This window comes from Stenotrophomonas sp. LST15-1-1.1, assembly GCF_040815575.1.
Taxonomy (GTDB): Bacteria; Pseudomonadota; Gammaproteobacteria; order Xanthomonadales; family Xanthomonadaceae; genus Stenotrophomonas; species Stenotrophomonas lactitubi_B.
Map to the genome: position 1 here is coordinate 446,632 of NZ_JBFPNJ010000012.1, position 57,671 is coordinate 504,302.

General features: G+C 66.2%; 43 protein-coding genes, 1 pseudogene and 1 riboswitch (2 of these 45 only partly in view). Of the genes and pseudogenes, 21 read left to right on the top strand and 23 right to left on the bottom strand.

Annotated elements, in window-relative coordinates; all coding sequences use genetic code 11:
• The 4 genes from MRBLST15_RS09800 to MRBLST15_RS09815 form a co-directional block, all read left to right on the top strand.
• Window positions 1–914 carry the final stretch of a 3-hydroxyacyl-CoA dehydrogenase NAD-binding domain-containing protein gene (locus MRBLST15_RS09800; protein WP_367785795.1) on the top strand. The gene continues 1,150 nt to the left of window position 1, outside the view, so the window shows 914 of its 2,064 coding nt (coding positions 1,151–2,064); its start codon lies off the left edge, out of view; its stop codon occupies window positions 912–914.
• A 632-nt stretch (window positions 915–1,546) separates the two neighbouring features.
• The gene (locus MRBLST15_RS09805) at window positions 1,547–2,410 is read left to right on the top strand and encodes a pirin family protein (RefSeq protein ID WP_367785796.1); all 864 of its coding nucleotides are present in this window, start codon (window positions 1,547–1,549) and stop codon (window positions 2,408–2,410) included.
• A 121-nt stretch (window positions 2,411–2,531) separates the two neighbouring features.
• A complete protein-coding gene (gene aqpZ, locus MRBLST15_RS09810) occupies window positions 2,532–3,251 on the top strand; it encodes an aquaporin Z (protein ID WP_180166232.1) in 720 nt (239 codons plus the stop codon).
• Window positions 3,252–3,447: 196 nt separating this feature from the next.
• Window positions 3,448–3,906, top strand: a complete 459-nt coding sequence (locus MRBLST15_RS09815; protein WP_265954901.1) for a hypothetical protein — start codon at window positions 3,448–3,450, stop codon at window positions 3,904–3,906.
• Window positions 3,907–3,990: 84 nt separating this feature from the next.
• Here the strand turns inward: MRBLST15_RS09815 and MRBLST15_RS09820 are convergent, their stop codons facing one another.
• Complete coding sequence (locus tag MRBLST15_RS09820) at window positions 3,991–4,842, bottom strand: pirin family protein (RefSeq protein ID WP_367785797.1); 852 nt, start codon at window positions 4,840–4,842, stop codon at window positions 3,991–3,993.
• A gap of 269 nt (window positions 4,843–5,111) precedes the next feature.
• Between MRBLST15_RS09820 and MRBLST15_RS09825 the strand changes: the two genes are divergently transcribed.
• Together MRBLST15_RS09825 and MRBLST15_RS09830 are read left to right on the top strand one after the other, a co-directional pair.
• Window positions 5,112–7,193, top strand: coding sequence for a carbon starvation CstA family protein (locus MRBLST15_RS09825; RefSeq protein ID WP_025877093.1), 2,082 nt, complete (start codon window positions 5,112–5,114; stop codon window positions 7,191–7,193).
• Entirely contained in the window at window positions 7,193–7,417 is a 225-nt protein-coding gene (locus MRBLST15_RS09830) for a YbdD/YjiX family protein (RefSeq protein WP_089236433.1), read from the top strand. Before MRBLST15_RS09825 ends, MRBLST15_RS09830 begins: the two co-directional genes overlap by 1 nt.
• A 356-nt stretch (window positions 7,418–7,773) precedes the next feature.
• Here the strand turns inward: MRBLST15_RS09830 and MRBLST15_RS09835 are convergent, their stop codons facing one another.
• On the bottom strand, window positions 7,774–8,916 hold the full coding sequence (locus MRBLST15_RS09835) for a DUF3103 family protein (RefSeq protein ID WP_265954895.1): 1,143 nt from the start codon (window positions 8,914–8,916) through the stop codon (window positions 7,774–7,776).
• 172 nt (window positions 8,917–9,088) lie between these two features.
• Entirely contained in the window at window positions 9,089–10,345 is a 1,257-nt protein-coding gene (locus tag MRBLST15_RS09840; RefSeq protein WP_180166229.1) for a DUF819 domain-containing protein, read from the bottom strand.
• Between the two features lie 156 nt (window positions 10,346–10,501).
• Between MRBLST15_RS09840 and MRBLST15_RS09845 the strand changes: the two genes are divergently transcribed.
• On the top strand, window positions 10,502–10,891 hold the full coding sequence (locus MRBLST15_RS09845) for a VOC family protein (protein WP_367785798.1): 390 nt from the start codon (window positions 10,502–10,504) through the stop codon (window positions 10,889–10,891).
• An 87-nt stretch (window positions 10,892–10,978) separates the two neighbouring features.
• Here MRBLST15_RS09845 and MRBLST15_RS09850 read toward each other — a convergent pair whose 3' ends face one another.
• Window positions 10,979–12,259 carry a sensor histidine kinase gene (locus tag MRBLST15_RS09850; protein ID WP_367785799.1) on the bottom strand — a complete coding sequence of 427 codons (1,281 nt, stop codon included), beginning with the start codon at window positions 12,257–12,259 and terminating at the stop codon, window positions 10,979–10,981.
• Window positions 12,249–12,959, bottom strand: a complete 711-nt coding sequence (locus tag MRBLST15_RS09855; RefSeq protein WP_100460025.1) for a response regulator transcription factor — start codon at window positions 12,957–12,959, stop codon at window positions 12,249–12,251. The genes MRBLST15_RS09850 and MRBLST15_RS09855 overlap by 11 nt, the downstream gene beginning before the upstream one ends.
• 132 nt (window positions 12,960–13,091) lie before the next feature.
• On the opposite strand from MRBLST15_RS09855, the gene MRBLST15_RS09860 reads away from it, so the two are divergent.
• From MRBLST15_RS09860 to MRBLST15_RS09875, 4 genes are all read left to right on the top strand, one after another.
• Complete coding sequence (locus tag MRBLST15_RS09860; protein ID WP_367785800.1) at window positions 13,092–14,795, top strand: ArnT family glycosyltransferase; 1,704 nt, start codon at window positions 13,092–13,094, stop codon at window positions 14,793–14,795.
• Between the two features lie 111 nt (window positions 14,796–14,906).
• A complete protein-coding gene (locus MRBLST15_RS09865) occupies window positions 14,907–15,659 on the top strand; it encodes a phosphatase PAP2 family protein (protein WP_367785801.1) in 753 nt (250 codons plus the stop codon).
• On the top strand, window positions 15,656–17,305 hold the full coding sequence (locus MRBLST15_RS09870; protein ID WP_367785802.1) for a phosphoethanolamine transferase: 1,650 nt from the start codon (window positions 15,656–15,658) through the stop codon (window positions 17,303–17,305). The genes MRBLST15_RS09865 and MRBLST15_RS09870 overlap by 4 nt, the downstream gene beginning before the upstream one ends.
• A 599-nt stretch (window positions 17,306–17,904) precedes the next feature.
• Window positions 17,905–19,875 carry a M2 family metallopeptidase gene (locus tag MRBLST15_RS09875; RefSeq protein ID WP_312704418.1) on the top strand — a complete coding sequence of 657 codons (1,971 nt, stop codon included), beginning with the start codon at window positions 17,905–17,907 and terminating at the stop codon, window positions 19,873–19,875.
• Window positions 19,876–20,003: 128 nt separating this feature from the next.
• Here the strand turns inward: MRBLST15_RS09875 and MRBLST15_RS09880 are convergent, their stop codons facing one another.
• From MRBLST15_RS09880 to MRBLST15_RS09890, 3 genes are all read right to left on the bottom strand, one after another.
• A complete protein-coding gene (locus MRBLST15_RS09880) occupies window positions 20,004–20,396 on the bottom strand; it encodes a hypothetical protein (protein ID WP_089236443.1) in 393 nt (130 codons plus the stop codon).
• A 77-nt stretch (window positions 20,397–20,473) separates the two neighbouring features.
• Entirely contained in the window at window positions 20,474–21,370 is an 897-nt protein-coding gene (locus tag MRBLST15_RS09885) for a siderophore-interacting protein (RefSeq protein WP_367785803.1), read from the bottom strand.
• 141 nt (window positions 21,371–21,511) lie between these two features.
• Window positions 21,512–22,738, bottom strand: a complete 1,227-nt coding sequence (locus MRBLST15_RS09890) for a multidrug effflux MFS transporter (protein WP_099818917.1) — start codon at window positions 22,736–22,738, stop codon at window positions 21,512–21,514.
• A 299-nt stretch (window positions 22,739–23,037) separates the two neighbouring features.
• Window positions 23,038–23,140: riboswitch (glycine riboswitch) on the top strand.
• A gap of 61 nt (window positions 23,141–23,201) precedes the next feature.
• Between MRBLST15_RS09890 and gcvP the strand changes: the two genes are divergently transcribed.
• Entirely contained in the window at window positions 23,202–26,069 is a 2,868-nt protein-coding gene (gene gcvP / locus MRBLST15_RS09895; protein WP_312704419.1) for an aminomethyl-transferring glycine dehydrogenase, read from the top strand.
• Between the two features lie 93 nt (window positions 26,070–26,162).
• Here gcvP and MRBLST15_RS09900 read toward each other — a convergent pair whose 3' ends face one another.
• The 3 genes from MRBLST15_RS09900 to MRBLST15_RS09910 all read right to left on the bottom strand — a co-directional run bounded on the left by MRBLST15_RS09900 (window position 26,163) and on the right by MRBLST15_RS09910 (window position 28,971).
• Entirely contained in the window at window positions 26,163–26,573 is a 411-nt protein-coding gene (locus MRBLST15_RS09900) for a VOC family protein (RefSeq protein WP_251475859.1), read from the bottom strand.
• A gap of 223 nt (window positions 26,574–26,796) precedes the next feature.
• On the bottom strand, window positions 26,797–28,167 hold the full coding sequence (locus MRBLST15_RS09905; RefSeq protein WP_099819108.1) for an amino acid permease: 1,371 nt from the start codon (window positions 28,165–28,167) through the stop codon (window positions 26,797–26,799).
• A gap of 81 nt (window positions 28,168–28,248) precedes the next feature.
• Window positions 28,249–28,971: an AraC family transcriptional regulator gene (locus tag MRBLST15_RS09910; protein WP_099818914.1), complete on the bottom strand. Its 723-nt coding sequence runs from the start codon at window positions 28,969–28,971 to the stop codon at window positions 28,249–28,251.
• Window positions 28,972–29,089: 118 nt separating this feature from the next.
• Here MRBLST15_RS09910 and MRBLST15_RS09915 point away from each other — a divergent pair, with 118 nt between their 5' ends.
• The 3 genes and pseudogenes from MRBLST15_RS09915 to MRBLST15_RS09925 all read left to right on the top strand — a co-directional run bounded on the left by MRBLST15_RS09915 (window position 29,090) and on the right by MRBLST15_RS09925 (window position 32,360).
• Window positions 29,090–31,186, top strand: coding sequence for a catalase (locus MRBLST15_RS09915; RefSeq protein WP_367785804.1), 2,097 nt, complete (start codon window positions 29,090–29,092; stop codon window positions 31,184–31,186).
• Between the two features lie 21 nt (window positions 31,187–31,207).
• Window positions 31,208–31,459 (top strand): annotated as a pseudogene (locus tag MRBLST15_RS09920) (hypothetical protein); the annotation flags it as partial.
• Window positions 31,460–31,739: 280 nt separating this feature from the next.
• Window positions 31,740–32,360: a hypothetical protein gene (locus MRBLST15_RS09925; protein ID WP_236509887.1), complete on the top strand. Its 621-nt coding sequence runs from the start codon at window positions 31,740–31,742 to the stop codon at window positions 32,358–32,360.
• Window positions 32,361–32,409: 49 nt separating this feature from the next.
• Here the strand turns inward: MRBLST15_RS09925 and MRBLST15_RS09930 are convergent, their stop codons facing one another.
• A complete protein-coding gene (locus MRBLST15_RS09930) occupies window positions 32,410–34,536 on the bottom strand; it encodes a methyl-accepting chemotaxis protein (protein ID WP_367785805.1) in 2,127 nt (708 codons plus the stop codon).
• A 234-nt stretch (window positions 34,537–34,770) separates the two neighbouring features.
• Between MRBLST15_RS09930 and MRBLST15_RS09935 the strand changes: the two genes are divergently transcribed.
• Both MRBLST15_RS09935 and MRBLST15_RS09940 read left to right on the top strand, forming a co-directional pair.
• The gene (locus tag MRBLST15_RS09935; protein WP_367785806.1) at window positions 34,771–35,736 is read left to right on the top strand and encodes a L,D-transpeptidase family protein; all 966 of its coding nucleotides are present in this window, start codon (window positions 34,771–34,773) and stop codon (window positions 35,734–35,736) included.
• Window positions 35,737–35,740: 4 nt separating this feature from the next.
• On the top strand, window positions 35,741–36,385 hold the full coding sequence (locus MRBLST15_RS09940; RefSeq protein ID WP_367785807.1) for a M23 family metallopeptidase: 645 nt from the start codon (window positions 35,741–35,743) through the stop codon (window positions 36,383–36,385).
• Between the two features lie 30 nt (window positions 36,386–36,415).
• On the opposite strand, the gene MRBLST15_RS09945 is transcribed toward MRBLST15_RS09940, so the two are convergent.
• The 5 genes from MRBLST15_RS09945 to hflK all read right to left on the bottom strand — a co-directional run bounded on the left by MRBLST15_RS09945 (window position 36,416) and on the right by hflK (window position 41,017).
• On the bottom strand, window positions 36,416–37,054 hold the full coding sequence (locus MRBLST15_RS09945; RefSeq protein WP_367785845.1) for a hypothetical protein: 639 nt from the start codon (window positions 37,052–37,054) through the stop codon (window positions 36,416–36,418).
• A 106-nt stretch (window positions 37,055–37,160) separates the two neighbouring features.
• Window positions 37,161–38,453, bottom strand: coding sequence for an adenylosuccinate synthase (locus tag MRBLST15_RS09950; protein ID WP_025877044.1), 1,293 nt, complete (start codon window positions 38,451–38,453; stop codon window positions 37,161–37,163).
• Window positions 38,454–38,767: 314 nt separating this feature from the next.
• A complete protein-coding gene (locus tag MRBLST15_RS09955; protein ID WP_089236459.1) occupies window positions 38,768–38,953 on the bottom strand; it encodes a DUF2065 domain-containing protein in 186 nt (61 codons plus the stop codon).
• A gap of 67 nt (window positions 38,954–39,020) precedes the next feature.
• A complete protein-coding gene (gene hflC / locus MRBLST15_RS09960; protein ID WP_265953140.1) occupies window positions 39,021–39,884 on the bottom strand; it encodes a protease modulator HflC in 864 nt (287 codons plus the stop codon).
• Entirely contained in the window at window positions 39,881–41,017 is a 1,137-nt protein-coding gene (gene hflK, locus MRBLST15_RS09965) for an FtsH protease activity modulator HflK (RefSeq protein WP_312704426.1), read from the bottom strand. Before hflK ends, hflC begins: the two co-directional genes overlap by 4 nt.
• 152 nt (window positions 41,018–41,169) lie before the next feature.
• Here hflK and MRBLST15_RS09970 point away from each other — a divergent pair, with 152 nt between their 5' ends.
• Both MRBLST15_RS09970 and pilH read left to right on the top strand, forming a co-directional pair.
• Window positions 41,170–42,165 carry a YhdH/YhfP family quinone oxidoreductase gene (locus MRBLST15_RS09970; protein ID WP_367785808.1) on the top strand — a complete coding sequence of 332 codons (996 nt, stop codon included), beginning with the start codon at window positions 41,170–41,172 and terminating at the stop codon, window positions 42,163–42,165.
• Between the two features lie 88 nt (window positions 42,166–42,253).
• Window positions 42,254–42,625 (top strand): twitching motility response regulator PilH, encoded by a 372-nt coding sequence (gene pilH, locus MRBLST15_RS09975; protein ID WP_367785809.1) that lies wholly within the window; start codon window positions 42,254–42,256, stop codon window positions 42,623–42,625.
• Window positions 42,626–42,760: 135 nt separating this feature from the next.
• Here pilH and MRBLST15_RS09980 read toward each other — a convergent pair whose 3' ends face one another.
• A complete protein-coding gene (locus tag MRBLST15_RS09980; protein WP_265953137.1) occupies window positions 42,761–43,657 on the bottom strand; it encodes a DnaJ C-terminal domain-containing protein in 897 nt (298 codons plus the stop codon).
• Window positions 43,658–43,915: 258 nt separating this feature from the next.
• On the opposite strand from MRBLST15_RS09980, the gene MRBLST15_RS09985 reads away from it, so the two are divergent.
• Window positions 43,916–44,398, top strand: coding sequence for a peroxiredoxin (locus MRBLST15_RS09985; RefSeq protein ID WP_367785810.1), 483 nt, complete (start codon window positions 43,916–43,918; stop codon window positions 44,396–44,398).
• Between the two features lie 30 nt (window positions 44,399–44,428).
• Complete coding sequence (locus MRBLST15_RS09990; RefSeq protein ID WP_367785811.1) at window positions 44,429–45,010, top strand: ferritin-like domain-containing protein; 582 nt, start codon at window positions 44,429–44,431, stop codon at window positions 45,008–45,010.
• A 136-nt stretch (window positions 45,011–45,146) separates the two neighbouring features.
• On the opposite strand, the gene pbpC is transcribed toward MRBLST15_RS09990, so the two are convergent.
• The 5 genes from pbpC to acnD all read right to left on the bottom strand — a co-directional run.
• Window positions 45,147–47,531 carry a penicillin-binding protein 1C gene (gene pbpC, locus MRBLST15_RS09995; protein ID WP_367785812.1) on the bottom strand — a complete coding sequence of 795 codons (2,385 nt, stop codon included), beginning with the start codon at window positions 47,529–47,531 and terminating at the stop codon, window positions 45,147–45,149.
• 49 nt (window positions 47,532–47,580) lie between these two features.
• Window positions 47,581–52,503: an alpha-2-macroglobulin family protein gene (locus tag MRBLST15_RS10000; RefSeq protein ID WP_414716151.1), complete on the bottom strand. Its 4,923-nt coding sequence runs from the start codon at window positions 52,501–52,503 to the stop codon at window positions 47,581–47,583.
• A 139-nt stretch (window positions 52,504–52,642) separates the two neighbouring features.
• Window positions 52,643–54,103 carry a bifunctional 2-methylcitrate dehydratase/aconitate hydratase gene (locus tag MRBLST15_RS10005; RefSeq protein ID WP_367785813.1) on the bottom strand — a complete coding sequence of 487 codons (1,461 nt, stop codon included), beginning with the start codon at window positions 54,101–54,103 and terminating at the stop codon, window positions 52,643–52,645.
• Window positions 54,104–54,227: 124 nt separating this feature from the next.
• Window positions 54,228–55,406: a 2-methylaconitate cis-trans isomerase PrpF gene (prpF, locus tag MRBLST15_RS10010; protein WP_312704432.1), complete on the bottom strand. Its 1,179-nt coding sequence runs from the start codon at window positions 55,404–55,406 to the stop codon at window positions 54,228–54,230.
• A 51-nt stretch (window positions 55,407–55,457) separates the two neighbouring features.
• On the bottom strand, window positions 55,458–57,671 hold the 3' portion of the coding sequence (gene acnD / locus MRBLST15_RS10015; RefSeq protein ID WP_265953130.1) for a Fe/S-dependent 2-methylisocitrate dehydratase AcnD. The gene runs 405 nt beyond the window's last position; the window shows 2,214 of its 2,619 coding nt (coding positions 406–2,619); its start codon lies beyond the right edge, outside the window; the stop codon is at window positions 55,458–55,460.

Consider the following 57,671-nt stretch of genomic DNA (forward strand, 5'->3'; position numbering starts at 1 on the left):
TGGCGCAGGCCGATCTGGTGATCGAGGCGATCATCGAGAACCCGGAAGCCAAGCGTGCGCTGTACCAGACGCTGGAGCCGAAGATGAAGCTCGACGCGTTGCTGACCACCAACACTTCGTCGATTCCGCTGGTGGAACTGCGCGATCACATCCAGCGTCCGGCGCAGTTCGCCGGCCTGCATTACTTCAACCCGGTGGCACAGATGCCGCTGGTGGAGATCATCCACCATGACGGCATGGCGCCTGAGACCGAGCGCCGCCTGGCGGCCTTCTGCAAGGCGCTGGGCAAGTTCCCGGTGCCGGTGGCCGGCACCCCCGGCTTCCTGGTCAACCGCGTGCTGTTCCCGTACATGCTGGAAGCCGCTACCGCGTATGCCGAAGGCATTCCGGGGCCGGTGATCGACAAGGCGGCGGTGAAGTTCGGCATGCCGATGGGCCCGATCGAACTGATCGACACCGTGGGCCTGGACGTGGCCGCCGGCGTGGGCAAGGAACTGGCACCGTTCCTGGGCCTGCAGATTCCGGCGGCGCTGCAGACGGTGGAACCGGACAAGCGCGGCAAGAAGGATGGCCAGGGCATCTACACCTGGGAGAACGGCCGGGCCAAGAAGCCGGACGTGGCGCGCGACTACCAGGCGCCTGCCGATCTGGAAGATCGCCTGATCCTGCCGCTGTTGAACGAGGCAGTCGCGTGCCTGCACGAGGGCGTGGTGGCCGACGCGGACCTGCTGGATGCAGGCGTGATCTTCGGTACGGGTTTCGCACCGTTCCGCGGCGGTCCGATCCAGCACATCCGTGCAGTCGGTGCCGATGCGATCGTCGAGCGGCTGAAGGCGCTGCAGCAGCGCCACGGCGACCGTTTCGCACCGCGCCCGGGCTGGGACAACCCGGTCCTGCGCGAACCGGTGGTTTGATCGGCCGGGCCTGCGGCCCGGCACCCGCAGAGGCAACAACAACAGCCAGAGGCAACAACAACAGCTACAGCAAAAGCCAGAGCCAAAGCGGCTCTGGCTTTTCTGTTTGTTGGGCGGGGCGGTGTCGGGTTGCGGGGACGCCGTAAACCCATCCCTGGGGGCTTGGCCGCGGCATCCATGCCGCGGACACCCCGCAACCCGACACCGCCCCACCCCTGACAGGTTCACGCGGCTGTTGGTAGGTGTCGACCTTGGTCGACACGCTTGATCCACGCCATGCGTGGATGCGAGCGAAGCGACCAGCGTTTGATTTTGATTTTCTTTTTTCTTCTCCGTGGCTGGACGACACACGGAAACTGTCAGAGGCCGGGCGGGGTGGGTTCGCGGGGGTGTCCGCGGCATGGATGCCGCGGCCAAGCCTCCAGGGACGGATTCACGGCGTCCCCCGCGAACCCACCCCGACCGGCCAAGCGCGGCTTTTGATTCTGCTTCCGCCTTACGCGACCAACCAACCAACAGCCACGAGGGGCTGCGCCGTTGGCTGGAACAACCTGTTACCCGAACGGGGAATGCCACCGTCACGACAGCGTGCGATCCTGACCGCCTTGATCCCTGCCAGCGAGAACGCCTGCATGACCACCATCATCGCCCCGCGCGTACACGACATCGGCGGCCTGGAAGTGCGCCGTGCAGTGCCCACCCTGCAGGCCCGCAGCATCGGTTCGTTCGTGTTCGTCGACCAGATGGGCCCGGCACTCATGCACCCTGGTACCGCCATCGACGTGCGCCCGCATCCGCATATCGGCCTGGCCACCGTCACCTATCTGTGGTCGGGCGCCATCGGCCACCGCGACACGCTGGGTTCGGACCAGGTGATCCGCCCGGGTGACGTCAACTGGATGACCGCCGGCCGCGGCATCGCCCATTCCGAGCGCACGCCGCAACCGGACCGCGACCATGACAACCCGATCCACGGCATGCAGACCTGGGTGGCGTTGCCGAAGTCGCATGAGGAAATCGAACCGGCGTTCTACCACCATGCGGCGGCCACCCTGCCCGAGCAGCGCCGCAACGGCGCCTGGCTGCGGGTGATCGCCGGACGCGCCTATGGCGAGGAGTCGCCGGTCAAGGTGTTCGCCGACACCCTCAACGTGGCGATCGACCTCGACCCGGATGCAGAGATCGACATCGATGATGGTCACCGCGAGCGTGCGCTGTACATCCTCGAGGGCGAAGCGCAGCTGGATGGCGTGGACATTCCGGCCCAGCACCTGGTGATTCCCGAAACCGGGGCGCGCGGCCGCCTGCGCGCGAAGACGCCGGTGAAGGCGATGCTGTTCGGCGGCGAGCCGCTGGATGGTCCGCGTCATCTGTGGTGGAACTTCGTTTCCAGTTCGAAGGAACGTATCGAGCAGGCCAAGCACGACTGGGAAGCCGGGCGTTTCGGCACCATTCCCGGCGACGACAAGGAATTCATTCCCCTGCCCGAGCATTGAGCATCGCGTGTTGCACACATCCGAGGGTGTATCCCTGCACCCGGCGTTGACGCTACAGTCACCCGCTGATCACTGAAGTGTGACATAAATCACACTTTCTGCCGTCAAAGGAGTGCAACACATGAGCATGGGTAAACGCTTGTCCGCCGAGTTCCTCGGCACGTTCTGGCTGGTTCTGGGTGGCTGTGGCAGTGCCGTGCTCGCCGCCAAGTTCGGTGGCGACGGCAATCCGCTGGGTATCGGTTTCCTCGGCGTGGCGCTGGCCTTCGGCCTGACCGTGGTGACCGGCGCCTACGCGTTCGGCCACATCTCCGGTGCGCACTTCAATCCGGCGGTCAGCGTGGGCCTGTGGGCCGGCGGCCGCTTCCCGACCAGGGATCTGCTGCCCTACATCATTGCCCAGGTGGCCGGCGGCCTGCTGGCGGGCTTCATCCTGCTGCAGATCGCCTCCGGTGCCAGCGGCTTCGCCATTGATGGCAGCCAGGCGGGTGCATTCGCCAGCAACGGCTATGGTGCGCTGTCGCCCGGTGGCTACAGTGTGGCGGCCGCGTTCCTGTGCGAAGTGGTGCTCACAGCGGTGTTCCTGATCGTGATCATGGGCGCGACCCATGGCAAGGCGCCCGCGGGCTTCGCGCCGCTGGCCATCGGCCTTGCCCTGACCCTGATCCACCTGATCAGCATTCCGGTGACCAATACGTCGGTGAACCCGGCCCGCTCCACGGCGGTGGCCTTCTTCGCCGGCAGCGGCGCAACCGGTCAGCTGTGGCTGTTCTGGGTCGCCCCGCTGCTGGGCGGTGCGATCGGCGGCATCATCTACAAGTGGATCGGCAACGACCGCTGAGCCGTGACTGCGCCATTGCGGCCGACCTTCGGCCGCAATGGTTACGGATGTAACCGCGATTTGTGCGATCGCTCACGTTCCGTTAAGGTCTGGTCATCCGCCCGTGCTTGTGCCGGGCTGGACGGCATCCGGGGATGGGATGCCTCGGCCGCCGGTGACACCGGCGGTGCCAACGACACGCCACCTTGGGGGATGCATGAAGTTCGCGCCTGTTGTTTTGTCGAGCCTGCTGTTCGTTGCGGCGTCTGCCTGCGCGCAGGCCCCGGTCGAATGTCCTTCGTTGCCCGCCAGCAGCGGCCTGCAATGGCAGCAGCAGGTACAGTCCGGTTTCCTGGTCTGCCGCGCGGCCACCAATGACGGTCGTGAAGTGCTGAGCCTGATGCTCAGCCAGCGCGACCCGGGCATTCCGCTGACCCGCTCGCTGCGCCAGGAAAAGGGCAGCTTTGCCGGTGAATCGATGTACTGGTATCAGCCGGATCTTGGCGGCCAGCAGCCGCCGGGCTATGCCGAGCGCCGCATCAGCGTGGTCAAGCTGGACAAGGGCCGCTACGCGCAGATCGCGCTGTATCCTGACAGCTCGCAGGAACTGGGCACGCTGCAGCAGCTTGCGCAGGGCATGAACCTGACGCCCTCCGCCGTGGCCGACGGCCGCTGAAGGGCTGCGGGGATGACTGCATTGCAGCGTCCCCGCACGATCCGGCACGCCGGGCATCCGCCGGGCATGGCCCGGCGCTACCGCTCAGAACCTGCCTTCCTGGAAATCAACGAAAGCCTGCATCAGTTCTTCGCGGGTGTTCATCACGAACGGGCCGTGGCGCATCACCGGCTCGCGCAGCGGTCGACCCGCCACCAGGATCAACCGCGCACCTTCAGCACCTGCCGACAGATGCAGCTGCTCGCCGCCGCCCAGTACCGCCAGTTCCTGCCGTGCCACGTCGCGCGCAGCATCCTGCTCCCCCACCGTCAGCCCGCCTTCGAACACATAGACGAACGCGTTGTGGCCTTCCGGCAGCACATAGGTCCAGGCGCGGTCGGCGGCCAGTTCGATATCCAGGTACAGCGGATCGGTGGCGGGCTGCGCGATCGGGCCCGCCGTGCCCTCGACCGTGCCGGCGATCACCTTGACCTGCACGCCTTCGGCCGGCCGCACCACCGGAATCTTTTCGGGAGCGAATTCCTGATACTTCGGCGCGGTCATCTTGTCGCGCGCCGGCAGGTTCACCCACAACTGGAAGCCGCGCATCTGCCCGCTTTCCTGCTCGGGCATCTCCGAATGCACCAGGCCACGGCCGGCGGTCATCCACTGCACGCTGCCCGGGGTCAGCAGGCCTTCGTTGCCATGGTTGTCGCGATGCCGCATGCGGCCATCGAGCATGTAGGTAACGGTCTCGAAACCACGATGCGGATGTTCGGGGAAACCGGCGATGTAGTCCTCGGCCCGATCGGTGCCGAATTCATCGAGCAGCAGGAACGGATCGAGGTCGGGCAGCGATGGGCCGCCGATGACCCGGGTCAGGCGAACACCGGCACCGTCGGAGGTGGGCATGCCACGGATGGTGCGCAGGACGCGGACCGGCTCGGGAAGGCTCATGGTGACTCCTGTTGGATGGATGCCGGTAAAAATGGACGCTGCAGGGCGCAACGCCAATGGATGCCGTCGCAACCGATTGTTCCATCCCTGGTGTTCGCCGCGCGTCATGTCCGCACGCCGGCACCGCCTGCGTTGTGGGCAGCGAGGAAACATCGCCACCTGCCACATCCATGTACGACCAAAGTACTACCGCAGAATGGTCCCGTGCACATTGACCCTGCCAGGGGCACGCGGGACTCTTTGCCTGTCTTTCCGGGAGAGAGCACCTCATGAAAGGTTTTTCCAAAATAGGCTGGGCGGCCCTCGCTCTGCTCGGCGCGTTCTGCCTGGGTACGGTGGCGCTGCGGCGCGGTGAGCACATCAACGCGTTGTGGATCGTGGTGGCGGCGGTATCGCTGTACCTGGTCGCCTATCGCTTCTACAGCCTGTTCATCGCTGACAAGGTGATGCAGCTCGATCCGACCCGGGCCACCCCGGCGGTGATCAACAACGATGGCCTGGATTACGTGCCGACCAACAAGCACGTGCTGTTCGGCCACCACTTTGCCGCCATTGCCGGTGCCGGCCCGCTGGTCGGCCCGGTGCTGGCCGCACAGATGGGCTACCTGCCCGGCCTGCTGTGGCTGGTGGTCGGTGTGGTGCTGGCCGGCGCGGTGCAGGACTTCATGGTCCTGTTCTTGTCCAGCCGCCGCAACGGCCGCTCACTGGGCGACCTGGTGCGCGAGGAGATGGGCCAGGTGCCTGGCACCATCGCGTTGTTCGGTGCCTTCCTGATCATGATCATCATCCTCGCCGTGCTGGCGATGGTGGTGGTCAAGGCGCTGGCGGAAAGCCCGTGGGGCATGTTCACGGTGATTGCCACGATGCCCATTGCGATCCTGATGGGCGTGTACATGCGCTACATCCGGCCGGGCAAGATCGGCGAGATTTCGGTGGTGGGCCTGGTGCTGCTGCTGGCCGCGATCTGGTTCGGCGGCAAGGTGGCGGCAGACCCGACCTGGGGCCCGGCCTTCACCTTCACCGGCACCCAGATCACCTGGATGCTGATCGGTTACGGCTTCGTCGCCTCGGTGCTGCCGGTGTGGCTGCTGCTGGCACCGCGCGACTACCTGTCGACCTTCCTGAAGATCGGCACGATCATCGCGCTGGCCATCGGCATCCTGGTGGTGATGCCGGAACTGAAGATGCCGGCACTGACCCAGTTCGCGGCAAGCGGCGACGGCCCGGTGTGGAAGGGCGGCATGTTCCCGTTCCTGTTCATCACCATCGCCTGCGGTGCGGTGTCGGGCTTCCATGCGCTGATTTCTTCGGGTACCACGCCGAAGCTGCTGGCCAATGAGGCGCACATGCGCTACATCGGCTACGGCGGCATGTTGATGGAATCGTTCGTGGCCGTGATGGCGCTGGTGGCCGCCTCGATCATCGATCCGGGCATCTACTTCGCGATGAACAGCCCGGCAGCGGTGATCGGTGCCGATGCAGCGTCGGCCGCGCACTACATCACCAACACCTGGGGCTTCACCATCACTCCCGAACAGCTGACGGCCACGGCCGCAGCGATCGGTGAACCGACCATCCTGCACCGTGCCGGTGGCGCACCGACGCTGGCGGTGGGCATCGCGCAGATCCTGCATGAGGCGATCCCCAGCAGCAGCGACGCGATGATGGCGTTCTGGTACCACTTCGCCATTCTGTTCGAAGCGTTGTTCATCCTCACCGCTGTGGACGCGGGCACCCGTGCCGGTCGCTTCATGCTGCAGGACCTGCTCGGCAACTTCGTTCCTGCGCTGAAGAAGACCGAGTCGTGGACCGCCAACATCATCGGTACGGCGGGCTGCGTGGCACTGTGGGGTTACCTGCTGTACACCGGCGTGGTCGATCCGTTCGGCGGCATCCAGACGTTGTGGCCGCTGTTCGGCATCTCCAACCAGATGCTGGCGGGCATCGCGCTGATGCTGGGCACGGTGGTGCTGTTCAAGATGAAGCGCGACCGTTACGCGTGGGTCACTGCGGTGCCTGCGGTGTGGCTGCTGATCTGCACGACCTATGCCGGCTTCATCAAGATCTTCGACAGCAATCCGGCGCAGGGCTTCCTGGCGCAGGCACACAAGTTCCAGGACGCCCTGGCCAGCGGCACCATCACCGCACCGGCGAAGTCGGTCGCACAGATGCAGCAGATCGTGGTCAATGCTTACGTCAACACCGGCTTGACCGCGCTGTTCCTGCTGGTGGTGGCGTCGGTGCTGGTGTATTCGATCAAGACGATCGTGGCGGCGCGCCGCAATCCGCAGCGCAGCGACCGCGAGACCCCGTACGTGGCTCTCAAGCCGCATGAAATGGTGGACCTGTAATGAGTACGCAACTGGTTCCGGTGGGGCAGTACCAGGCGCATCGCCGCCTATGGCGACGCCTGGTGCAGACGGCACGGCTGTGCTGCGGCATTCCCGACTACGACAACTATGTGCGGCATGTGCGGGAGAAGCATCCGGACCGCGAGCCGATGGACTACAAGACGTTCTTCCGCGAGCGGCAGGAAGCGCGGTACGGCGGGCGCAACGGTGGTCGCTGCTGTTGAAGTATGAAGTGGGTGCCGGGCTTGCAGCCCGGCGCCCGCAGAAGCAACTGCAACTGCAACTGCAACTGCAACTGCAACGGCCGAAGCGTCGGCTCTGGGTTTCTGTTTGGTTGGCGGGGCGGTGTGGGCTTGCAGGACACGCCGTAAACCCGTCCATGGGGGCTCGATGGCGCCATCCATGGCGCCAACGGTCCTGCAAGCCCACACCGCCCCGCCTTTGACAGATTTCCGGTGACGGCGCGAAACATCTGGGGTCGGATCCGTTTTCCTTTGGAAAACGGATCCGACCCCTTTTTGTTCATGGATGCGGATGGCATTGATCCGCCGATGACGGTTTCCGGCGCCGCCCGGCGGGACTACTCCGTGAGCGTGATCGGGGTCAGGGTGATCTTGGCGTTGTTGGCCGCGCCCATGCGGTCCTGGTAGGCCTGGCCGCGCTGCAACAGGTAGTAGCTGTCGAGATAGTCGATGTCATTGGCAAACCATGACGTCGGCATGGCCTTCAGGATCGCGCCTGCGATGTCGGCAATGACAGCATACTCAGGGGCGAAGGCGCCCAGCGCCGCTTTGACGCCGTTGCTCAGCGCCACCAGCAGCTCCTGGTAATTGGTATCGCCGTCGTCCTCGAACAGCTGCACGTTGGCAGCGTTGAAGCGATAGTTGCCCCAGATGATCAGTGGTTGCTGCGGGGTGTAGTCGGTACCGTCGTAGTCCAGGTACGGCATGTCGACGGTGACCATCTCCGGTGCGGTGGCGCCCACCTGCAGGCCGGAAACAACAGCGAACACCTCGGCCGCCCCCAGCGCCCAGGGCTCCTGGTCGTCGGCCAGGCGGATGCGGTCCAGGCGGGTGATATCCAGCGAAGCCTGCGTGCCGTCAGCCGACAGCCGGATGCGTTCGGGCGATTGCAGGCCGCGGGCCTGCAGCCCCGCATTGACCAGGGCCATGCCCTCCTGCACGGCACGCCGCGTGTCGACGTCGACGATCAGCACCGGAAAATCCGGGGCCTGTTTCGCATCCAGTACATGCGCGCGGCCGTGCGCATCGTAGGCGGTGATCGTGGTCCAGTCGCGATCATTGCCACGCGGCAGACTGGCCACCCACAGCGGATGCGGATTGATGGCCGCCAGCGAGTGCCCCTCGGGCACGTACGCACGCAGCTGCAGCAGCCCCTGCCCCTGTGCCGGGAGCCCCTTGCGCTGGCGCAGCTGGCGATCGCCGGCTGCCAGCGCTGCACTGGCCAGCGTATGCGCCTGCGGATCGAAACGGCCCATCAACGATTGCACCGACACGCCCTGCTCCGGCACCGCATGCAGCGAGCTGCGCACTGCATCGGCGAACCCTGGCTGGCCGATCAGTGCCGCCACCTCGCGCGCACCGGCATCCGTCAGCACCTGTACATCGGCGCCGCCGGCCCTCACCGGTCCCTGCGCGAATGCCCCCGTACTGGCCAGCAACAGCACCAGTGCGGAAACCCGAAACCTCCATTGCTTCGTCATCGACGGCCCCATCGAACGTCGCCGGCAACGCCGGCAGGAGCTTCCCACGCTACGTCGCACGCGCCATACGTTCCGGTATGTGCCGCACAGTTCCGGCAGTATCCTGCGCAAAGCAGCCGAGCGTGGGCTCGGCTCTACCCGTTTCTGATTTCCGTGGCGGCCGCGAGAGGGCTCAGCCGTTGGCCATCCACTTCAGGATCAGCCCGGTCACGTATGCCAGTCCGGTACCGGTGGCATAACCGACCGTGCCGAGCAGCACGCCCACCGGCGCCAGCGTCGGATGGAACGCTGCCGCCACCACCGGTGCCGACGCTGCCGCACCGATGTTGCCCTGCGAACCAATCGCAAAGAAGAACAGTGGCGCGCGCACCAGCTTGGCAACGATCCACAGCACCAGCACGTGGGTGGCCATCCAGATCGCACCGAGCAGGAACAACCACGGACGATCCAGCAGCGAGAGCAGGTTCATCTGCATGCCGATGCAGGCGATCAGGAAGTACAGGAACACGGTGCCCAGGCGCGAAGCACCGGCTGCTTCCAGCCGTCGTGCACGGGTGAAGCTGAGGGTCAGGCCCATCGCGGTGGACAACAGGATCACCCAGACAAACTGGCTGTCGAGGCTGAACTGACTGGCCCAGCTGACATTGGCCTTGAACCAGCCGGACAACGGTGCGGCGATGGCATGGGCCAGGCCGACGCCGCCCAGTGCCACACCGACGATCACCATCAGGTCGGTCATGCTGGGGATACGCGCGTTCTGCGCCTCGTAGGCGCTGATGCGCGCCTTCATTTCATCGATGGCGCGGGTGTCGGCACCGTTGCGGGCATCGATCTGCTGCGCGCGGTTGGCCATGAACAGCAGGATCGCCATCCACAGGCTGGCGCAGGCCACGTCGACCACGGCGAACTGGCCGAAGGTGGTGGCATCGGTGCCGAACACTTCGCGCATGGCGACCATGTTGGCGCCACCGCCGATCCAGCTGCCGGCCAAGGCGGCCATTCCGGCCCATGTGTCACCGGCCACGGTTTCCGGGTGGATCAGCTTCATCACCTGGAAAGAGACAATGGCGCCGAGCATGATGCCGGCGGTGCCGGCGCAGAACACCAGCAGCAGCTTCGGCCCGAGCTTGGCGATGCCTTTCAGGTCGATCGACAAGGTCAGCAGGACCAGTGCTGCCGGCAGCAGCACATCGCGTGCGACCGGGTTGTACAGCGAGGTGTTGTGGCCATCGATGACACCGGCAGTGTTGTAGATGGCGGGGATGAAATAGCACAGCAGCAGGGCGGGTACCCAGGCGAAGATCTTCTTCAGCAAGGGCGTTGGGCCGCTGGCAGCCCAGAAGATCAGGGCGAGAGTGGCGGCGATCAGACCAAGGCCAACGATGTCGTTGCTGATCAGGGCGGTAGCGGTAGCGGGTTCGGTCGGCATGGGATCCTCTGTCGATCGAAAGAGCGGAAAAGAAAAGCGCCGCATAAGCGGCGCGGGTCGAAATTAACATAGTCTTCACGCAGGGTCATGCTGCGCTGCTTGCGGCAGCGCGCGGGCCTGTCGAGAATCGCAGCATTCCCGTCTGGAGCCTGCCCCATGCAACTCGGCGCTTTTTCAGTCAGCCTGGCGGTGAAGGACCTGGCCACCTCGCGCGCGTTCTATGAGGCGCTCGGGTTCTCGGTAACCGGTGGTGATGCGGCGCAGAACTGGCTGGTACTGCGCAACAACGGCATCGTGGTCGGCCTGTTCCAGGGCATGTTCGAGGGCAACCTGCTGACCTTCAATCCCGGCTGGGACCAGCACAAGCAGGAACTGGCGTCCTTCCAGGACGTCCGCCAGATACAGGCCGAACTGGATGCCAAGGGCATTGAACTGGCGCTCCGCACCGATCCTGATGGCCAGGGCACGGGCTACCTGCAGTTGGCTGATCCGGATGGCAATGTGATCCTGATCGACCAGCATGTTGCGCGGCCGACGGGTCGGTGACGCGGCCAGAGTGCCAGCCAAGGTTGGCACCCACCAGAACGCACGCGGCCATTGCCCGGTAGGCGTCGACCTCGGTCGACGGACAGGTCAGCCTGGGCGCGCTGCGCCAAAGTCGAGCGAAGCCAGGGTGCCGCGCGGCTGGCAGGGCTGCAGCTGCAGGGTCCAGCCCAGGTGCTCGCACAGCCGCGCGATCAGTTCCAGGCCGATGCCACCGCGATCGCCGCGCTCACCACGTGCCATCCGCGCGTGGATCGCAGCGATCTCTTCCGGACTCATGCCATGGCCGGGGTCCTGCAGGGTCAACACCGCTGCCGAGGTCAGGCGCAGCTCGATATGACCGCGGCCGCTGTTCTCGATGGCATTGCGCAGCAGGTTGCCGATCGCCGCCTGCACCACCGCCAGCGGCGCGACGATGTCGACCGGCGCAGCCTGGATGCCGATGCTCAGGTCCTTGTCGCCCAGCAGATGGCGATGGTCGTCGACGATCTCCGGCAGCAGCTGGTCCAGGGCGATGCGCTCGGCACGGGTGGCCAGGCGTGCGGGATCACGCGCCAACACCAACAGCAACTCGATCAGCTGTTCGACACCCTGCGCCGTCCGCAGCACACGCTGCATCTGCTGGCGTGCGCGCTCAGGCAGGCCCGGCTGCTCCAGGGCCAGCTCGGCGGCACCGGTCATCACCGCGATCGGCGTGCGCAGTTCATGGCTCGTGGTGCTGATGAACACCCGCTCACGCTCGACGAACTGCTCGTTGCGATCAAGGTAATCGTTCAGGGCATCGGCAATGGTATGCAGCTCGGAACTACCGCGCGGATCGACGTCGATGCGCTGGCCCTGCACGCCAGGCCGCAGTGCACCGATGTGCTGGGCCAGCAGGCTCAGCGGGCGCACCATGCGCTCCATGCCGAACGAGGCCATCAACACGGTGACGAAGATCATGATGATGCCGGCAAGCATCACCCAGCGTGTGGCGAACTGTTCCAGGTCGTGGAAATCGGAGATGTCCAGGGCCAGCGCAACCCGTCCCATCGAACCGGTATCGCGCACCATCACTGCCGTCTCGCGCTCGCCGATCATCACCCCGTCATGCAACCCCGGATGCAGGGTGCGCAGGCTGGCGGGCATGTTGGCTTCGTTGAAGCGGAACAGGCTGAGCGTGTCCGAATCCTGCCAGCGATAGTGCGGCTCGTGCTCGGTGTGATCGACAATGCTGTCCAGTTCGGAATTGAGCAGCGCGCGCCACGCTGCGTGCTCGGCGTGTTCGTGCACGTAGTTGCCTACGCTGAACACCGCCAGCGAGATCAGCGCCAGGTAGCCCAGCAGCCACCACACCACCCTTCGGTACAGCGGCCCGGGCTTACGCGCCATCGTCATCGTTCCGTGCATCGGCGCCTGCGGCGGACGCCAGCCGGTAGCCCACCCGCGGCAGGGTGTGGATCAGCTTGTCGGCAAACGGGCCGTCCACGCTGCGCCGCAGCTCGTACACATGCGAGCGCAGCAGGTCGCCATCCGGCGGCTCATCCCCCCACAGGGCGAATTCCAGCTGCTGCCGGGTCACCGCACCCGGGCTGGCCCGCATCAGCACTTCCAGCAGCTTGCGGCAGGCCGGGTACAGGTGCAGCACCTGGCCGGCACGCTGCGCCTCCAGGGTGGCCAGGTCAAGCACCAGGTCGCCCACCTGCAGGCGCTTGCGCGGATTGCGCCCCTGCGCGCGCAGCAGCAGCGCCTCCAGCCGCACTTCCAGTTCCGGCAAGGCGAATGGCTTGGTCAGGTAGTCATCCGCGCCGGCACGGAAGCCCGCGATCTTGTCCGGCAGTTCGTCGCGCGCGGTCAGCATGATCACCGGCACTTCCGACGCATGTTCGGAGCGCAGCCGGCGCAGCACCTCCGGACCCTCCATGCGTGGCAGCATCCAGTCCAGGATCACCGCGTCATACGGGTGGCTGCCCGCCAGGTGCAGGCCGGTGATGCCGTCCGGGGCAACGTCGAGCACATGCCCGCGCGACTCGAAATAGTCGAACAGGTTGGCCACCAGCTGGCGGTTGTCCTCGATCACCAACAGGCGCATGCACGAAACATCCACGGGAAGTGCCACCATGGTAGCGCTGCGGATGTCGGAATGCGGTCGCCGTGGCGGCGGCTCTGACGGCTTTCCCACGTGCCCCTCATCACAATCGCCGTTTTGCCCTCGGAGCCCCCCGTGCCCGTTGCCCTGCCCCGCCGTTGGCACCTGCCCCTGTTGTGGCTGTTGATCGTGGTGGCGCTCGCAGCCGGTCTCGGCATGCGCCAGCCGCAGCCACCGGACGAGCCACGGTTCGTACTGGCCGCGCGGGCCATGGTGGAGAGCGGCGAGTGGCTGCTCCCGCATCGCGGCAGTGAGCTGTACGCCGAAAAGCCGCCGGTGTTCATGTGGCTGCAGGCCGCTGCCCATCAGGTGGTCGGGAGCTGGCAGTGGTCGTTCCTGCTGCCGTCGTTGCTGGCCGCGCTGCTCAGCCTGTGGCTGGTTTCGGACCTGGCGCGCCGGCTGTGGTCGCCACGCCATTCGCTGTACGCAGTTGGCGCACTGTTCTGCACCCTGCAGTTCGGCTTGATGGCCAAGCGCGCGCAGATCGACATGGTGCTGGTGGGCATGACCACGCTGGCCCTGTGGGGCCTGCTGCGCCATCTCTGCGAGCGCCGCAACCTGCCGGCGCTGTGGCTGGCCGGCTTCGCCGCTGGCGTCGGCACGGTGACCAAGGGGGTGGGCTTCCTGCCACTGCTGATGGTGCTGCCCTGGTTCGGCTGGTGGCTTTACCAACGCCGTCGCGGCCAGGTGGTGGACGGTCCCCGCCCCGCCAGCCTGCTGTGGCTGGTTCCGGCGTTCCTGCTGGGCACGGCGGTATGGCTGGCGCCGCTGGGCTGGGCGCTGCTGCATGAACCCAGTGCATCGCTGCAGTCGTACGCACACGAGCTGTTGTTCAAGCAGACCGGCACCCGCTATGCCAACGCCTGGCACCATCGCCAGCCGGCCTGGTACTACCTGCAGGTGATCGCCACCCTGTGGCTGCCCGGCGCCCTGTTGCTGCCGCTGATGATCAAACCGTGGTGGCGCCGCCTGCGTCGCGGCGACCAGCGCCAGTGGCTGCTGCTGGGCTGGGCCGCGCTGGTCCTGCTGTTCTTCACTGCCAGCCCCGGCAAGCGTGAGGTGTACGTGCTGCCGATGTTGCCCGCGATGGCACTGGCCGTAGCGCCGCTGCTGCCCGGCCTGCTGCGTCGCCTGTGCGTGCGTCGCTACCTGTTCGGCTACAGCCTGCTGCTGATGCTGGCCACCGGCGCGCTCGGCGTGATGATGCTGACCGACAGCCCTTGGGCGCAGGCGCAGCTGGCACGGCGGGCGATGCCCGACACCTTGCTGCCGGTATTTGGCGATGGACTGCTGACCTTCGCCATCGCCGTTGCGACGCTGGCGGTGTGGCTGCGGGTACGGCGCGCGGGCACGCTCGTACTGCTCACCCACGGCCTGCTGTGGATGCTGTACGGACTGGTGCTGATACCGGCGCTGGACCCCTACGCCTCGGCGTCGGCGGTGATGCGCCGGGTGGCTACGCGGATCGGCCCCGATGCGGAACTGGCACTGGTGGCCTGGCGCGAACAGAACCTGCTGCAGGCCGACCGGCCGGTGCGCGAGTTCGGCTTCAAGCGACCGTGGGCAGAGCAGTGGCACGACGCGGGTCCATGGCTGGCCGAGGCGCCGGACAAGCGCTGGTTGCTGGTGCTGGACAAGGCGATGAGCCCGTGTGTCGATCCGGCCCAGGTCATCGAGATCGGTGTGGCAAATCGCAATCGTTGGCAGTTGCTTCCGGGCACGGCGTGGGACCCGGCGTGCCACGCCGAACGCGCCGGCGCCAACGACGACGAAGACTGAACGACGATCGCGCCGGGTGCGGATTAACCCGGCGCAAACGCAGGTACGACCCTTCTCCGACATGCCAGTGACGAGCATGGCCGCGGATTCCCGTAACGGCCCCTTCCCTGCATGCCCGCTCGTCCTCTTGCCCCGGCAGTCTCCTTCGCGCCATCGCTGTTGGCGTCGCGTTTTGCCGTTACCCATCTTTGGCTGCCCTCTGCCATCGGCATTGCGGTGTTCACCCTGCTGATGGGCTTCGGTGGTGACCAATGGCTGGCCGACCATCTGTTCCGGTTGGAAGGCGGCCACTGGGCGCTGCAGGATGCGTGGCTGACACGCTCGGTGGTGCACAAGGCCGGCAAATGGTTGAGCACCGCCGCGGCCCTGGTGGTGATGCTGCTGTGCTTCCACCACTGGCGTCGTGGTCGCGATCGCACGCTGCGCTGGGCGCTGCTGTATGTCGTGATTGCCATGGCTCTGGGTACCGGGGTGATTTCCCTGCTGAAGTCGCTGGTGCCGATGGAATGCCCCTGGGACCTGCTGCGCTATGGCGGGCACGAACCGTTCATTGGGCTCTTCAGCAGCCGCCCGACCGGCATGGCCGCCCGCGCCTGTTTCCCTGCCGGCCACGCAAGCGCGGGATACGCGTGGCTGTGCCTGTATTTCTTCGCGCTGCTGTGGCGACCGTCGTGGCGCCGGGCCGGCCTTTGGATCGGCCTCGGCAGCGGCCTGGTGTTCGGCATCGGCCAGCAGCTTCGTGGCGCCCATTTCCTTTCGCATGACGTTGCCACCGCCTTGATATGTTGGTTGCTGTCGCTGGGCCTGTACCTGATGGTCCGCCGCCAGTTGGACCGCTCGACCCGCCAGGAGGCGATTGCATGAACGCATCGGTCCAACGTTCCTTCCGGTTGCCGACATTGGCCAGCATCCGCGCATGGCGCCCACAGCTGTCCACCGAAGCGCTGATCATTCTCACCAGCCTGTTCTTCGCTGTGGCCGGCAATGGCCTGTTCTGGCACAGCGCCATGGCCAGCCATCCGGGCAGCCTGCGCTATGCGCTTTCGCTGCTGTTGCTGCTGCTGGGTGCCCACGGCGTGCTGCTGGGCATCCTGGTGTGGCGCTGGAATGCCAAGGTGGTGATCAGCGTGCTGCTGCTGGTCACCGCGTTTGCCGCGCACTACATGAGCCGTTACCACATCTATCTGGATGCGGACATGCTGCGCAACGTGCTGGCCACCGACCCAAAGGAAAGCCGCGAACTGATGACGGTGTCGCTGCTGTGGCCGGTACTGCTGCTGGCTGCACTGCCGATGGTGGTGTTGTGGCGCGTTGAACTGCGCCGCCGCAGTTGGGGCCGCAGCCTGCTCTGGCGCATCGGCCTCCTGCTGGTCGCTGCGGCCACCGCGCTCGGTGGCGCGCTCGTTTCATTCCAGGATGTATCGGCCCTGATGCGCAACCAGCGCGAAGTGCGCTACCTGGCAACGCCCGCCAATGTGCTGCTGGGGCTGCCGCGTGCGCTGCGTGGCGACAACCCGGTGCAACGCGCACCGAAGCTGCCGATCGGTACCGATGCAAAGGTGACCCCGCGCGCACCGACCAGCAAGCCACGCCTGCTGGTGATCGTAATGGGCGAAACGGTGCGCGCGCAGAACTGGGGCTTGAATGGTGGCCGCAACACCACGCCGGAGTTGGCCCAGGCAGCAGTGGTCAATTTCCCGGACATGCACTCCTGCGGCACCAGCACCGAGGTGTCGCTGCCGTGCCTGTTCTCGCCATGGGGACGCCACGAGTACGACGAGAAGAAGATCCGTGCGCACCAATCGCTGCTGCATGTACTGAACCGCGCGGGCATCGCACCGCTGTGGCGCGACAACCAGTCCGGCTGCAAGGGCGTATGCGAGGGCCTGGATTTCCAGTCGTTGTCGGACGCGACCACGCCGGGGCTGTGTGCCGATGGCCGTTGCATGGACGAGATCCTGCTGCAGGACCTGGCGACCCAGGTGCGTGCGCGCCCGGGTGACCGGGTGGTAGTGATGCATCAGCTGGGCAATCACGGCCCGGCCTATTTCGAGCGCTACCCGCCCGCCTTCCGCCGCTTCACCCCGACCTGCGATACCCGCGATATCGGCCGCTGCACGCGCGAAGAGATCACCAACAGCTACGACAACGCCGTGCTGTACACCGATCATTTCCTGAGCAAGACCATCGGTACGCTGCAGGGCCTGCAGGACTACGACACCGCGATGATCTACCTGTCCGACCACGGTGAATCGCTGGGCGAAAAGGGCCTGTACCTGCACGGCGTGCCATACGCGATCGCACCGGCCGAACAGACCCGGGTACCGATGACGATGTGGTTCTCGCCAGGCTTCGCCAGCAGCCGAGGGCTGGACCTGCAGTGCGTGCGCAAGCGCTCGGCCAGCTACACCGACCACGACAACCTGTTCCCGTCGGTGCTGGGGCTGATGCAGGTGAAGACCGCGCTGTACGAGCGTGATCGCGATCTGTTCGCCAACTGCGAGAGTTAGGGTTGTTCGGCAGGGCTTGCAGCCCTGCACCTGCAGAAGCAACGGCAACGGCCGAAGCAACAGCAAAGGCTGGTTTCCTGTGGGATGGCGGGGTGGGTCCGGTGGCGGGAGACGCCGTAAACCCGTCCATGGGGGCTTGGCCGCGGCATCCATGCCGCGGACACTCCCGCCACCGGACCCACCCCGCCTTCGACAGTTGGCCGCGATCTGTCAGGCCCTTTCTCGGGGTCAGATCCGTTTTCCTTCGGAAAACGGATCTGACCCCATTTTGAATTTCGATAGCTGACAGATGTGTCGACCAAGGTCGACACCCACCAACAGCCGCGAAGATCTGTCAGAGGCGGGGCGGTGTGGGCTTGTAGGACCGTTGGCGCCATGGATGGCGCCATCGAGCCCCCATGGATGGGTTTACGGCGTGTCCTGCAAGCCCACACCGCCCCGCCAAACCAAAGATGGCCGGCTCTTGCTGTTGCTCCGGCTTTTGACGTTGCTTGAAGGCCTCTGCGGGTGCCGGGCGCCGCCCGGCCGACTTCCGCCACTTGCGGTGGCAAGCCCTGCCCACTAGCCTTCGGCGGTCGTTCACCACCCAAGGACCGCCCGTGAAACACCGTCATCTCCTGCTGGCCGCGGCAATCGCCGCCGCTACGCTGGCCCTGGCCGCCTGCAAGAAGGAAGCTGCGCCAGGCACCGATACCGCCAGCAACAGCGCGCCGGCCGGCGAAACCGCCGACCAGTTCGTGGCCCGCATCAATGCCGAGTTCAAGGCGGCCTACCCGGAGATGACCTCGGCCCAGTGGCTGTCCTCCACCTACATCAACAGTGATTCAGAGCGCATCGCGGCCAAGGCCAACGAGCGTTCGCTGACCCAGCTCAACAGCTGGATCGAGCAGGCCGGCACATTCGACGGCAAGCCGATGAGTGAGGACAGCAAGCGCGCGATCCACCTGCTGAAGCTGATGTCGTCGATGCCGGCGCCGCGCGACCCGGCCAAACTGGCCGAGCTGACCCAGATCGCCACCCGCATGGAAGGCAGCTACGGCGCAGGCAAGTACTGCACCGACGCCAACGATCCGAACTCCTGCCGCCAGCTGGGCGAGCTGGAGCAGGTGCTGGCGCGCAGTCGCGATTACGACCAGCAGCTCGATGCCTGGCAGGGCTGGCACAGCACCACCAAGAGCATGCGTGGTGACTACCAGAAGTTCGTCGGCCTGGTGAACGAAGGTGCCAAGGGCATGGGCTTCACCGATGCCGGGCAGATGTGGCGCAGTGGCTATGACATGCCGCCGGAGCAGATCGGCCCGGAAACCGATCGCCTGTGGGAACAGGTCAAGCCGATGTACGAGCAGCTGCACTGCTATGCGCGCGGCAAGCTGGACAAGACCTATGGCAAGGACAAGGCCGAGGTGGGCAATGGCCTGATCGCCGCGCACCTGATGGGCAACATGTGGCAGCAGGACTGGTCCAACCTGTGGGACCAGCTGGAACCGTACCCGGGCGCCGGCAGCCTGGACATCACCGCGGCGCTGGAAAAGCAGTACCAGACCAACCTGAGCGCGGCGCTGGCCAAGGCCGGCAAGGATGCGAACGTGGCCGCGCAGTACAAGGCGCAGCGCGAAGCCGAACTGCGCACCGCCAAGCAGATGACCGAGCGTGCGCAGGACTTCTACGTGTCGCTGGGCATGCCGTCGCTGCCGCAGTCGTACTGGGACAAGACCCAGTTCATCAAGCCCGACGACCGCGACGTGGTCTGCCACGCCAGCGCCTGGGACATGAACATGGAAGGCGACGTGCGCACCAAGATGTGCATCAAGCCCAACGAAGAGAACTTCACCACCATCTACCACGAGCTGGGCCACATCTATTACGACCTGGCCTACAACCCGCTGCCGCCGCTGTTCCAGGGCGGTGCCAACGATGGCTTCCATGAAGCGATCGGCGACACCATCGTGCTGGCGATGACGCCGAAGTACCTCAGTTCGATCGGGCTGGTCGACGCGCCGACCGAGAGCCGCGAGGCAGTCATCAACAACCAGATGCGCATGGCGCTGTCGGGCGTGTCGTTCCTGCCGTTCGGGCTGATGATCGACCGCTGGCGCTGGGGCGTGTTCGATGGTTCGATCACCGCAGACAACTACAACAAGGCCTGGTGGGACCTGAAGGCCAAGTACCAGGGCGTGGCACCGGCCACCACCCGTGGCGAGGAATTCTTCGACGCGGGTGCCAAGTACCATGTGCCGGGCAACACCCCGTACACCCGCTACTTCCTGGCGCGCATCCTGCAGTTCCAGTTCTACAAGGGCCTGTGCGATGCCGCCGGCTTCAAGGGCCCGCTGCACGAGTGCACCTTCTACGGCAACAAGGAAGCCGGCCAGAAGTACTGGGCGATGCTGAGCAAGGGCGCCAGCCAGCCGTGGCAGGCCACGCTGAAGGAACTGACCGGCTCGGACAAGCTCGATGCCGGCCCGATGATCGAGTACTTCAGCCCGGTCAATGCCTGGTTGAAGCAGCAGAACGAAGGCCAGATGTGCGGTTGGCAGGCCAGCGCGGCACCGGCAGCAGCGGCGAAATGAAAGAAGGGGCGGGTCCGCGAGGATCCGCCCCTTTCCAGGTGTTGTAGAGCCGAGCCATGCTCGGCTTACCGTGCGCAGCACGGTGGAAAAGCAGCCGAGCATGGCTCGGCTCTACAGATTCGGCGCGATCAGTTGCTCTTCTTCGCCGCCAGCTGCGCGGCCAGCGCGGCCTTGAATTCCTCGAAGGTCTGACCCTTCTCGTTGGCTTCGGCCTGCGCCGCATCGCGCAGCGCATCCGAATAGATCAAGCGCACCGGCGTGCCCTGCCGTTCGTGCAGTTCACCGGCCTGCATGATCAGCGCCAGCACCTGCGCCGCACTTTCGCTCTGGCCGGCAATGCGGCCATCCATGCCCAGCACCCATTCGCCATCGCGACGGACGACGCCGGCCAGCAGCGTGCGCTGGGTGTCGCGCAGTTCGGCATGCGGCTCGACGGGCGAGGCGGTGGCGGCGGCCTTGTTGGCAGCCTGCTGTTCCTGGCGACGGCGCTGGTCGCGGCGGGATTTGGAAGAGGTCGACATCGGTGGGGCTTGCATTGCGGGGGCGCAAGGATAACCCACGCCCCCTGCATGCTGGTTCACACCGGCACGGTATCGACTCAGTCCAGCACCCGCCCCTGCCGCCAATAGCCCATGAAAGTGATCGCGCGGCGATCCAAGCCGCAGTCCTTCACCAGATACCGGCGGATCGCCATCACCGCGCCGGCCTCGCCCGCCACCCAGGCATACATCGCGCCGTCCGCGCTGGCGTCAGCCTGCTCCCACAGGATCTGCGCGTCGACGTCGATCTCGTCCAGTTCTGCACCCTCGGCCACGGCGGAGGCCGCCGCCAGCCGCGCCTGCACGGCCTGCAGCAACCGCTGCCCATGGGCCTCCTGCCCGCGCGGCAACCACACCAGTTCGGCCGTGGCCGGTGCCTTCAATGGCACCGCATCGCCCGCCTGGGCGATCTCCAGCAGGGCCAGCGTGCGCGGCGGATCGGCCAGCCCGGCCAGTTCCTCGAGGATGCCGGCCACTGCCGGCAATGCCGTCTCATCGGCCACCAGCAACACCTGGCCAACGCCGGCTGGCGGCTTCCATTCCCAGCCCTCGCTGCTGTCCGCGCAGTCGGCGTCGGGGGCCAGCAGCACCACGCGGTCGCCCGGCCGTGCGTGCGTGGCCCAGCGCGAGGCCGGTCCGGTCTCGCCATGCAGCACGAAGTCGACGTCGACCTCGCACTCCTCAGCGCGCAGTTGGCGGATGGTAAAAGTGCGCATCGGCGGCCGCGCGTCATCGGGCAGTGCCCGGTAACGGGCGTACCAGTCTTCGCCGCTGGGCACGTCCGGCGCATCCTGGCCGGGCAAGGGGAAGAACACCTTGATGCGTTGGTCCGGGCCTTCGGTCTTCATGCGCGCTACGTCGGCGCCGGTGAACACCATGCGGTCCAGGGAAGGAGAAAGAACGCGGCGCTCCTTCAGCGCCACCTCGAACAGGCGGTAGGTCTGCTGCGCAGCCATGCGGGTACCTCATACGGCGACATCGGAATGGCTGGCTGTCGTGCATCCACGAACCGGCTCGCTGGAAACCCCAGCCTAATCCCTGCTCCAGGCGCCGCAATGGGCCCGCGCGTGATGGCGCACCCTACCCCTGCGCGACGCTCAAAGCGCCGTGCCGGCTGCCTCTGCTGCGCGCTCGCGCTGGTGCTCCCAATACCAGAACACGAAGCCGGCCGCGAAGAAGGCCGCCTGTCCCAGTGCCAGATGCAGCGGGCTGTCGTGCAGCAGTGGCGATACCACGCCGGCCACCACGGTGCTGATCATCAGCTGCACGAAGGCCTGCAGCGACGAGGCCAGGCCGCGCTGCTGCGGATACATGTCCAGCACCGCCAGCGCCAGGATCGGGAAGATCAGCGCCATGCCCATGCCGCCGAGGAAGATCGGCATCACCGCCCACGGCAGCGCGAACTGCGGCGCCAGGCTGACGTAGCCGATGTTCAACACGGCAGAGACCGCACACAAGGTAAAGCCCAGGGCCACCTGCCGGGTGGGTGTGCTGTGCCCGGCCATGCGCCCGGACAGGAACGAACCGGTGGTCATGCCGCCGATGGTGGGAATGAACAGCCAGGCAAAGCCGCCTTCACCCAGATGCAGGTGCTGCATCACGATGGCCGGCGCCGAGGAGATGTACAGGAAGATGCCGCCGAAGCCGATGCTGCCGGCCAGCGCCAGGCGCAGGAAACGCGGGTTGAAGCCGATGCGCACGTAGTCGCGCATCAACGTGCGTGGCGACAGTGCGACCCGTGCCTGCGCCGGATGGGTTTCCGGCAGGAAGCGCGCGGTGGCCGCCAGCAGCACCAGCGCGAATACCACCAGGAACCAGAAGATCAGCGGCCAGCCGGCGCCACTGAGCAGGATCCAGCCACCGATGATCGGCGCGATGGCCGGGGCGATACCGAACAGCATCGACACCTGGCTCATCAGCCGCTGCGCGTCGTGGCCGTGATACAGATCGCGGATCACCGCGCGGCCGACGATCATGCCGACACCGGCAGACAGGCCCTGCAGTGCGCGGAACGCCAGCAGCGTAGTCAGGTCGGTCGACAACGCACAGCCAACCGAGGCGCCGACGAAGATCACCAGGCCGCCGAGGATCACCCGCTTGCGTCCCCACGCATCGGACAGCGGGCCGTGGGCCAGGCTCATCAGGCCGTAGAACAGCAGGTAGACGCTGATGGTCTGCTGCACCGCCACCTCGTCCACCGCCAGGCGCTGGGCCAGCTGCGGAAACGCAGGAAAGATGGTGTCGATCGAGAACGGACCGAACATGGCCAGGCCGGCGAGCAACAGGGCCATGCGGCGGGTGGAAGGAGCAACAGCGGCGGTCATCGGGCAAGCGTCCGGCAGGGCCATGCGTGACACGCACGGCGGGCGCCGATCCCCTGCAGCAGGGACGGCGCCAGATGAATACGAGAATCCGACCATCATAGGTGGGGAATGCGTGCGACGCCATGCACGGGTGCACAGAACGCACGCCCGGGCCATCGGCCATTCAGGCCCGTGAGGCCGCTCCGGGCCACCGTCGGGCGCCGGCAAGAGGCTATAATCGGCGGGCAACACGGTGGGAGAAGCAGGTCACCGCTGCCGAAGGCGCAACGCCCGTAATCGCTCAGGCCCGATACCACCCGTAACAGAACTCTGGAGAGACCGGTTCGATCCGGCGCCGAAGGGGCACGAAGCTGCGGTTTTCCGCGCTTTTAAACTCTCAGGCAAAAGGACAGAGGGGCGCCCGCAGACCGCCGACCGGCGGCTTGTGCCCGTGCGTGTGCCCTTTCCTGACGGATCCTTCGCCATGTCCCAGAACACCCCTTCCCTGCGTGAGCTCGAGCACCATTCGGCGTTCGTCGAGCGCCACATCGGCCCCAACGATGCCGAGATCGCGCAGATGCTCGGCGTCATCGGCCACGCATCGCTGGATGCGATGACCGATGCCATCGTCCCGGCCAAGATCAAGTCGCCGGCACCGCTGGCACTGCCGGAGTCGATCACCGAAGTGCAGGCGCTGGCGAAGATCCGCGCGATCGCCGACAAGAACACCGTGCTGCGCAGCTTCATCGGCCAGGGCTACTACGGTACCCACACGCCGAACGTGATCCTGCGCAACATTCTGGAAAACCCCGCCTGGTACACCGCCTACACTCCGTACCAGGCGGAAATCTCGCAGGGCCGCATGGAAGCGCTGATCAACTTCCAGACCCTGTGCGCCGACCTGACCGGCATGGAAATCGCCAACGCCTCGCTGCTGGACGAAGCCACTGCCGCTGCTGAAGCGATGACCCTGGCCAAGCGCTCGGCCAAGTCGAAGTCGGACACCTTCTTCGTGCACGATGCCGTGCACCCGCAGACGTTGGAACTGCTGCGTACCCGCGCCGAGCCCATGGGCATCGTGCTGCGCGTGGGCACCCCGGCCGAAGCGCTGGAAGCGGAAGCCTTCGGCCTGCTGTTGCAGTACCCGGACACCTTCGGCCAGGTCGGCGACTACAAGGCGCTGGTCGATGCCGTGCACGCGCGCGGCGGCCTGGTGGCCGTGGCCACCGACCTGCTGGCACTGACCCTGCTGGCCGCCCCGGGCGAATGGGGTGCGGACATCGTGGTCGGCAACAGCCAGCGTTTCGGCGTGCCGTTCGGCTTCGGTGGCCCGCATGCGGCGTTCATGGCCTGCCGTGACGCCTACAAGCGTTCGATGCCGGGCCGCCTGATCGGCGTCTCGATCGACGCACAGGGCAACCCGGCATACCGCCTGACCCTGCAGACCCGCGAGCAGCACATCCGCCGCGAGAAGGCCACCTCCAACATCTGTACCGCACAGGTGCTGCTGGCGGTGATGGCCTCGATGTACGCCGTCTACCACGGTCCGGAAGGCCTGACCCGCATCGCCCGCCGCACCCATCGCCTGGCCGCGATCCTGGCCAGCGCGCTGCGCACCGCCGGTGTCCAGGTCGGCGCCGACTTCTTCGACACGCTGCACGTGACCGGTGTCGACGCCGACACGATCCATGCCAAGGCCCGTGCTGCCGGCTACAACCTGCGTGCGATCGACAGCAGCTCGGTGGGCATCAGCCTGGACGAGACCGCCACCCGCGCCGATATCGTCGCCGTGGGCGCGCTGTTCGGTGCCAACGTTGATGTGGACGCGCTGGATGCCAGCACCGCCGACGCGCTGCCGGCCGGCCTGCTGCGCCAGTCCGCGTTCCTGACCCACCCGGTGTTCAACACCCACCACAGCGAGCACGAGCTGCTGCGCTACCTGCGTTCGCTGGCCGACAAGGACCTGGCGATGGACCGCACGATGATCCCGCTGGGCTCGTGCACCATGAAGCTCAACGCCACCGCCGAAATGATCCCGGTGACCTGGCCGGAGTTCTCGCAGATCCACCCGCTGGTGCCGGCCGAGCAGGCGCTGGGCTACAAGGAACTGATCGATTCGCTGGAAGCGATGCTGGTCGAGTGCACCGGCTACGACGCCGTCAGCCTGCAGCCGAACTCCGGCGCGCAGGGCGAGTACGCCGGCCTGCTGGCGATCCGTGCCTACCACCGCTCGCGCGGCGAAGATCACCGTGACATCTGCCTGATCCCGGATTCGGCGCACGGCACCAACCCGGCCTCGGCACAGATGTGCGGCATGAAGGTCGTGGTCACCAAGACCGACGCCAACGGCAACGTCGACGTCGAGGACATCCGCCTCAACGCCGAGAAGTACAGCGACCGCCTGGCCGCGATCATGATGACCTACCCGTCCACGCACGGCGTGTTCGAGGAAGAGGTGGTGGAGATCTGCGAGATCATCCACAAGCACGGCGGCCAGGTGTACACCGACGGTGCCAACATGAACGCCCTGGTCGGCGTGGCCAAGCCGGGCAAGTGGGGTTCGGATGTTTCGCACCTGAACCTGCACAAGACCTTCTGCATCCCGCACGGCGGCGGCGGCCCGGGCGTTGGCCCGTGTGCGGTCAAGTCGCACCTTGCCCCGTTCCTGCCGGGCAAGCTGGGTGACAACGGTCCGGTCGGCATGGTCAGCGCCGCCAGCTTCGGCAGCGCCTCGATCCTGCCGATCAGCTGGATGTACATCGCGATGATGGGCACCGAAGGCCTGCGCAAGGCCACCCAGGTCGCGCAGCTCAACGCCAACTACATCGCCAAGCGCCTGGCCCCGCACTTCAAGACCCTGTACACCGGCCGCAACGGCCTGGTCGCGCACGAGTGCATCCTGGACGTGCGTCCGCTGGAGAAGACCAGCGGCATCGGTGCTGAAGACGTGGCCAAGCGCCTGATCGACTTCGGCTTCCATGCCCCGACGCTGAGCTTCCCGGTGGCCGGTACGCTGATGGTCGAGCCGACCGAGAGCGAATCGCTGCACGAGCTGGACCGCTTCATCGACGCGATGATCCAGATCCGCGAAGAGATCACCGCGATCGAAGACGGCCGCCTGGACCGTGAGGACAACCCGCTGAAGAATGCGCCGCACACCGCCACGGCCGTGACCGCCAGCGAATGGACCCACGCCTACCCGCGTGAACTGGCCGCCTTCCCGCTGCCGAGCCTGAAGCTGCAGAAGTACTGGCCGCCGGTGGCCCGCGTCGACAACGTGTACGGCGACAAGAACGTGATGTGCGCCTGCATCCCGGTCGATGCCTACAAGGACGATGAAGTCGAGGCGTAAGCCTTCGCAGCATCGGAAATGAGAACGGCCCGCGCAAGCGGGCCGTTTTCATGAGGGCGTGTGGACCAAGGTCCACACCCACAACACATCCGATCATGGATCCGGCACCTGCCCCAGGCTCAGCTGCCACGACACGCCGAAACGGTCCTGCACCCAGCCGTAGCGGCTGCTGAACTCGTAGTCGCCCACCGGCATCAGCCAATGCCCGCCCTCGCCGAGCACGCGCGCGGCGCGCTCAAACGATTCGGCGCCTGCACATTCCACGAACAGCGACATCGAGGGCGTGAACGTGAAGTCGTGCACATCCAGGCTGTCAAAGCACAGGTAGTGGGTGCCGCCGAGCAGAAAAATGGCCTGGCGGACTTGCCCGGGCACGCCCGCGCCCGCCCCGTCCGGATGGCGTTGCAGGGCCAGCAGGCGGAATTCGGCGAAGGCTTCGGCGTACAGGGCGAGCGCGGCTTCGGCCTGGCCGGTGAACATCAGGAAGGGACGGCTGCGCAGCATGCGGTGCTCCCGTTCGTCGGGCCGGTGGTGGCCCACGCGATCAGCATCGCACGCGGGATGTATGCCTGCTGTAGAGCCGAGCCCATGCTCGGCTGGCGACCACGCGAACAGCAGCCGACCGTAGAGTCGGCTCTACAGAAAATCCGGCGACCGCAGCCGACCATAGGGTCGGCTCTACAGAAAATCCGGCGACCGCAGCCGACCGTAGGGTCGGCTCTACAGATCAGGCCTCGCGCATGCGCCGGGCGATGGCGCTGCTGGCCGCGATGGTCGCGGTCAGCGCCACCATCGACAGGAACTGCAGGCGCGTATGCGCTTCACTCAGCAGCAGGCCGAAGATCAACGCAAGGATGCCCAGCGCGCACACGGTCAGCCATGGGAAGCCGGCCATGCGGAACGGCAGGCGCGTGCCGAGTCGATCGGCGCGACGGCGCAGTACCAGCTGCGAGACCAGCGACAGCGTCCACACCAACAGGCAGGTGGAACCGACGATATTCAGCAGCACCGGCAGCACCTTGTCCGGGAACAGCAGTTCCATGATGGTGGCAGCGAAACCGAACAGGACGCTGGCCAGCACCGCGATCACCGGCACCTGGCGCGGGTCGGTCCAGCCCAGCACAGCCGGTGCTTCACGGCGTTGTGCCAGCGAATACATCATGCGCGAGGCGCCGTAGAGATTGGCATTGAGTGCTGACAGCAGGGCGATCACTGCGATCAGGGTGATGGCCGTGGCCGCACCCGGAATATTGGCGACATCGAGAACCGCGGCGAACGGCGACTTCAGCGCTTCACTGGTCCATGGCACCACGGCGATGATCACGCTCAGCGAACCGATGTAGAACACCAGGATGCGCCAGGCGACGGTGCGGATGGCACGGGCGATGCTGCGCTCGGGGTCCTCGGTTTCCGCTGCCGCGACGGCCACGATCTCGGTGCCGCCGAAGGCGAACACCACCACCAGCAGCGCCGCACCGATACCGGCCAGGCCCTTCGGCGCGAAGCCACCGTGCTCGGTGAAGTTGCTCAGGCCCGGCGAGGCCACCTGCGGCAGCCAGCCCATCAGCAGCGCCACGCCAACGGCGATGAAGGCCAGGATCGCCGCCACCTTGAGGATGGCGAACCAGAATTCGAACTCACCAAAGTTCTTCACCCCGAGCAGGTTGATCGCGGTGAAGAACAGCATGAAGGCGAGTGCCGCCATCGGCACTGGCACCACCGGCCAGACCGTGGCCAGCAACCCGGCCGCACCCACCGCCTCGGCAGCGATGACGATGACCAGCTGCACCCACCACAGCCAGCCCACGGTGGCGCCGGCGGTGGCGCCCATGGCATCGGCCGCATACACCGAAAACGCTCCGCTGGTCGGCTTGGCGGCGGCCATTTCGCCCAGCGCGTTCATCACGATGATCACCAGCGCGCCGGCCACCAGGTAGGACACCAGCACCGCCGGACCGGCCGCCTGCACGCCCACGCCGGAGCCGAGGAACAGGCCGGCGCCGATCGCGCTGCCCAGCCCCATCATGATCAGCTGGCGTGGCTTGAGCGAATGGCCGAGGCGGGAGGGCGAAGCGGTCTGATCGGGGGTGGCGGGCATCGGCAGGGCTGGCGGCGGCGACAAGGGCGACACCTTACCGTGTCCAGCCGCCGCGGGGATAGGCACAGCGCAGCAGGGAACTCAGGCCGGTACCGGCTCGCCTACATTCCCACCAATACGGGCGCGGTAGGCGCGCGGCGAGAAACCGGTTTCAGCCTTGAACTTGCGGGTGAACGCGCTCTGGTCGCTGAAACCGCAGGCCTGGCCGATGCAGGCAATGCTCTCGTTGCCGTGCAGCAGGTGCATGGCCATCTGGATCCGCAGCCGGGTCAGCACCTGCTGCGGGGTCATCTGGAACACCTTGCGGAAGCTGCGCTCCAGCTTGGACAACGAGAATCCGGTGATGTCCAGCAGGGTCTGCATCCGCACGTTCTCGGCGTAATGCGTATTGAGGTGGGCCAGGGCCAGCCGCAGCTGCTCGTACTGGGTGCCGAGGCTGTCCTTCTGGCCGAGGTCGCGGGAGATGCCGATCAGCCCTTCGACCTGCCCGTCCACCACCAGCGGGCGCTTGCAGGTCAGGCACCAGCCCGGTTCGCGGTTGGCGAACAGGTGCAGTTCCATCAGGTTCTCGATCACCTCGCCGGACAGCACGCGTGCGTCCTGATCGACATAGTCCGCACTCAGGCCGGTGGGGTAGATCTCGGCCGCGGTGCGCCCGATCACGTCCTTGCGCGCACGCAGGCCCAGCCGCCGCAGCATGGTCTGGTTGACGTAGGTGTAGCGGCCCTGGCGGTCCTTCATGAAGAACAGCACGTCCGGAATGGCGTCGAACAGGGCTTCGATGTCGGCGGGTTCGACTCGCATGCGGCAAGCATACCCGAGCCGCCGATTTGTCTGCGCGTTCACTCCCACGGGACCCTGTATTAACGCCGCCGGCGCCAGTGTCTGGGGTCTGCCCCCTACCCGCTCCAGGAGATCCTCCATGGCCGCCAGCAAGCCGACCGGCAAGCGCGCTCCCGCCACCCCCGCCGCCGACCGTGACAGCCGCGGCCAGGGCGATGAACTGCATCAACTGGCGGGAGGAGAACATCCGGTGCTGACCAGCAACCAGGGCATCCCGGTTGCCGACAACCAGAATTCCCTGCGCCAGGGGCCGCGTGGCCCGACCCTGCTGGAAGACTTCCTGCTGCGCGAGAAGATCACCCACTTCGACCACGAGCGCATTCCCGAGCGCATCGTCCACGCGCGCGGTTCGGCCGCCCATGGTTTCTTCGAACTGACCAAGTCGCTGGGCAAGGTGACGCGGGCCAAGATCCTCACCGAGGTCGGGGTGAAGACGCCGGTGTTCACCCGTTTCTCCACTGTCGCCGGCGGCGCCGGCTCGGTCGACACCCCGCGCGACGTGCGCGGCTTCGCGGTGAAGTTCTACACGAAGGAAGGCAACTGGGACCTGGTCGGCAACAACATCCCGGTGTTCTTCATCCAGGACGCGATCAAGTTCCCCGACCTGATCCATGCGGTGAAGATGGAACCGGACCGCGCGTTCCCGCAGGCGGCCAGCGCGCACGACACGTTCTGGGATTTCGTCTCGCTGATGCCCGAATCGATGCACATGATCATGTGGGCGATGAGCGACCGCACGATCCCACGCTCGCTGCGCACCATCGAAGGTTTCGGCATCCACAGCTTCCGCCTGCTGGATGACGAAGGGAACTCCACCTTCGTCAAGTTCCACTGGCGCCCGAAGCTCGGTCTGCAGTCCACGATCTGGGACGAGGCACTGAAGCTGCAGGCGGCCGACAACGATTTCCACAGGCGCGACCTGTTTGAGGCGATCCAGCGCGGCGACTTCCCCGAGTGGGAGCTGGCGGTGCAGTTGTTCAGCGAGGAACAGGCCGACGGCTTCCCATTCGACCACCTGGACCCGACCAAGATCATTCCCGAGTCGCTGGTGCCGTTGCAGGTGATCGGACGCATGGTGCTGGACCGTTGGCCGGACAACTTCTTCGCCGAAACCGAGCAGGTTGCATTCTGTCCGGCGAACGTGCCGCCCGGCATCGACTTCAGCAACGATCCGCTGCTGCAGGGACGGCTGTTCTCCTATCTGGATACCCAGCTGATCCGCTTGGGCGGGCCGAACTTCAACCAGATCCCGATCAACGCACCGAAGTGCCCGTTCGCCAACCACCAGCGCGATGGCCACATGCAGATGCAGGTGCCGAAGGGACGCGTAGCCTACGATCCCAGCTCGCTGCAGGAAGACAGCCCGCGCGAGACCCCCGCCGGTTTCCGCAGCCATGCCAGCGCCGATGACGGGCGCAAGGGCCGCACCCGTGCGGAGAGCTTTGCCGACCACTACAGCCAGGCACGGATGTTCTTCCGCAGCCTGGAAAAACCGGAGCAGGCGCACCTGGCCTCGGCGCTGGTGTTCGAGCTTTCGAAGGTGGAAACGGAGAAGGTGCGCGTGCGCACCGTCAGCCATCTGCGCAACATCGACGAAGGGCTGGCCAAGCGCGTGGCCGACGGACTGGCCCTGCGTGCCCTGCCCGACCCGGCACCGACGGCAACCCCCGCGCAGGACCTGCCCGCCGCCCCCGAAGTACGGGTGATCGGCCGCAGCAAGCCACTGCTGCAGGGGCGCTGCATCGGCATCCTGTTCGATGAAGGTTCCGATGCACGGGTGATCGCCAACCTGCGCAAGGCCGTTGAAAAGGCCGGCGCCAGCGTCAAGCTGGTCGCACCGAAAGTCGGTGGCGCCACGCTCAGCGACGGCAAAGTGCAGGCCGCCGATGGACAGCTGGCCGGTACCCCGTCGGTGGTGTTCGATGCAGTGGCGGTAGTGCTGAGTGCCGATGCCGGCAAGGCCTTGGCCAAGGAAGCGGCGGCCATTGGCTTCGTCAGCGACGCCTGGGCGCATCTCAAAGCGATCGCCAGTGACGAAGGTGCACAGGCCCTGCTGAAGGCAGCGCGCGTCGGCAGTGATGCTGGCACCGTCGAGGCGGAAGACAGCAAAGCCTTCCTCACCGCTGCCGCCACCCGCCAATGGACGCGCGAGCCGAAGCTGCGCCTGCTGGCCTGATCAACCGACTGGAGAACGCACATGCCCCGAGGTGACAAATCCGCCTATACCGACAAGCAGAAGCGCCAGGCCGAGCACATCGAAGAGAGCGAGCGCGAGCGCGGTGCCAGTGAAGACACCGCCGAGCGCATCGCCTGGGCCACCGTGAACAAGCAGGATGGCGGTGGCAAGCGCGGCGGCAGTGCGCGCAAGGCAACGAAGAAGGTGGCAAAGACGCATGCAACGACGAAGACCACCCGGAAAGGGGCTGTGAGAAAACCGGCGAGCAAGCGCGGGAAGAACTGATTGTCCCCTCGCATGCACGGGAGCAGACGGCGGAGAGCAAACTGTCCCTGAGGAGCGACCCTGGATGCTGGCTGTCGCGATTGGCCGCCAGCAACCTCGCCTTCCAGCATGCAGTCGCCAAGACATTCTTTTCCTACGTCAACGGTTTTCGGGTGGGGACGTGAGCGCATCGTGTATCAATCTGCCCCACTTCCGACAAATCCAAGTCGGCGCCCTTTATTTATTGAGCGATACTACGTTCCTGCCTCTCATGGAAAGGAATCTCGTCATGTCGCACAGAACGAATATGTTTGTAGTCGGCACGCTCAGCCTGGCACTTGCCGCCTGCGGTAGCTCCAAGGACCCCAGCAAGAGCAACTTCAGCAAAGCTATCCAGAGTTTTCTGGATACCCAGAAAGGTCTCTGTGCTGCCGTTCCCGCTCGGCAGATGCCGTTCATCCTGGCCAATGAAGACTTGCTGCGGCAACAGGAGCGCAAACGTGCTGATGCCCTGACCGATGCAGGCCTGCTGAACCGGAGTGACACCGAAACCAAGCCGGTATTCGGCAACGGGATGCAGCCTGCCGGCAAATATGACCTCACCGAAAAGGGAAAGAAGTTCCTGGTCGCCAATGCGGCGGACACCGTTGCTTCACAGGATGCCTTCTGCACCGGCAAGTACACGATGGTGGATGTAGACAACTTCACCGAGCCGAGCGACATGATGGGCGTGAAGCTGTCCGAGGTGAACTTCCGCTACAAGGTTCAAGGCGCGGAAGACTGGGCAAATTCCGAAGCAATGCGCGCGAGTTACAGGAATTTCGCCGAGCAGACCGGCGATATCAAAGGCAGAGCAACGCTCGTTCTGACGAACGATGGATGGATGCACGAGCGCCTCTTCAAACGTTGAGCTGAAACAATGCCGGCGCTGACAACGGATCAGCGCCGGCAGTTCTACCTTAGGCTGCGCGCAGATCGGACGCGTTCTTCTGCACACGCTGCGCCAGCTGGAACACCGACACCGACGTGGTCAGTGCATGCGCCTGCTCCTCCAGCGCACGGCTGGCAGCGGTGGCTTCTTCCACCAGGGCCGCGTTCTGCTGGGTCACCTGGTCCATCTGCACCACTACTTGGTTGACCTGTTCGATGCCGGCCGCCTGTTCCTTGCTGGCGGCGGCGATATCGCTCATCAGCAAGGTGGTACGCGAGCTGGCCTGGGCCACGCGCGCAATCGCGGCTTCGGACTGCACGGTCACCGCCAGGCCGCTCTGCACCTTGGCGGCGGCGTCCTCGATCAGTTCCTTGATCTCCTTGGCAGCGACGCCCGCACGCTGGGCCAGCGTACGCACTTCGCTGGCGACCACGGCAAAGCCGCGGCCCTGTTCACCGGCGCGCGCTGCTTCCACCGCGGCATTCAACGCCAGGATGTTGGTCTGGAAAGCAATGCCATCGATCACCGTGGAGATCTCCGAGATGCGCGCGGAAGACTGATCGATCTCGCCCATCACGGTCGCCATCTGTGCCATGGCCTGCTCGGTCTCGCGCACGGCGACACCGGCCGCGTGCGCTTCGCTGTCGGCCTGGCGGGCCAGCTCGGCGTTCTGGCGCACGGTCGAGGTCAGCTCTTCCATCGAGGCGGCAGCCTCTTCCAGATTCGCGGCCTGCTGTTCGGTACGGCGCGACAGATCGTTGTTGCCGGCCGCCAGTTCCTGCGCTGCGTTGTTGATGCTGTCGGCGGCCACCTGGATGCCACGCACGATACCGGTCAGCTGTGCGGTGGTGGTGTTGGCATCGTCGCGCATGCGCGCGAAAACACCTTCGTACTCACCTTCCATGCGCGCAGTGAGGTTGCCATGCGAGATCGCGCGCAGCACGTCGGAGACATCGGCGATGCTGGCCTGCGAGCTGGCCATCATGCCGTTGAGGTGGTTCACCATCGCCTGGAACTGGTACTGGAACGCCGCCGCGTCGCCACGCATGCTGAAGTCGCCGGAACGCGCGGCACGGGCCAGTTCATCAATCTGCGCGTTGATCGCCATCAGGCTCTGCTTGACCGCCGCCAGGGTGCGGGTCAGCGTGCCCTTCTCGCCCGGATACTCGGGCAGATCGCGGCTGAGATCGCCGATCGCATAGCGCTGCATCACCTCGGCCATCAGCAGCTGCACCTGCACGTGCGATTCAACCAGGTGATTGGTGGCCTGCACCATGCGGCCGAAGTCGCCGGGGAACGCGCTGGCATCCATCCGGTAACGGATCGCACCGGCTTCATGCTGCTCGGCCATCTGCAGCTGTGCACCGATCGCCGCCTGCACACTCTGGCGCACGCTGGCCATGGCCTCGCCAAGCTGGGTCAGCTCGTCACGACCGCCAAGGCGGAATTCCTGGTCCAGTTCGCCCTTGGACAAGCGCTCGGCCAACTGCACCGCACGTGCCAGCGGGCCGGTCATGCTGCGGCCGATCAACACCGACGCGGCAACGCCGACCAGCAGGGCCACGCCGCCCAGCGCCAGCAGCTGCAGCAGGCTGCGCTCGCCCAGGCGGATGGCCTCGGCAGCGGCCTCGCGGCTTTCCTTTTCCTCATAGGCCACGCCGTCGGCCAGGGCCTTGTTCCAGCCATTGGCCGCTTCCTGCACCGGGCCCAGGGTCAGCGCCACGGCACCGGGGAAATCGCCCTGCTCCATCAGCTCACTGGTCTGCTTGTTGAGCGGACGGGCGAGCGCGCGCTTGGCGGCGATGGTCTCGCCGATCACCTTGCCCTCGGCATCGCCGGGCAGGGCCTGGTAGGCAGTCCAGCTTGCCTCGTAGCGCTTGACCAGAGCGGCGATGCGCTGCTCGTCGTTGGCGCGCTCTTCGCCCTGGCGGATCAGCATTTCGCGGCGCACGACCATCATCTGGTTGTTGGCATCGAGCATCTCCGACAGCAGCCGTACCTTGGCTACGCCAACCTCGACCACCTGCTCCATCGCGCGCTTCTGCACGGTGGTGGCGGTAGCGCCGGTGGCCACCACGGCGGCAACCAGCAGCAACAACAGGCCAAAGCCAAGCCCAAGACGCCAGGCAACCCTGACGTTCCTCAAGTAGTTCATGGGGTGAATCCAAAACGGGGGGGATGCGCCCATATCGGCCTGCCGACCGGGAATCTTGATCGCCGTCCGCTCGATTGCGTCGGAAGCCGTTCACCTTGGTGAGGTGCAGCCCTCCGCTTCTGCGGTGGATCTTTGGCGCGGCGATGCGCCCCAGCTGCTCATGCCGGCATCAGTTCCCTTTCACGGCGGCTACGCAGCGTTTGCAGGCAGGGTGGAGGCGTGATCTGCCTGGAGATGCCCATGCCCGTATGCCGCCCCGCCCTGCTCGCCCTGTCGCTGCTGATGTCGCCCGCCTTTGCGCAGACGCCCCCGCCCGCCGGCCTGCCAGCGCCGATTGCCGAAAAAGCCGGTCCTGACACGGCGGCGCGCTCGCCCCTGCATGCGCAGGTCCTGCTCGACCGTGCGAATTTCTCCCCGGGCGAGATCGATGGCGAAGTGGGCAGCAACCAGCGGCGCGCGGTGTCCGGTTTCCAGGCCGCGCAAGGGCTGACAGTCAGCGGTGAACTGGACGACGCCACCTGGAAAGCCCTGCAGGCAGACTCGGTCACTCCGCTGGCCAGCTACACGCTGACCGCCGAAGACGTGGCCGGCCCCTTTGTTGCCATCCCCAAGAAGCCGGCCGAACAGGCCAAACTGAAATCCCTTGGCTTCAGCAGTGTCGAAGAATCACTGGGCGAGCGCTTTCATGCCGCACCCGAGCTGCTGAAGGCACTCAATCCCGGCGTGGATCTGAGCAAGGCCGGGAGCCGCATCCAGGTGCCCAACATTGCACCGGCTGCTTTGCCCAAGGCCACCAAGCTGGTGGTCGACAAGTCCGACTCCACCCTGCGGCTGCTGGACGCGCAGGGCAAGGTGATCGCGCAGGTGCCGGTGTCGTCGGGCAGCGAGCATGACCCGCTGCCGATCGGTGAGTGGAAGATCCTCGGCGTGTACCCGGATCCGCCATTCCACTACAACCCGAAACTGTTCTGGGACGCGAAGAAGGGCGATCGCAAAGCCACGATTCCGCCCGGCCCGAACAATCCCGTCGGACGGGTCTGGATCGACCTGTCCAAGCCGCATTACGGCCTGCACGGCACGCCGGTGCCCGGCCACGTCGGCAAGACCGAATCGCACGGCTGCGTGCGCATGACCAACTGGGATGCATTGCGCGTGGCCGCGGCGGTGGATACCTCGGTTGTCGTGGTGATGCAGGAGTAAGCCGATGCGACTTGCACAACTGATCGTGCTGGGACTGGTGATGGGCGTGGCCGCCGGATGGTGGCTGCAGCGCGATGGCGAGTCGTCCGATGACACGGCTGTCCACCCTCCCGCAGCGATTGCGGCGGACCACGCACCTGCCGTACCCGCGGAGCAGGCAGCGACGGCGATCGCTGCGCCCGCCCCAGCAGCAACCGGCGACACACCCTCCGGTCTGCTGCTGCCGGTACAGGGCATTGCGCCGTCGCAACTGCAGGACACCTTCACCGACGCACGCAGCGAAGGCCGTGTGCACGATGCGATCGACATCATGGCCGCGGCCGGCACGCCGGTGCTGGCCGTGGCCGATGGCCATGTCGAGAAACTGTTCGACAGCAAACGGGGTGGCCTGACGGTCTACCAGTTCGAACCCAGCGGCCGCTGGTGCTACTACTACGCACACCTGCAGCGCTACGCCGACGGCCTGGCGGAGAAGCAGACCCTCAAGCGCGGCGATGTGATCGGCTACGTCGGCAGCACCGGCAACGCCAACCCCGAAGCTCCGCACCTGCATTTCGAAGTGCACGCGCTGGGGCAGGAGAAGCAGTGGTGGAAGGGTGAGTCGCTCAACCCCTATCCACTGCTGAAAAAAGGTGACGGACGGGATTAAGTCGCAACCCGCACGGTTTGTTCGGGGCGGCTATACAGCGCGTGCACTCTGCCTGCGCAGCGCGATGGTGAAGATCACCAGTGCGATGCCAGGAACCAGCAGCAACAACGCCGCCAGTTTCCAGAAGAAGAACGGCCACAGCCAGATGTAGTCCAGGTCGGTCAGTTTCAGAAGATCCAGCGGCGGCTGCACTTCGACCGTTGCCGGCCTGCCGAGCAGCGCCGGTTCCACCTCCAGCACGGTCACCCGCAGCCAGGAGCGGCCGCGGGGCAATGCGTCGCCGCGGCCATAGCCGAAGTACGCGGCGGTGAAACCTGCCGTTTCGACGGTTTCCACTCTGCGCACGACCTCCGTCGCGGGCGGGCCAGATCGCACGCTCGCACGGAAGTCCGCATGCTCGTTGGGGGTTTCGACGCGCAGCAGCACCTCGGGGTCGAGGGCCGGGTCGGCAGCGTTGGGCGGGTAGCGCAGCCGCAACCGCAGGCGATCATCGATGAAGCGGTAGACCGTGATCTCCGCGCTCGCACCGGGGCTCAGCGCCAGCGGCAGGGTCTGCGTGCGTGAAGCCAGATGGTTGGCGATGGCGCCCACCGCCAGCACCACACAGGCGGCTGCCCACAGGCCCCAGAACACCCACAGGGTGATCCGCAGCACCCTCGCCCCCTTCATGCTGACGTCGCCGGTCATCGGTCCGCTTCCCTGCTGGCACTGCGTACACACTAACGAAAAAGCCCCGCTTTCGCGGGGCTCTTCCTTCACGTCAGCGTGCGGTCGCTCAGGCGAACGGATCCTGCAGGACCATGGTGTGGTCGCGGTCCGGGCCGGTGGAGACGATGCTGATCGGGCAACCGGCCAGCTCTTCCAGCGAACGCAGGTAGGCGCGTGCGGCCGGCGGCAGGTCGTCCCAATTGGTGATGCCGTGGGTGTTCTCGGTCCAGCCCGGGAACTCCAGGTACACGGGGGTGCACTCTTCCCAGCCCTGCGCGTCCAGCGGCGCGTACTCGGTGCGCTTGCCGTTGTATTCGTAGGCGATGCAGACCTTCAGCTTTTCCATGCCGTCCAGCACGTCCAGCTTGGTGATGCACAGGCCGCTGATGCCGTTGATGGCCACGGCGCGCTTCAGCGCGACGATGTCCATCCAGCCGCAGCGACGCGGACGGCCGGTCGAAGCGCCGTACTCGGCGCCGCGGTCGCGGATGCCCTGGCCGATTTCATCGTCCAGCTCGGTCGGGAACGGGCCCCCGCCAACGCGGGTCGCGTAGGCCTTGGCGATGCCCAGCACGTAGTCGATCGCATCAGCGCCGACGCCAGCACCGGCCAGCGCACCACCGACAGTGGTGTTGGAGCTGGTGACGTACGGGTAGGTGCCGTGATCGATGTCCAGCAGCGCGCCCTGCGCACCTTCGAACAGCACGCGCTTACCCTGCTTGCGCAGGTCATGCAGGATGCCGGCAACGTCGGACTTCATCGGCTGCACGTATTCGCCGAAGGCCAGCGCCTCGTCGAAGGTCTTCTGGAAATCGACCGCATCGGTGTTCAGGTACTTGGTCAGCACGAAGTTGTGGTAATCCAGCGCGGTGCGCAGGAGTTCTTCCAGCTGCTTGGGGTAATGCAGGTCGGCGATGCGGATGCCGCGACGCGCCACCTTGTCTTCGTAGGCCGGGCCGATGCCACGACCGGTGGTGCCGATCGCCTTGCCGCCGGCAGCGCGTTCGCGCGCCTGGTCCAGGGCGATGTGGTACGGCATGATCAGCGGCGCGGCCGGGGAGATCTTCAGGCGCGAACGCACTTCCACGCCGGAGGTTTCCAGCTCGGCGATTTCCTTCTGCAGCGCAGCCGGCGAAATCACCACGCCGTTGCCGATCAGGCACAGCGCATCGTCACGCAGGATACCCGACGGGATCAGGTGCAGGACGGTCTTCTTGCCGTTGATGACCAGGGTGTGGCCGGCATTGTGGCCGCCCTGGAAGCGCACGACCGCGCCGATTTCCTCAGTGAGCAGATCGACGATCTTGCCCTTGCCTTCATCGCCCCACTGGGCACCAAGCACTACGACAGACTGACCCATGACGGGTTCCTCTATTTGTTGCGGCCATCGGGGCCGCGGACGGGTAAACCGCAGCGGGGCTGGCCAGCGCTTGGGTGGCGGCTCCAAACGGGGAGCGGCCGGCGATGGAAGGCCCAGACACGGAAAAAGCCGAACGGGGAGGCCCGTCCGGCTTTTGTGCATTATCCGGGTTTCCGGGGTCCGGTGCCACCTTTCCGACGGACGGCTTCACCGGCCGGTCAGGCGCTGCCTGCTGTAGAGCCGAGCCCATGCTCGGCTGCCGTCCCGCCGCTGCGCGGCGCCGCCCGAGCATCGGCTCGGGCGCTACGGGCCAATTAGTGCCGCACCCACCACAGCAGGCTCAGGCCGGCCAGCAGGACCAGGCCGCCGAAGCTGCGCAGGGCCGGGCTGGGCAGGTCCAGCAGGCGTTCGGCCATGCGCTTCCAGGCCACGGGGGCCGCAAACAGCAGCAGGCCTTCCAGCACCGCGACCAGGCAGACGGCGGCGAACAGATCTTTCATGGGGGAACTCCGGAAAAGCACGGGGCCCGGCGTATGGCCGGGCCCCGTGAGGTACTGCCGTGCGGTCTCAGCGATCGTTCTTGAGGTACTGCAGGAACGGGTCGTTCTTGTCCAGCACGATCACGCCGTTGCCGTCGGTCATCGAGCCGCGGTAAGCCTCGAGACTGCGGTAGAACGCGTAGAACGACGGGTCGGCCGAACCGGCCTTGCCATAGATGCGCGCGGCCTCGGCATCGCCTTCACCACGCAGGCGCTGGGCATCGCGTTCGGCCTCTGCGATCAGCACGGTGCTGTCACGGTCGGCCTGGGCGCGGATGGTCAGCGACTGCTCCTCGCCTTCGGCGCGCAGCTTGGCGGCTTCCTGCTTGCGCTGGGCGCGCATGCGCTCATACACGTCATTGATCACCTGGCTGTCGGTCGGCAGATCCACCTGCTTGATGCGCAGGTCGATCATCTGCATGCCCAGGCCCGCAACCGCTTCGTTGATCCCCTTCAGCTGCTCGGCGATCAGCTCGCTGCGGTCGCCGGAGACCAGCTGCTGCAGGGTGCGCGAGTTGATCTGGTTGCGCAGCGAGTCGGTGATGATCGGTGCCAGGCGGGCATTGGCGATGCGCGGATCGCCACCGGTGGCACGGAAGTAATCACCCACGTTGGAGATATAACCGATGGCGAAGAAGTCGACGCTGACGTCCTTCTGCTCGGCGGTGAAGTAGCGTGCCGGGGCGGTGTCCAGCACCTGGAAGCGGCGGTCGAACACCCGCACCGTTTCCACCACCGGCAGCTTGAAGTGCAGGCCCGGCTTGATGTCCGAACGCACCACCTTGCCCAGGTTCAGGACCATGGCGGTCTGGTCCTCGCGGACCACATACACCGAGCCCAGCAGGCCCAGCAGCGCCGCTACGACAACGGCAATCCAGATTGAATTTTTCATCGGCTGCCCTCCTCACGGCCGCTCGAACGCCCGGTCGGGCGGCCCACCGGCCGGCCCGGATCACGGGAAGCTTCCACTGCCGTGGTACCCGGCAGCGACGGCATCACCACCTCCGGGTTCGTCACCCCCGGCGGCGCCGAGGTGGTGGCACGGGTATCGCCGGTCATCGGCACGTAGATCAGCTGACGGCCGTCGCCGCCAATGACCTTGCGGTTCTCGCTCAGCACCTGCTGCACCGTTTCCAGCCACAGGCGCTTGCGGGTGACTTCCGGTGCGTCCTTGTACTGGGCCTGCAGCAGGCTGAAGCGCTGCCCATCACCCTCGGCCTTGGACACCACGGCCTGCTTGTAGCCTTCGGCGGTGGTACGGGCACGCGAGGCCTGGCCACGCGCTTCAGGCACGACCTTGGCCGCGTAGGCCTGGGCTTCGTTGATCAGGCGCTCCTTGACCTGCTGGGCACCGTTGACCTCGTCGAAGGCCGGCTTGACCTCCTCCGGCGGACGGGCGTCCTGCAGGGTCAGGCCGGTCACGGTCAGACCGGTCTTGAAGGCACGCAGCAGTGTCTGCAGACGCTCTTCAGCGGCCACGGCCAGCGGGCCACGGTTGTTCAGCACGGCGTTGAGGTCGGCGCGGCCGACTTCCTCGCGCACGGCGCTCTGCGCCGACTGTTCCAGCACCTGGTTGGCATCGACGGTGCCGAACAGGTACTGCTGCGGGTCATCGATGCGGTACTGGACGTTCAACGAGACGTTGACGATGTTCTCGTCGCGGGTCAGCACAGGCACCTGGATCGAGAAGGTCTTGATCTCGGTGGCGTTGACCTTGGTGACCGATTCGATCGGCCAGGGCAGCTTGAAGTTCGGGCCTGGGGTCAGGATGCGCGAGAACTGGCCGAAGCGCAGCACGACGCCACGCTGCTGTTCGCCGATCAGCTGGAAGCTGGAGAACAGCACCAGCAGTACCACCGCTGCCACCACCCAACGCAGGATGCCGCCGTCGAACAGGTCCTTCAGCGGTCCGGGCAATCCGCCCCAGCCGCCACCATTGCCACCGCCGCGCGACCCGAACGGCCCGCGTCGATTGTCCTCGGGGCCTTGTCCGCCCTTGTTGCCGCCGGGTGTATTCCAGGCCATGCACGCTCCATCAAGATGTGGGCTGCGACGCGGGCCCTTCCCGCAACGCCAGCCATGAACCATTACCGATCATACAAGATGGGGCTGACCGGCAGGATTGAAAGGGTCCGGAACGGGTAAGGTGGCGTTTTCCTTGAAGTCAGGCAACGCCGATGGCCCCCACCACCCCGTTCACCGCCTTCCGCATCGAAAAAGACGACGCCGGTTACCGCAGCGGCCTGGTGCCGCTGAGCCTGGACGACCTCAACCCCGGCCAGGTCCTCATCCGTGCCCACTGGTCCTCGGTCAACTACAAGGATGCCCTGGCTGGCACCGGCAAAGGCCGGATCCTGCGCCGATTCCCGCTGGTGGGCGGCATCGACGTGGCCGGCACGGTGGTCGCCTCCACCGATCCAGCCTGGCGAGAGGGCGATGCGGTCCTGGCCACCGGCTGCGGCCTCAGCGAAACCCGTGATGGCGGCTACAGCCAGTACGTTCGACTGGAATCGAGCGCGGTCATCGCCCAGCCGGCGGGCCTGAGCCCGCGCGAAGCGATGATTCTGGGCACGGCCGGCTTCACTGCCGCGCTGGCCCTGCTGCGCCTGCAGGACAACCGGCAGACGCCCGAGCTGGGGCCACTGGCGGTCACCGGCGCCAGCGGTGGGGTCGGTGCCCTGGCCGTGGACATCTTCAGCCGCGCCGGCTATGCCGTGCACGCGATCAGCGGCAAACCGGAGCAGACCGGCTTCCTGCGCGACATCGGTGCTGCCGAGGTACTGCCACGTGACGCCCTGGCAGACACCGGGCCGCTGCAGTCGGCACGCTTCGGCGGTGGCCTGGACAACGCCGGCGGGTCGATGCTGGCCAGCCTGCTGGCACAGACGGTGCCCTATGGCAGCGTGGTCAGTGCGGGCCTGGCCGCCAGCCCGACGCTGGACATGACGGTGATGCCCTTCATCCTGCGCGGTGTCTCGCTGCTGGGTGTGTCGTCGGCCAATGCCCCGCGCGCGCTGCGCGAAGAAGTGTGGGCTCGCCTGGGCGACGCGTGGAAGCCGCAGCACCTGGACCGCATCTGCACCGCTGAAGTCGGCCTGGACGGACTGCCTGCGGTGTTCGATCGCATGCTGGCGGGCGGCTCGCTTGGCCGCACGGTGGTGCGGATCGACTGAACGTCGCAGGCAGGCGACGGACGGCAGCTGTCGCCCTCCCGCCAACAGGATGCCGGCACTACACTTCCGGCATCACATGGGGAACAACATGGCACGCATTCTGATCGTCGACGACTCACCGTCGCAGCTGTTGGGGATACAGCGCATCGTCGAGAAGCTCGGGCACCAGATCCTGACCGCCACCGATGGTGCGGCAGGAGTGGAGACCGCAAAGGCCGAGCTGCCCGACCTGGTGTTGATGGACGTGGTGATGCCCAACCTCAATGGCTTCCAGGCCACCCGCACCCTCGCCCGCGATGAAGTAACCCGGCACATTCCGGTGATCCTGGTGACTACCAAGGACCAGGACACCGACCGCATGTGGGGCATGCGCCAGGGCGCCAAGGCCTACATCACCAAGCCGTTCTCGGAAGACGAACTGTCCGAAGTCCTGGAGCGGGTGTTCGCCGGCCAGGGCTGACACACCGCTCTGGCAGGTGCCAACTTCGGTTGGCACCCCGTTCTGGTAGACGCCAACCTTGGTTGGCACCCCTTTGCTCTGGTAAATGCCAACCTTGGTTGGCACGCCTTTGCCGGACAGCGGGCGGCACTACCTTCAGATCGTTTCGCCAAACGCCTTGGCCAGATTCCGATAGGCCTTCTTCTGCGCCTCGTCGGTCGCCGCCGGGGCGACAATCTCCAGCTCGACGATCTGATCGCCATCCGGGTTGCCCGGCAGGCCACGCCCACGCAGGCGCAGCTTGCGACCGGCATCGGAGTCGGCCGGGATCTTCAGTTCCACCGCTCCGCCCAGCGTCGGCACGCTGATGCTGGTGCCCAACGCCGCCTGCCACGGGGTGACCGGCAGTGTGTACAGGATGTTACGGCCGTCGACCTCGAACTGCGGATGCGCGGCGTACTCCACTTCCAGCAGCAGGTTGCCGCCGTGGTTGCCTTGCCCGGCCAGGCGGATCACCTGCCCGGGACGGATGCCCTTGGGCACGCGCACGTCCAGCTGCTTGCCGTTGACGGTGATGCGCAGGCTGTCGCCGTTGTAGGCCGCCTCCAGCGGTACCGACAGCTTGGCCCGGGTGTCGCGGTTGGGCGCATGGCCGTGGCTGCTGAAGCCCGGACCGGGGCCCGCGCCCTGGCCGCCGCGCTGGCGCGCGAACAGGCTCTCGAAGAAGTCGCTGAAGCCCCCGTTGGGGCCACCGCCACCACCACCGAACACTTCCTCGAAATTGAAACCGCCGCCGCCGTAGTTCGGCGGCACGTTGAATTCCTCGCCCGGGCGATAGCCCTGCGCGCGCAGCTGGTCATAGGCCGCGCGCTTCTCGGGATCGCGCAGCGCCTCGTAGGCCTCATTGATGGCCTTGAACTTGTCTTCGGCCCCGGTCTCCTTGCTGACGTCCGGGTGGTACTTGCGTGCCAGCCGGCGATAAGCGGTCTTGATTTCCGCCTCGCCCGCGCTCGGTTCCACCCCCAGGGTGGCGTAATAATCCTTGAATTCCATCCAGCTACCTCGATTCGCTTCGGCGGCGCCGGTGGCGCCGCCCCGGGTTCATTCTACGCGCCGGCGATGCTACGCCGCCGGTCGTGCGGCAACGGTGAGGCCGACTGATCCAGCGCAATGCGCCTGCCATCGCCCTGCCCCATGCTGTGGCTGACAGCCCGCCGCGGACAACCGAGATGGGGTGTATACATGGGTTTTCCAATGTCTTGACGCGTCCGTCCCCTCCTGGCCCCTACCCTCACCCAGCAAGGAGTTCCCATGACCATCCATGTCGGCGACCGCATTCCGGAAGTCACCCTCAAGCGCATCCGCGAAGGCATCGAGACCCTCGATACCCACGCCCTGTTCGACGGGCGCAAGGTGGTGCTGTTTGCCGTGCCCGGTGCTTTCACGCCCACCTGCTCGGCCCGTCACCTGCCCGGCTACGTGGAAAAATTCGATGCCTTCCGCAAGCGCGGCATCGACGTGTACTGCATGGCGGTCAACGATCCGTTCGTGATGAAGGCCTGGGCCACCGACCAGCACGTGCCCGACGGTCTGCTGATGTTGTCCGACGGCAACGCCGAACTGACCCGCGCGCTTAGCCTGGAGCTGGATGCAAGCTCATCCGGCATGGGCACCCGTTCTCGCCGCTTTGCCCTGTACGTGGTGGACGGCACGGTACGCGCAGCCTGGATCGAGGAACCCGGGCAGTTCGAGGTGTCTTCGGCCGAGTATGTGCTGGAGCACCTTCCAATCTGAAACCCTGACTGCAAAGGAAACCGGCCAGCCATGTCCAACAAGCCAGCCAAAGCCAGCAACGCCTCCCCTTCCGCCAAGGTCGCCGGCATCAGCGACCGCCAGACCCTGCGCGAGCGGGCGCGGAAGAACATCGAAGACGGTGCGATCACCGACAGCTACAGCGCCGACCGCAAGGTGGTGATCAAGCTGCTTAACGACGCACTGGCCACCGAATATGTGTGCGTGCTGCGCTATTACCGGCACTATTTCATGGCCAAGGGCATGCTGGCCGATGCGGTGAAGGCCGAGTTCCTGGAACACGCGCAGCAGGAGCAGGCACATGCCGGGAAGTTGGCTGAGCGCATCGTCCAGCTCGGCGGCGAGCCGGACCTCAATCCGGACACGCTGACCGCACGCTCGCACGCCGAATACAAGGAAGGCAGCGACCTGCGCGACATGGTCCGCGAGAACCTGGTGGCCGAGCGCATCGCCATCGACAGCTACCGCGAGATGATCAACTTCATCGGCGACAGTGATACCACCACCAAGCGCATCCTGGAGGAGATCCTGGCGCAGGAAGAAGAACACGCCGACGAATTCGCCGACCTGCTGGAGGGGTGGATCGGGGAATAGCCACCCGCCATCCCCCCTGTAGAGCCGAGCCCATGCTCGGCTGATCGCCGCACGTGCGTCGCGGAAGCAGCCGAGCATGGGCTCGGCTCTACAACAGCGGGGCCGGCCTACCGGAAGCGCCAATCAAGGTCGGCATCTACCTGAGGACGTTGAACCGTACCTGCGTCCAGGCGCCGTCGGCGGCCAGCGCGGTCAGCGTGTGCGTCCCCGGCTCGGCGAACTCGCGCTGCATCAGCTGCGCACCGCGCGTCTGCGCGATCCAGCGGCCATCCAGCAGCCAATCCACGGCCTGCTCGCTGCCCAATGCACGCAGCTGCAGGCGGACACCGTGTTCGGCATTCGGCGCTCGGGCCAGCGTCGCGCCCTCGTTGAGGCCATCGATATGCAGGGCCACACTGGCCTCGCGACCATCGTCGCGACAGTCCGCTGACAGCGCGGGAAGCTGTGAGGCATCGCGTGTGGCTTTGGGCAGCCAAGGCGACAACAGCGCCGGCCACCGCGCGATCTCACGCGCGACTTCTTCATGCGGTGCGCTGCAGTCAGCCGATACCCGCAGGCCGGTGCGCGCGTCGGCCAGGTAACGCTGCCGACCGGGCTGCCAACGCCGCGCGTCGCGCTCCGGGAACGTCGGCGGCGCCGCACCGTCCAGCAGGTAAGCCGACAGGCGTCGCTGGCAGAGCTCGGTGGGCAACGCTTCGGCCAGTTCACCAGTCGGCCAGCAGATGTCCGCCTCGGTCACACTGGCTGGCATCGGCGCGGCCGCCGCATCGCCGCGCTGGCGCGGCAGGCTGTCGACCACTTCGAACATCAGCGGCAACGCGGTGACCGCACCGTACTGGCCCGGTAGCGGCGTGCCATCGGGCCGCCCCACCCACACGCCCACGGTGTAATGGCGGGTACTGCCGATCGCCCACGCATCGCGGTAGCCATAGCTGGTGCCGGTCTTCCAGGCCACGCGCGGCCGCCCGCCAACATCGAACGTGCCAACGCCGTAACCCGGGCGCGGGTTCGATTCCAGCATCTCGCGCACGATCCAACTGGCACCGGGCGACGCCAGCCGGCGCTCGATCATCGGTTCGTCATCGGTGTAGCGCACGCGGCCGGCAATGCCGTTGCGATTGAGTGCGGCAAACGCACCGACCAGGTCTTCCAGGCGCGCGCCGGTGCCGCCAAGAATCAGCGACAGATTCGGCGAGCTGCCCGGCGGGAAACGCAGTTGGATGCCAGCATGCGACAGCCGCGCGGCAAAGCGTGCAGCGCCCACCCGCTGCAGCAGGTCCACCGACGGCACGTTCAACGACAGACGCAAAGCACTGGCGGCACTGATCGGTCCGTTGAAGGCCATGTCGAAGTTGCCCGGCCGGTAGTTGCCGAAACTCTGCGGCGCATCCACCAACAGGCTCTCGGAATGGATCAGGCCATCATCGAGTGCCATCGCGTACAGGAACGGCTTCAGCGTGGAGCCCGGGGAACGCCAGGCCTGCACCATGTCCACGTGGCCCAGCCGTTGCCGATCACCGAACGACAGCGTGCCGACGTAGGCACGCGCCTGCAGGGTCTGGTTGTCGACCACCAGCAGCGCCGCTGAAGTGCGCTCGGGCAACGTGGAGAAATAGCTGGCCACCCGCTCTTCAAGGGTGCGCTGCAGGCCGATGTCGATGCTGCTCTGGATGCGCGCCTTGCCGGGCTGCGCCGAATGCAGGCGCTGCGCCAGCAGTGCGGCATGCAGCGGCGGACGCAGTGAGCGTGCAACCACGTTCTCGATGCGCGCATCTTCCACTTCGTCCGGCGTCCACGCACCGAGCTCGGCCATGCGTGCCAGCACCTTGTCGCGTGCCTTCTGCGCGGCTTCGGGATGACGGTCCGGGCGCAAGCGACTGGGCGCCTGTGGCAGCACCGCCAGCAGCGCGGCCTCGGCATGCGAAAGCTGCGCGGCCGGTTTGCCCAGATAGGCCCAGCTGGCCGCTTCCACGCCCTCGATAGTGCCACCGTAGGGCGCGCGCTCCAGATACAACGCGAGGATCTCGCGCTTGGACAGGTGCACTTCCAGCTGCAGCGCACGCAGCATCTGCTTCAGCTTGCCCCACGGCGTGCGGGTGTGCGGATCGAGGATGCGCGCCACCTGCATGGTCAGGGTCGAACCACCGGAGACGATGCGTCCTCCCCGCAGCAACTGGCCGCTGGCGCGCAGGATCGCCAGCGGATTGATGCCGGGGTGCTGCCAGAACCAGCGATCCTCGTAGGTCAGCAGCGCCTGCAGGTACAGCGGCGAAACGCTGTCGACCGACGCCGGATAGCGCCACACGCCCTCGGCGTCGGCGAACGCACGCAACGGGCTGCCGTCAGCGGCAACCACCAGCGTGCTGGTGTCGCGCAGCTTCGGCAGCGGTGGCGGGAATGCGACATCCAGCGCCAGCAACAGCGCCAGCAATGCAGCCGTGCCCCAGCGCAGCCACGGCCACAGCAGTTGCAGCCGCTGCCGCAGGCGCGGCAGCCGCGTTTTCAGCGATCCCACCTTCATCCACGGCATCCTGTGGGACGGGCCGCGCCGTCGCGGCCCGTCCGCACGATCACGGCTGTACCACCGTCAACGTGGTCGGGTTGCTGCGGCCGACGCCACGCAGCTGCGGCCGGTACATGTCCTCCACCAGCGACGGCGGCACGGTGTAGGTACCCGGAGTGACCGCACGCACCAGATAGAACACATTTGCCTTGCTGCCGCGCGAGAGCTTCAGCGCCGCCACGTAGCGGTCATCGCGGAACTCTTCGTGCTTGGTATCGGCCGCTTCGCTGCGGTCGCTGATGGTGATGCCATCCACCACCACGTCGGCCCACTGCTTGGCATCGCCCAGGTTGAGGTTCTCGATCTCCAGGCCCGCCGGCAGCAGGTCGGTCAGCAGCGCATCGGGCATCTCGCTGTCGGCGGTGATGGTGACGCGCACGATCAGCGCTTCACCCTCCTTCAGCGGACGTGGCGACCACGGCTTGCCATCGGTGCCGAAGTAACTACGCTCGACGCCGATCACACTGTTGTCCGGCGCCGGTGCGCTGCGCGGAATGCCGGCCACATCGATGCTTGCGAACATCGGCGGCTGCCCCTGCGGCGTGAAGCGCACGCCCGCGGCCAGCTGCCCTGCATCGAAGTTGCGACCAAACAGCTTGCGCTCGCCGATGGCCTCGGTGCTGCCACCGATCACCAGCTCACCGGCCACCAGTGCCTTCTGGTTGGCAGCCAACGCCTTGCCGAGGCGGGCGATGGCCACCTGTTCCTGCGTGCTCAGCCACATCCAGCCACTGTTGCGGCGCGCATCCAGGCCGCGGCCCAGATCGACCGCGCGTGCATCCCATGCCGGCTTGGCCAGCTTGTTTTCGTGGGTCAGCGCGATCATCAGCGCATCGTCACGTACGGCACTGCCGTAGTCGCCGAAGTACGACGGGCGTTCGCTGCTGGACTTGGCGAAGCCCGCCGCAAGGGCCGCCTGGCCGCGCTTGGCATCGCCCTGCAGCGACAGCGCCACGCCCAGGTGCACCAGCGACAGGCCACCCACGGCCTTGCTGCGTTCGTTGTCGTACAGCGTGCGCAGGGTACCCAGCGGCGCGCGGTTGACGCGGGCCAGCACGTAACCCGAGTAGGCCTGGTTGGCGAACTTCAGGCTCTCGCGCTTTTCCTGGCCGTAGAACTGGTTGCCACCGGACAGCAGGTCTTCGCTCAGGCGGTTCAGCGCCTTCTGCAGCACGTTGTCCGGCACCGCAAAACCACCGTCCTTGGCATCGAGCAGGAACTCGGCGATGTATGGCGTCAGCCACGGGTTCACGTAGCCATCGTCACCCCACATCGAGAAGTTGCCGTTGGCCACCTGCATCGATGCCAGGCGACCGAACGCCCCTTCCATGCGCTCGCGACGGGTCTTCGCGTCCAGCCCATCAGCGCCGAGCATGGACGACGTGGTCTGGTCCAGGATCAGCGCGGCGTAGCCCTTGCTGGTGGTCTGTTCGGCGCAGCCGTACGGGTAGTTCAGCGCGCCCTGCAGCGCACTGGCGAACGGGATCGGTGGCAGCGGGCTGACCAGCAGGCGGGCATTGACCGATTCGGACATCAGCCCATCCATCAGGCTGCCATCCAGGCTCACCGCAGCCAGCGGATCGAGCGTGCGCACCTGCGAACGCAGCACCTGCGGCCATGCCGCGCGTACCGGCAGATCGTAGCGGCGGTCGGCCTTGAAGCCGTTGCCATCCACGCGCACGCGCACCTTGGCCACGCTGTGGCCCTCGCGCGCCGACAACGGGAAGCTCAACGTGGTCTTGGCATCAGCATTGAGCTGCACGCTACGGGTGCCTTCGCTCAGGCTGAGCGGGCCTTCGCTGTCCACGCGCACGTTGAACTGACCGGGCTTGCCGGTGAAGTTCTGCACGTCCAAGGTGACGGTGCTGCGGTCACCCGGGGCGAGCACGCGCGGCATGCTGGCCTCGGCCAGGATCGGCGCGCGCACCACGGTTTCCACATCCCGCTTGCCGTACTGGTCATCGCTGTAGACCAGCGCCGACACACGCAGGGTGCCATTGAAATCCGGCACCTTCAGGCGGATGCGGGCAATGCCCTTGGCATCGAGCTGCACCGGACCGGAGAACAGGTCCACGGTCTGCACGCGCGCGGTCGGCCGCTTGGCCTGCGGCAACGCCTGCAGCGCCATGTCACCACCGAACTTCAGCTTGCCACTGCTGCCGTCGAAGCTCTCGATCACCCGGCTGTAGATGTCATAGGCATCGATGCCGAGGCGGCGCTGGGCGAAGAAGTGCGCGCCGGCATCGGGCACCGGGAAGCGGGTGATGTTGAGAATGCCCACGTCCACGGCCGACACCGTGACGTGCGCGACCTTGCCGGCCAGCTGCGGTGCGCTGACCGTCACTGGCAGGTCCTGCTCCGGTCGCATCTGCTTGGGCGCGGCCAGGCCGACGGCCACGGTGCGGCCCTTGCGGTCCATCGGCACATGCACCACTCCCACCGCACGAGCCGGGGTGATCTTGCTCGGCGCACTGCCGCCACGGAACACCAGCGCGGTGATGTAGACGTCGTGGCGTTCCCAGTCGGCGGTGACCGGGATCTTGTAGGTGGCACCGGGCTTGGCGTCGATGTCCTGCACGTACAGCATGCGGTCGGTCTCGACCATCAGCACGCCCTTGCCGGCGTGCGGCGGGGTCACCGTCACTTCCAGGGTATCGCCGGCCTTGTAGCCGGTCTTGTCCAGGCCCAGCTTCACCTTGTCCGGGCGGGCATCGAGGCCACGGTTGTCATCGCCCCAGCTCCAGCCGGCGCGGAACGGATAGCGGCTGGTCAGGCCGGTGGACGGATCGAACACGTCCACCCGGTACTCGCCCCACTCCACCGGGAAGTCGAAGGCCACCGCGCTGCCGCCGGCATCGACGGTACGGGTTTCCTTGTTTTCGAAACGGCGGGTGAAATCGTAGTCCCAGCGGTTGTCGTTGAAGGTCCAGTGATAGTCGCGCAGCTCGCGCACCAGGGTGATCTTCAGGCCCTTGGCCGGCTGCGGCTTGCCGTCCGCATCCACGCGCATCAGTTCAAAGCGCGCGTTGCCGTTGGAATCAGCGCCATCGTCCGGATTGAACAGCGGGCGCACGCCGACCAGTGCGGCGGCCGGCCACACCACCCGCTTCAGGGTGCGGGTGACCGTGCGGCCACCGGTTTCATACAGGCTGCCGGACAGCACCACCGCGATCGGCGCCTTCGCTTTGACCGCTTCTTCCGGCAACGACACGTCTTCGCGCAGCTGGCCATTGGCCGGCAGCGTGGTGTCGATCACATCCTTGGCTTCTCGCGGCAGCTGCAGGGTCGGGTCGCCGAAGAAGTAACCCGGCAGTCCCTCCACCGGCTTCTGCTCGGCGGCCACCGCCATGCGCGCGGTGAAGCGGTTGCCATCAGCCGGGGCACCATACAGATAGGCACCGTTGGCCTGCAGACGCAGGTCTTCGCCCGGCTTCAGCGTCTTCTGTGCGCTGTCCAGGTCCAGCTTCATGCGCTCGGGCAGGAACTCCTCGATGCGCAGGGTCATGCCCTGGATCGCTTCCTTGCTGGCCGGGTCGGTGCGGAACTCGACCTGCCAGCGCCCGGTCGGCGCCTCGGCGGGAATGGTCTGCTCGAAGTTGATGTAGCCCTGTTCGCCCGGTTGCACGCGGGTTTCGCGGAAGGTCTTGCCGTCGGGCTGCTTCAGGCGCAGGAACACCGGCTGGACGCTTTTACCAGGCCCGCCGACCGGCTTGCCATCGTTGTCACGCAGCAGCGCCGACAGGCGCACCGTCTCACCGGGGCGGTACAGGTCGCGGCCCGACCAGGCGTAGACATCGAACCAGGCGTTGTCACGGCCGGCCACGGCGAACTCGCTCAGGTCCAGCGCGGGTTGATTGAAGGGCAGGAAGCTGGTGTCCTTGCCGCTGCTGGCCACCAGCACGTGGGTGGCATCCAGGGTGTAGTTCAGCAGCGCATTGCCGTTGCTGTCGGTGCTGCCCTTCAGCACCACCTCGCCCTTGGCATCGAGCACGCGCAGGTCGATGCCCTTCAGCGATGCACCGTCCTTGAGCGCGGCGGTGTGTACGAACAACTTGTCCTTGTAGGCGCGGGTGTGCAGGCCGATGTCGCTGACCGAGAAGAATGCGGTATCGAACTCACCCTCGTAGTCGCCGGTGCGCTTGAGCAGGGCGAAATACAGCCCCGGCTCCTGCAGCTCCTTGATGTCCTGGGTCGGCAGGTAGGTCAGCACCCGCTCGTTCTGCTTGCCGCCCAGAATGAAGCGGTTGACGTAGACCGGCTCGGCCAGCTTGTTGATCGGGCTGCGCTCGTAGTCGCTGCTCAGTTCCCAGCTGCCACGGCGACCTCCGCGCTGGTACTGGCTGAAGAAGGTCGGCAGGTCCTTTTCGCGCACGCGCAGGAACTCGACATCGACTTCCGGCACGTTCACCGACACCACCGGCAGGCCACGGCTGTCCTTGGCCGGCAGCACGCTGCCCTGCGAGGCGAAACCGGCCACCGGCTTCAGCTCGCCGCTGAACACCTTCTGCTTCAGTTCCTTGCCCAGGCGGCTGCCATCGGCGGCCAGCAGGTCCGGCGAGACCACCAGGCTGAATTCCTTGCCGGCTTCGACAAAGGGATAGCGCAGGGTCAGGCCGTCATCGGACAGGGTCCAGCTGCTGTCATCATTGCCGACCTTCTCTTCAAAGCGCACCAGCGTGTCGAAGTCCTGGGTGCCGACCAGCGGGCGCGAGAACTCCAGCGCCAGCGACAGGCCTTCACTCTTCTGGTCCGGGTAGGCACGCAGCAGGGTGAACTCCTTCACCTGCTCGGCCTTGGTGGCGATGGCCTCGCCGCTGGCCTTCGGCAGCTGCCCGCTGTCGTTGCGGCAACCGGCCAAGCCTGCCAACAGACTGCCTGCCAAGAGCGCCGCCGCCCATCCCCACCGCATCCGCCGTGCCGGACCGCTCATGTCGTCACTCCTTGATCGAGGCGCCCATTATAGGGCCGCCGCGTCAAGGTGTTGACGCGGATTCGGCACCGGAAACCCGGTAGACGCCAACCTTGGTTCGCGCTGTGCCAACCGAGGTTGGCACCTACCAAAGCGCCCCCTACCCCGGCAGGTACAGGTCCACGTAGTCGGTCACCGGCATCGCCGCCAGCGCGACCGGGTCCAGCGAGGCGACCAGGATGCGCTGCTGCTGGGCGGTCGGAAAACGATGCGCCAGGTGCCGGCGGAACTTGTCCATCAGCAGCGGGATACCCTCTTCGCGCCGGCGCGCGTGGCCCAGCGGGTACTCCACCAGCACCTCCGGCAGCGCGCTGCCATCACTGAAACGCACACTCAGGCCGTTGGCAATGCTGCGCTTGTCCGGGTCCAGGTAGTCGGCGCTGAGCTGCGGGTCTTCATGGCACGCCATCTTCGCGCGCAGCGTGTCGATGCGCGGATCGGCCGCCATGTCGTCCTCGTAATCCTCGGCCACCAGCCGCCCATGCAGCAGCGCGATGGCGACCATGTACTGCACGCAGTGGTCGCGGTCGGCGGGGTTATGCAGCGGGCCCTGCTTGTCGATGATGCGGATGCAGGCTTGCTGGGTACGGATCGCGATGTGCTCGATGTCCTCGACCTTCCGCCCCAGCGCGCGCAGCTGATGGTGCAGCAGGACCGCCGCCTCCACCGCTGTCTGCCCGTGGAACTCGGCCGGGAAACTGATCTTGAACAGCACGTTTTCCATCACGTAGCTGCCGAAGGGGCGGCCAAGGGTCAACGCCTGGCCATGCATCGATACCGCCTCGAAGCCCCAGGTCGGTGCACTGAGCACACTGGGGTAGCCCATCTCGCCGGTGGCGGCCATCAGCGCCAGGCGCACGCCACGGCTGGTCGCATCACCGGCTGCCCAGCTCTTGCGCGAGCCGGTGTTGGGCGCATGCCGGTAGGTGCGCAGCGCCTGCCCATCCACCCAGGCCAGCGACACCGCATTGAGCATGCGCTCGCGGTCCAGCCCGAGCATCTGCGCAACCACGGCGGTGGTCGCCACCTTGACCAGCAGCACGTGGTCCAGGCCAACCCGGTTGAAGGAGTTCTCCAGCGCCAGCACGCCCTGGATCTCGTGCGCCTTGATCATCGCCAGCAGCACGTCGTGCACGGTCGGTGGCGGGCGTCGCAACGCGGCCGCATTGCGGCCAAGCCAGTCGGCTACAGCAAGGATGCCCCCCAGATTGTCTGAGGGGTGGCCCCATTCGGCGGCCAGCCAGGTGTCGTTGAAATCCAGCCAGCGCACCATCGCACCGATGTTGAAGGCCGCCTGCACCGGGTCGAGTACGAAGTTGGTACCCGGCACGCGCGCGCCATTGGCCACGCTGATGCCCGGTACCAGCGGCCCCAGCAGCTTGCTGCAGGCGGGGAAGGACAACGCCTCCAGCCCGCAGCCAAGCGTATCGAGCAGGCAGTGATGCGCGGTCTGGAACGCCAGCGGCGAATCAATGCGGGTGCCACGCACGTAGTCGACGATGTCCACCAGCAGCGCATCCCAGGCTGCACGCGCGTTGGAGGGTGTGTGGCCGTTGGACATCGTGGGTCTCCTCGTTGGGGTGCACGGTTGCTCGTGCACCATGCCAACCAAGGTTGGCATCTACCAAAGTCATCGTTCTCCGCGGCCCGGTAGTCGCCAACCTTGGTTGGTGTTTACCAGCCCATCACTCGGCTGGCACCCGCACCTTGCCTTCCATCAGTACGCGGGCGCTGCGGCTCATGATGGCCTTGGACACCGTCCACTGGCCGTCAACGCGTGCCGCCTGCGCACCCACGCGCAAGGTGCCCGACGGATGCCCGAAGGTAACAGCCTCGCGCTCACCGCCACCGGCCGCACGATTGACCAGCGTGCCGGGGATGGCCGCTGCGGTACCGATCGCCACGGCAGCGGTGCCCATCATCGCGTGGTGCAGCTTGCCCATCGACAGCGCGCGCGCATGCAGATCGATGTCCGCCGCTGCAATCGCCTTGCCGCTGGACGAGACGTAGTCCTGCGCGGGGGCAACGAAAGCCACCTTCGGTGTGTGCTGGCGGGTGGCCGCATCTTCCAGCGTCTGGATCAGGCCCATGCGCAAGGCGCCATGGGCACGGATCTTCTCGAAGCGCTCCAGCGCCGCCTTGTCTTCATTGATCGCCGGCTGCAGCTCGGTGCCGGTGTAACCGAGGTCGGCAGCACTGAGGAAGATGGTCGGGATGCCGGCGGTGATCATCGTCACCTCGAAACTGCCCACGCCCGGCACGTCCAGCGTGTCGACCAGGTTACCGGTGGGGAACATCGCACCAGCATCACCATCGTCGGACGGATCGAGGAACTCCAGCTGGATCTCGGCCGCCGGGAAGGTCACGCCATCCAGTTCGAAATCGCCGATCTCCTGCACTTCGCCATTGCACATAGGCACGTGGGCGATGATGGTCTTGCCGATGTTGGCCTGCCAGATGCGCACGGTGCACAGGCCATCGCGCGGCACCCGCGCCGGATCGATCAGCCCGTTGGCGATCGCAAACGGGCCGACGGCAGTGCTGAGATTGCCGCAGTTGCCGCTCCAGTCCACGAATGCCGTGTCGATCGATACCTGGCCATACAGGTAATCCACGTCGTGGTCCGGCACCGACGCGGTGGAAATGATCACGCACTTGCTGGTGCTGGACGTCGCGCCGCCCATGCCGTCGGTCTGCTTGCCATACGGGTCGGGCGAACCGATCACGCGCATCAGCAGCGCATCGCGCGCGGCGCCCGGCGTCTGCGCGGCTTCGGGCAGGTCCTGCAGGCGGAAGAACACGCCCTTGCTGGTGCCGCCACGCATGTAGGTGGCGGGGATACGGAGTTGCGGGAGAAATGCCATGGATCGGTTCCTTGCAATGAAAGACGGCCCGTTTCCGGGCCGTCGGATGTCTCACGCCACCTTGGCGCCTTCCAGGAAGTCCTGGGCGAAGCGCTGCAGCACGCCACCTGCCTCGTAGATCGCCACTTCCTCGTCGCTGTCCAGGCGGCAGGTCACCGGTACGATCACGTCCTGTCCATCACGACGATGGATCACCACGCTCAGCTCAGCGCGTGGCGTACGCTCACCGATCACATCGAAGGTCTCGGTGCCGTCGATGCCCAGGGTCAGGCGAGTGGTGCCCGGCTTGAACTCCAGCGGCAGCACGCCCATGCCGATCAGGTTGGTACGGTGGATGCGTTCGAAGCCTTCGGCAACGATGGCCTCCACACCCGCCAAGCGCACACCCTTGGCGGCCCAGTCACGCGAGCTGCCCTGGCCGTAGTCGGCACCGGCGATGATGATCAGCGGCTGCTTGCGCTCCATGTAGGTCTCGATCGCTTCCCACATGCGCATGACCTTGCCTTCCGGCTCCACGCGCGCCAGCGAGCCCTGCTTCACGCTGCCGTCTTCGTTGCGCACCATTTCGTTGAACAGCTTCGGGTTGGCGAAGGTGGCACGCTGCGCGGTCAGGTGGTCGCCGCGGTGGGTGGCGTAGGAATTGAAGTCCTCTTCCGGCAGGCCCATCTTCGCCAGGTACTCACCGGCAGCGCTCGAGGCCAGGATCGCGTTGGACGGCGACAGGTGGTCGGTGGTGATGTTGTCCGGCAGCACCGCCAGCGCACGCATGCCCACCAGCGTGCGCTCACCGGCCAGTGCGCCCTCCCAGTAGGGCGGACGGCGGATGTAGGTGCTCTGCGCGCGCCAGTCGTACAGCGGACTGACCTTTGCAGCGTGCTCCACGCGCACGTTGAACATCGGGTTGTAGACGCTGCGGAACTGCTCCGGCTTCACTGCAGCCTTCACCACCGCGTCGATTTCGGCGTCGCTCGGCCAGATGTCCTTCAGGCGCACCTCGTTGCCGTCGGTGTCCACGCCCAGCACATCCTTTTCGATGTCGAAGCGGATGGTGCCGGCGATGGCGTAGGCGATCACCAGCGGTGGCGAGGCGAGGAAAGCCTGCTTGGCATACGGATGGATGCGGCCGTCGAAGTTGCGGTTGCCCGACAGCACCGCGGTGGCGTAAAGGTCGCGATCGATGATTTCCTGCTGGATCTTCGGATCCAGCGCGCCGCTCATGCCATTACAGGTGGTGCAGGCGAAGGCGACGATGCCGAAGCCCAGCTTCTCCAGGTCCGGCAGCAGGCCGGATTCCTCAAGGTACAGCTGCACGGCCTTCGAACCCGGCGCCAGCGACGACTTCACCCACGGCTTGCGCAGCAGGCCGCGCTCGTTCGCCTTGCGCGCCAGCAGCGCTGCAGCGATCACGTTGCGTGGGTTGGAAGTATTGGTGCAGCTGGTGATGGCGGCGATGATCACCGCGCCGTCAGGCATCAGACCCTGTGCCTGTTCGGCCTTGCCGGCCTCAAGCTTGGCGGCATCGGCGATGCCACGCTCGACCAGTTCCGATACCGGCAGGCGGCGATGCGGATTGCTCGGGCCGGCCATGTTGCGCACCACTGTCGACAGATCGAAGCGCAGCACGCGCTCGTACTCCGCGGTGGCCAGGTCATCGGCCCACAGGCCGGTGCTGCGCGCGTAGTTTTCGACCAGTGCGACCTGCGTTTCCTCGCGACCGGTCAGGCGCAGGTAATCAAGCGTCTGCCCATCGATGTAGAACATCGCGGCGGTGGCGCCGTATTCGGGGCACATGTTGGAGATGGTGGCGCGATCACCGATGGTCAGTGCGGCGGCACCTTCGCCGAAGAACTCAAGCCAGGCGCCAACCACGCGTTCCTTGCGCAGGAACTCGGTCAGGGCCAGCACCACGTCGGTGGCGGTGATGTCCGGCTGCGGCTTGCCGGTCAGCTCAACGCCGATGATGTCCGGCAGGCGCATCCACGACGCGCGGCCCAGCATCACGTTCTCCGCTTCCAGGCCGCCCACGCCGATGGCGATCACGCCCAGCGCGTCCACGTGCGGGGTGTGGCTGTCGGTGCCCACGCAGGTATCGGGGAAGGCTACGCCGTCCTGCACGTAGATCACCGGCGACATCTTCTCCAGGTTGATCTGATGCATGATGCCGTTGCCCGGCGGAATCACGTCCACGTTCTCGAAGGCCAGCTTGGTCCAGTCGATGAAGTGGAAGCGGTCTTCATTGCGGCGATCCTCGATGGCGCGGTTCTT

Coding starts and splice junctions, on each gene's coding strand:
- hflK (WP_312704426.1), bottom strand. CDS start 41,017: ATGGCCTGGAATACACCCGGCGGCAACAAGGGCGGACAAGGCCCCGAG.
- hflC (WP_265953140.1), bottom strand. CDS start 39,884: ATGAAAAATTCAATCTGGATTGCCGTTGTCGTAGCGGCGCTGCTGGGC.
- MRBLST15_RS09915 (WP_367785804.1), top strand. CDS start 29,090: ATGGCCGCCAGCAAGCCGACCGGCAAGCGCGCTCCCGCCACCCCCGCC.
- MRBLST15_RS09910 (WP_099818914.1), bottom strand. CDS start 28,971: ATGCGAGTCGAACCCGCCGACATCGAAGCCCTGTTCGACGCCATTCCG.
- MRBLST15_RS09955 (WP_089236459.1), bottom strand. CDS start 38,953: ATGAAAGATCTGTTCGCCGCCGTCTGCCTGGTCGCGGTGCTGGAAGGC.
- MRBLST15_RS09890 (WP_099818917.1), bottom strand. CDS start 22,738: ATGACCGCCGCTGTTGCTCCTTCCACCCGCCGCATGGCCCTGTTGCTC.
- MRBLST15_RS09980 (WP_265953137.1), bottom strand. CDS start 43,657: ATGGAATTCAAGGATTATTACGCCACCCTGGGGGTGGAACCGAGCGCG.
- MRBLST15_RS10005 (WP_367785813.1), bottom strand. CDS start 54,103: ATGTCCAACGGCCACACACCCTCCAACGCGCGTGCAGCCTGGGATGCG.
- MRBLST15_RS09945 (WP_367785845.1), bottom strand. CDS start 37,054: ATGAAGGGGGCGAGGGTGCTGCGGATCACCCTGTGGGTGTTCTGGGGC.
- MRBLST15_RS09830 (WP_089236433.1), top strand. CDS start 7,193: ATGAGTACGCAACTGGTTCCGGTGGGGCAGTACCAGGCGCATCGCCGC.
- MRBLST15_RS09950 (WP_025877044.1), bottom strand. CDS start 38,453: ATGGGTCAGTCTGTCGTAGTGCTTGGTGCCCAGTGGGGCGATGAAGGC.
- MRBLST15_RS09985 (WP_367785810.1), top strand. CDS start 43,916: ATGACCATCCATGTCGGCGACCGCATTCCGGAAGTCACCCTCAAGCGC.
- aqpZ (WP_180166232.1), top strand. CDS start 2,532: ATGAGCATGGGTAAACGCTTGTCCGCCGAGTTCCTCGGCACGTTCTGG.
- MRBLST15_RS09840 (WP_180166229.1), bottom strand. CDS start 10,345: ATGCCGACCGAACCCGCTACCGCTACCGCCCTGATCAGCAACGACATC.
- MRBLST15_RS09905 (WP_099819108.1), bottom strand. CDS start 28,167: ATGCCCGCCACCCCCGATCAGACCGCTTCGCCCTCCCGCCTCGGCCAT.
- MRBLST15_RS09935 (WP_367785806.1), top strand. CDS start 34,771: ATGCCCATGCCCGTATGCCGCCCCGCCCTGCTCGCCCTGTCGCTGCTG.
- MRBLST15_RS09845 (WP_367785798.1), top strand. CDS start 10,502: ATGCAACTCGGCGCTTTTTCAGTCAGCCTGGCGGTGAAGGACCTGGCC.
- MRBLST15_RS09825 (WP_025877093.1), top strand. CDS start 5,112: ATGAAAGGTTTTTCCAAAATAGGCTGGGCGGCCCTCGCTCTGCTCGGC.
- MRBLST15_RS09870 (WP_367785802.1), top strand. CDS start 15,656: ATGAACGCATCGGTCCAACGTTCCTTCCGGTTGCCGACATTGGCCAGC.
- MRBLST15_RS09865 (WP_367785801.1), top strand. CDS start 14,907: ATGCCCGCTCGTCCTCTTGCCCCGGCAGTCTCCTTCGCGCCATCGCTG.
- pbpC (WP_367785812.1), bottom strand. CDS start 47,531: ATGAAGGTGGGATCGCTGAAAACGCGGCTGCCGCGCCTGCGGCAGCGG.
- MRBLST15_RS09900 (WP_251475859.1), bottom strand. CDS start 26,573: ATGCTGCGCAGCCGTCCCTTCCTGATGTTCACCGGCCAGGCCGAAGCC.
- MRBLST15_RS09925 (WP_236509887.1), top strand. CDS start 31,740: ATGTCGCACAGAACGAATATGTTTGTAGTCGGCACGCTCAGCCTGGCA.
- MRBLST15_RS09990 (WP_367785811.1), top strand. CDS start 44,429: ATGTCCAACAAGCCAGCCAAAGCCAGCAACGCCTCCCCTTCCGCCAAG.
- MRBLST15_RS09930 (WP_367785805.1), bottom strand. CDS start 34,536: ATGAACTACTTGAGGAACGTCAGGGTTGCCTGGCGTCTTGGGCTTGGC.
- MRBLST15_RS09835 (WP_265954895.1), bottom strand. CDS start 8,916: ATGACGAAGCAATGGAGGTTTCGGGTTTCCGCACTGGTGCTGTTGCTG.
- pilH (WP_367785809.1), top strand. CDS start 42,254: ATGGCACGCATTCTGATCGTCGACGACTCACCGTCGCAGCTGTTGGGG.
- MRBLST15_RS10000 (WP_414716151.1), bottom strand. CDS start 52,503: ATGAGCGGTCCGGCACGGCGGATGCGGTGGGGATGGGCGGCGGCGCTC.
- MRBLST15_RS09850 (WP_367785799.1), bottom strand. CDS start 12,259: ATGGCGCGTAAGCCCGGGCCGCTGTACCGAAGGGTGGTGTGGTGGCTG.
- MRBLST15_RS09970 (WP_367785808.1), top strand. CDS start 41,170: ATGGCCCCCACCACCCCGTTCACCGCCTTCCGCATCGAAAAAGACGAC.
- prpF (WP_312704432.1), bottom strand. CDS start 55,406: ATGGCATTTCTCCCGCAACTCCGTATCCCCGCCACCTACATGCGTGGC.
- MRBLST15_RS09855 (WP_100460025.1), bottom strand. CDS start 12,959: ATGCGCCTGTTGGTGATCGAGGACAACCGCCAGCTGGTGGCCAACCTG.
- MRBLST15_RS09805 (WP_367785796.1), top strand. CDS start 1,547: ATGACCACCATCATCGCCCCGCGCGTACACGACATCGGCGGCCTGGAA.
- gcvP (WP_312704419.1), top strand. CDS start 23,202: ATGTCCCAGAACACCCCTTCCCTGCGTGAGCTCGAGCACCATTCGGCG.
- MRBLST15_RS09880 (WP_089236443.1), bottom strand. CDS start 20,396: ATGTCGACCTCTTCCAAATCCCGCCGCGACCAGCGCCGTCGCCAGGAA.
- MRBLST15_RS09940 (WP_367785807.1), top strand. CDS start 35,741: ATGCGACTTGCACAACTGATCGTGCTGGGACTGGTGATGGGCGTGGCC.
- MRBLST15_RS09885 (WP_367785803.1), bottom strand. CDS start 21,370: ATGGCTGCGCAGCAGACCTACCGCCTGTTCGAGGTGGCGCTGAAGGAG.
- MRBLST15_RS09815 (WP_265954901.1), top strand. CDS start 3,448: ATGAAGTTCGCGCCTGTTGTTTTGTCGAGCCTGCTGTTCGTTGCGGCG.
- MRBLST15_RS09820 (WP_367785797.1), bottom strand. CDS start 4,842: ATGAGCCTTCCCGAGCCGGTCCGCGTCCTGCGCACCATCCGTGGCATG.